The sequence below is a fragment of the Ruegeria haliotis genome, assembly GCF_013377785.1.
GTDB lineage: Bacteria > Pseudomonadota > Alphaproteobacteria > Rhodobacterales > Rhodobacteraceae > Ruegeria > Ruegeria haliotis.
Window position 1 is genome coordinate 566,458 of record NZ_JABXWT010000002.1, and the last position, 55,145, is coordinate 621,602.

The window sequence follows — 55,145 nt, forward strand, 5'->3', positions numbered from 1 at the left end:
TGTCGTTGAACAGCACCGTGTCTTGCGGCACGACACCAATGGCGGCATGCAGGCTGTTCTGGGTTACGTCCCGCACATCCTGCCCGTCGATTTTCAACGCACCGCCGGTAACATCATAGAACCGGAACAATAGTCGCCCAATGGTGGATTTACCGGACCCGGTCGCCCCGACAATGGCCACAGTCTGCCCGGCCGGGACCGACAGCGAAACCCCCTTGAGAATCTCCCGATCCGGATCATAGCCAAAGTGAACATTCTCCAGTGTCACTTCGCCCCCCGTCACCTTCAGATCCTGTGCATCGGGTTTGTCGGTTACTTCCCCCGGTTGCTCAAGCAAGGTGAACATCTGCCCCATATCAACCAGGGACTGCCGGATTTCGCGATAGACCGTACCCAGAAAGTTAAGCGGTACGGTTATCTGGATCATATAGGCATTCACCATCACGAAATCGCCCACCGTCAGCGACCCGTTCTGCACACCAATCGCTGCCAATACCATGACACCAATCAGGCCACAGGTGATCAGGAAGGATTGGCCAAAATTCAGAAACGCCAGCGAATAAGCGGTCTTGAGCGCGGCCTGCGCATACGCCTTCATCGACACATCATACCGCGCAGCTTCGCGGGATTCCGCATTGAAATACTTGACGGTTTCGAAATTCAGCAGGCTGTCGATGGCACGTTGGTTGGCTTCGGTATCCTGATCGTTCATTTCGCGCCGCAGCTTCACGCGCCACTCGGTCACCGCAAAAGTGAACCAGATATAAAGCGCAATCGTGACGGCCACCACGACCAGATACCAAACATCGAACAACCACATCAGGATGATAGCCACCAACAGCAGTTCAAGAATGAGTGGCCCGATTGAAAACAGCAAGAAGCGCAGCAGGAATTCAACGCCTTTGACACCGCGCTCGATGATGCGGCTCAGCCCGCCTGTCCGACGCGTCACGTGGTAACGCATCGATAACTGATGGATGTGTTGAAAGGTCTCCAGCGCCAGCGCTCGCAGGGCGCGCTGACCAACAGGGGCAAAAGCCGCATCTCGCAATTGCTGGAACCCAACCGTCATCATTCGCGCCACGCCATAGGCCACGGTCACCCCGATCGCGCCCAGCGCCAAGGGGGGAACACCCTCGCCTGCCAGACTGTCGACCGCGCCTTTGTACAGGATCGGCGTGTAGACCGCGATCAGCTTGGCCACCACCAGCATACCCATCGCGATCATCACCCGGCGCTTCACCCAGGGTTCATCGTCGGGCCATAGATATGGTGCCACCTTGCGGATCGTCAGCCAGCCGGAACGGCGTTCATCATCATCCGCCATGTCGTCCGAGGTCTTAGGAGTCGTCCGTCTCATCACGTACCTTGTCTGCGGTCAGAGATAGACTCCGGCCCGCGATGGGCCGAAGGTAGTATCTTATTCCGGGATCGTAAAAATCTGACCCGGATAGATCAGATCCGGATCGCGGATCAGTTTGCGGTTGGCATCGAACAGCTTGACGTACAACACTCCGTCGCCAAAGCGGTCACGCGAGATGGCCCACAATGTATCACCCTTTTGCACCGTGACTGAACGGATCGGCGGCGTTTCGTCCGACGCCTGATCCGCTGTCGCGGCTTCGGCGGACTGCAAAATCTCGACCGGCTCACGCTTGAACGGCGTCTCAACACGACTCAGAACGGTCCCGTCTGTATTCACCTCGTCCACACGCAATGTATAGACACCAGGGTCGATCCCTTCGATCTCGCCGCGCCAATTGCCATCATCTGTAGGGGTCAGATCCGTAACCAGACGGTTGTTCAAATACAACCGAACAGCGGACCCTTCGGATACGCGCCCCGTCAGCTGGACATCACCCGCATCAGAATACCCGATCGTGTCCAACTCGATCTGCTCAGGCGCCTCGGATTGCACCGAGGGCGACTGAACCAGCTCGACCCCCTCCTCGCCCGAGCGTAGAACGGCAATCTGACGGTCTTCGTCGGTGTCTTCGGTCGGCGCTTCGGCAACCTGGGACTCTGCTGCCCCCTCGGGTTGCGCGGCGGTCTCGCCCGAGTCTGTGGCCTGTTTCGCGCTGTCTGCCGGTGCCTCAGCACTTTCAGCCGGGACATCCGCGCTGGCGATCTGGTCTTCGGCTGGCTTAGGCAGCGCCGCAATCAGATAGTCGTCCGAACGCGCACTCTGGTCACCATCAGACGTTTCCAGAGCAAGGCCCTGCGCATCGTCACTGAACGGGATCGAGACAAACTCGGCGAACTGACCACTGTCATCCACGGTAAACTCATGCAGTGGCGCACCGTCCAGCAAGACCTGAACCTGGCTTCCGGGCTCCGCATTTCCGGACAGCAACGCATTTCCGTCGGTCTCAACGAAAATCTGGTCCAGCACCGGGGGCGCAACTGATGTTGGTGCAATCTCTGCTGCAGCATCTTCACCGGATGCCGTATCCGTTTCTACGTCCGAGGCTCCTCCGGACTCTGCGACAGGCTGATCTGCAGTCGATTGGCTCGTCGCGCCGTCGGTGGGCTGCTGCACCATGTCCGCATCAGCCACAGCTTGTTCCTGCGGCGGCTGATCGGGGGTCGGGTTGCCGGTGAAAACGCCGGACAGGTACAATCCGCCTGCCCCCAGAATTGCGATGAGACCGGCGATCACCCCCCAGACGAAGTTACCCCCGCTTCCGTTTCCCGATTTGGCGTCCATTATTTCCCTTTCGCTCCGCGGCGCAAATGCTTTGAGTTGAAAGCATTCCGGCGGACAGTTGAGCCAATCTATCAATCCCGCTATCACGGGTCAAAACGTCTGACACAACCCCGGAGCCCCCCTTTGATGTCCCAGAAATCCGTCTGTGTGTATTGCGGGTCACGCAATGGAGCAAATAATGCCTATTCCGACGCTGCCCGGCGGTTTGGCACCCTACTGGCGCAAGAAGGCTGGCGGCTGGTTTACGGAGCCGGTGATGTCGGGTTGATGGGCGAAGTCGCACGCGCAGCACAGTCTGCGGGTGGAGAGACATTCGGCGTCATTCCAGTTCATCTGGTGAAGCGCGAGGTTGGCAAGACCGACCTGACCCATTTCGTGATCACCGAGACGATGCACGAGCGCAAGAAGGTCATGATCATGAACGCAGATGCTGTTGTGGTCCTGCCGGGCGGTCCGGGATCACTGGACGAACTGTTCGAGGCGCTCACTTGGCGGCAATTGGGCCTGCATGACAAACCCATTCTGGTCATGAATGTGGATGGCTATTGGGACGCGCTGCGGTCCCTGCTGGATCAGGTGATCGGACAGGGCTTTGCGGATACATCACTTGCCGATTTCATCACTTGGGTCGACGACGCCGAAACGGCAATAGAAGCCTTGCGCGAGACACTGGCCTGACAAAGCCCGGAAAGTCGGGCGGCCTGGACCGCCCGTCAGAGTGATCAGGCCAAGCGGGCCGCAGGTTTCAGACGCTGTGTCAGGATTTGTTCGACTTTGTGTAGCGGATGGTTTGTCAGGGTCTTATCCACCTCTGCCACGACTTTGGCTAAAACCTCGCTGTGTAGGCGACGGCGTAACAGGCCCAAGACATGTGGGCTGGCCACGAGAACCAGCCGCTTATACGCGCCTTTCAGACCCTTGCGATTCAGCAAGTTAGCAAGGTCCTGCACGAACAGAGACTTGGCATGGTTTTTCCAGGTTACTTCCTCGACCGCCGACTTTTGATTTGGTCCACGATCATATCGACGCCCGGCCCGATCTGACGGTTTGGAAATTGGCAGGTCTTGTTCTTCGACCGATACAACAACCAGATTTGGGTCTTCGGCATCGGTGATGTTCTCCATGAACAACGCCTTTTCTCCGTCGGCTACTATTACCCATGTTCCCTGTGCAAGTGCGACCATTGTGATCTCCTGATACGGTTTTCTGTGGGTATCCCTCACCCGTTGGGCACATCTTTATTGTGGCGCGCCAATGGATTTTCGGCGCGCTGCCCAGTTGTTTTTCAGTTGGTTGGCGGCTCTCTCCTCCCGCCTGAAACAGCTATGCATTGCGGGGCGGCTTACAATGGGGGCAGATATCGAAAGTTGACGTATCGGCAGCTTTCCACCGGTGATGGCCAGTGGGTCCATTTGGACAGTTCGCCATCATGATCTTGGGCGTAACCGCAAACCGAATTGGCAGGGTCCAACACCAAAGATAGCCTGATTGGCAACAAAAAAGCCTGCCAGCGTTTCCGCCAGCAGGCCCTTGATGACCCGCTAAAGGGTCAATGGATCACATCCGCGACGCGACGTTTTCCCAGTTCACCAGATTGTCGAGGAAGTTCGACAGGTAAACCGGACGCTTGTTACGGAAATCGATGTAGTAGGAATGCTCCCACACGTCACAGCCCAACAGCGCGGTCTGGCCAAAGCACAGCGGGTTGACGCCGTTTTCGGTCTTGGTCACAGCCAATGAGCCGTCAGCGTTCTTGACCAGCCATGCCCAGCCCGAGCCGAACTGACCAGCACCAGCAGCGCTGAACTGCGATTTGAATTCGTCAACCGAGCCGAAGCTTTCGGTCAGCGCCTTTTCCAGCTCACCAGGCATGGCGTTGCCGTCAGGGCCCATCATCTCCCAGAACTGGTTGTGGTTCCACAACTGGCTGATGTTGTTGAAGATACCATTTTGCGCGACGGCAGACTTATCGTAGGTGCCAACGATGATCTCTTCCAGCGACTTGCCGTCCCACTCGGTCCCGGCGATCAGCTTGTTGCCGTTATCGACATATGCTTTGTGGTGCAGATCGTGGTGATATTCCAGCGTTTCCGCGGACATACCCTTGGCTGCCAGCGCATCATGTGCATAAGGAAGATCAGGAAGTTCAAAAGCCATCTCGGCCCCCTGTTAAAAATGTAAGTTGCGTTTCCCAAGGGTTAAATGCTTTGGCAAGTGCCGCAGGTCAAGAGCCGAGATCACAAAACCCGGAGGTCCGCGATGCTGACACAGGCGCGCAAGATGTTCTACCGCGCCCGCGGATACTATGCAGGCAACCTGAATGGAGAGCCGTTCCGCCTGGATCCTTATCATTCGAAATTCTGGCGCAAAGCCTCAGCCGGAGCGTGGGAGCCTGAAACCTTCACCATTCTCGACAAGCATCTTTCGCCCGACAGCGACTATCTGGATATCGGTGCCTGGATCGGACCAACCGTCCTTTACGGTGCCCGCAAGGCCCGGCAGGTGTGGTGTTTCGAACCCGACCCTACCGCATTCCGATATCTGGCGTGGAACATTGATCTGAACGACATCCACAACGTTTCAGCCTTTGGTGTAGCGCTGTCGGACAAGTTCGGCGTGGCCCGCATGGCCTCGGTACGCGGAGAACCGGGCGATTCCACCAGTTCCCTGCTGCATGACGGCACACATGGCAGCGATGCCCTGACAATTGCATGGGATCAGTTTGAGGTCGCGAATGACCTTTCCGGCGTATCGCTGGTCAAGATGGATATCGAAGGGGCCGAGTATTTCGTATTGCCCACTCTGATTGCCTGGCTGAAGAAACAGCGCCCCACCCTGCTGTTGTCTTTGCACGCCCCGCTGTTGTCAGCAGAAGATCGGCTGGATCGGACGAAAACCCTGCTGGACCTTTTGGATTTCTATTCCGACATCACCGACGAAAAATCCCAACCGGTCACCGCCGAAGGGTTGCTGAATCCGGACGCTCTTGCCCAATACAAAACACTGCTGTTGCGCAATTGACAAACCTCCTCAGACATTCTGGAAAATTGGCGCGAACCCCTTGTTCATTCTTGGCGTAGCTGAAATTTCCCGTACTTGGCTACAAAGAAATAGGAACAAAATGAAGTACCTCAGCACTATTGCTTTGGCGGCATTCTTTGCAAACGGCGCCATTGCAGAAACAGTCACTTACAATTGCAAAATGACAAAACAGGACAGCCACGGTTGGATCGCCAAGGAATATGCGTTTCAGGTTGATGCGGACACAGGCAAGGCCAAAGCCACAAGCAGCTTTCAGGACTGGACCGATGGAAAGCTCAAGAACCGCGGCGCGAAAGGCTACCGCATCATCTGGAGCCGGACTGAAAGAATGTCGGCTGGCGGTGATGCCCGTGTGCGATATCAAGCCAACCTGAACCCAGACAAAAACACCGTTGCGGTTCGTATGGCTTTTGTCCACGGCAGTTTCACAAACAAACCCAGCGGCGTTGGGATGTGTCACGCCGCAAAGTAAGGAAAGCCCCGGAAAATCCGGGGCCTATCAAATTTTGAGCAAGCGAGAACGCTGAACCTACCGAACTCAGGAAGCGTAAAGCGACTCGGTAGCGTTCACTGAGCAACCCCCATAGCCACTTGGCCGGTTACTCACGTTGTCCTGAGGGAACCTTGCCACCATGTCCAGGCGCTGTTTTTCCGGGTTCAGCGTGGCCGTATAACTTACATAGGTCAATCCACCATTGCTGGCAGGAATTTTCATCTTCCACATCAGCCTGTATTCGCCCTTGCGTGTTTTCTTGAACCTTACATCCTTGGGCTTCTGGTCACTATAGTGATGAATGTAGGCATCATAAACGCGCGCACGCTTATTTTCCGCATCAACGCTCAGGACCACCCGCTCGGATATCCATCCTTGCTCCATCCGGTGCAGGGTGCAGTCATAGGTGAGGACTTCTGCTTTTGCTGTGGTCGCGGCCAAAGTCAATGCCAGGGCGGCTATCGCTTTCTTCATCTTCTTACACTTTCAAGTTTTACCAATAACACTAATGTTTGCGGTCTTATTTCACTAAAAGATCAATACAATCCTAAGGAGAGACCGCCAATGCGGCCTCCGCATAAATGACCATTGAATAGCTGTGCAAGATCAAATTGATAGCGGCCGCCCTTTTGGAAAAGACAGCCGCCGTTTGTGACTTTTCTGCGGGTATGGTGGGATCAGTAAAACCCAACCTCACTACCCGGTTGCGCCGCAACCTTGAGTAGATTGAAGACATAATCCGCAGTAGACCGAAAGCAGACAACCCGGAACGTCTCGGTATCGTCCATCCAAAACGCCCCAGCCACCTGCGCCAGGCGCGAGCGGCGGATTTGGCCCGGCTGGAAAGCTTCCTTAGACAGATCAACCGGGGCCAACTTACCCAAAACCTCACGCGCGCTTGCGCCCGAGACGCGGAACACTGCACGGGCGTCCGAGACATTCACCGCCAGCGCGTGGATACCGCTGAGTGCGTTGTTCATCGTGGCCAGCTTGGCCTCGACCTCGGCATAAGGCACCAGCACCAGCAATTCGTCGGTGGACATCCAGCAGACACCGGTGTCGCCGTCGATGAATGCCTCACGCTGGCCGGGCACTTTCTGCCCGGTTGCATCCTTGACGGCCTTGGCCAGAACCTTGTCGGACAGATCACCGCGCAAGGTGATCATGCCCTGCAGGCCGCACTCCTCAACTTTTGCGATGCCATCGTAGCTTGCGTGGTTCAGTGCGCTGATGGGTTCAGACATTCTGCTTCTCCCCGTCCTTGTCGAAGAAGATCGGGTCTACGATCTTGGCTTTGTAGATTTTGCCGTCCGTTCCCGGGAACTCGACAATCTCACCCATGCGATCGGGACCGTGTTTGATCAGGCCCATGGCGATGCCCTTGCCCAGATTGGCCGAGTGATAGGTCGAGGTCACACGTCCAATCGTATTGCGCTGACCGTTGGCATTTACGCCCTCGCCCACCGCATAGGCACCGTCAGGAATGACAGAACCATCCACAGTCTCCAATCCGACCAGTTTCCAGCGCTCGGGATCGGCCATATGGCTGCGCGAATGGGCGCGTTTGCCAAGGTAGTCCTCTTTCTTTTTCGACAGCGCCCAGTGCAGCCCCAGATCCTGCGGGATCACGGTGCCGTCGGTCTCGTCCCCGATCATGATAAAGCCCTTCTCAGCCCGCAGAATGTGCAGACATTCGGTACCGTAAGGCATCACGCCGAATTCTTTGCCCGCGTCCACCAGAGCGTCCCAGAAGGCTTGCCCTTGCGATGCCGGTACCGCGATCTCATAAGACAGCTCACCCGAGAATGAGATGCGATAGGCGCGGCAGTCGAACTCTCCGATCTTGCCATCGCGCCACTCCATGAATGGCAGTGCTTCTTTGCTGACATCCATGCCGCCCAGCTTTTCCAGCACCTTGCGGGCGTTGGGGCCAACCACGGCGACCTGCGCATATTGCTCGGTCACGTTGGCGACATAGACTTTCCAGTCCCACCATTCGGTCTGCAGCCATTCTTCCATGTGGCCATGGATACGCTCGGCACCGCCGGTGGTGGTGTGGCACAGCCATGTATCTTCGTCGATGCGGGCGACAACGCCGTCGTCGATCAGGAAGCCGTTCTCTGAACACATCAGGCCATAACGACATTTACCAACCTTCAGCGTGGACATCATGTTGGTGTACATCATGTCCAGGAACTTGCCCGCGTCAGGGCCCTTGACGATCAGTTTGCCCAACGTTGACGCATCCAGCATGCCGAGGTTTTCGCGCGTGTTCTTCACCTCGCGGTTCACGGCATCATGCACGGATTCACCGGGACGGACATAGGCATAGGTTCGACGCCAGTGACCCACCGGCTCCCAATCGGCGCCGTTCTTGTCGTGCCAGTTATGCATCGGAGTTTGACGGATCGGTTGGAACACCTCACCGCGTGCTTCGCCGCCAATCGCCCCCATCGAAATGGGCGTATAAGGCGGACGGAACGTGGTGGTACCGACCTTCGGAATTTCCGATTCCAGTGCATCAGCAAGGATTGCCAGTCCATTGATATTACTCAGCTTACCCTGATCGGTGGCCATACCCAACGTGGTGTAACGCTTGGTATGCTCAACGCTTTCATAACCCTCACGCGCGGCCAGTTGAACGTCAGATACTTTGACGTCGTTCTGGAAGTCGAGCCAGGATTTCATCCGTAGCTGCACTTCGGCATTTGCAGGCATCAGCCAGACCGGTTCTATCGGCGCTTCATCGGTAGTTTCACCCACAGGTGTCTTGGTGTTCTTTGGTTTGAAACCTGCAGCCTTGGCCGCAGCCTTGCCCACTGCATGTGCATCAGACAGAACCTCACCTAGCGACAGCGGCCCGTTCGAGGCACCGGCGGCCAGAACGAACCCTTCACCATTCGCGCCCAGAGGTGGCCGTGACGGATCGGGGCGGAAATGCGCGTTGGCGTCATCCCAGATCAGCTTGCCGCCGCAGTGCGACCACATGTGAACAACCGGAGACCAACCACCCGACATGGCGACCGCATCCGCTTCGACCTCTTCACGTGCTCCTCCGACGCCTTCCTGATTGCAGATGGCAACTTTCTTGACACGTTTGCCGCCTTTGACTTTGGCGATGGCTTTGCCCGGATCAACACGAATGCCAAGCTGACGCGCCTCCTCGGCCAGTGGCCCGGCAGTGGCACGCGCGTCGACAACACACAGGACGTCGACGCCAGCCTGTTTCAGAATAATGGCAGTGCGATAGGCATCGTCATTGTTGGTGGCGATGATGACGCGCTCACCCGGGGTCACGCCCCAGTTCACGACGTAGTCGCGCATGGCCGAGGCCAGCATCACACCCGGCACGTCGTTGCCTGCGAAAGACAGCGGACGTTCAATGGCGCCAGTTGCAGTCACGACCTGCTTGGCCCGGATACGCCACAGGCGATGACGGGGGCCTTGTGTGCCCGGTTTGTGGTCCGTCAGACGCTCATAACCCAGCACGTAGCCGTGGTCATAGACACCCGCGCCCATGCAGCGCAATCGCATGGTGACGTTGTCCATTGTTTCGAGTTCGGAAACCAATTGCTCCACGAACTTATCCACAGGTTCGTCATTGATGGTGCCCCCATCAACCGGAGCGCGACCGCCCCAATGCGCGGTCTGCTCGATCAGCATGACTTTGGCACCGGATTGCGCCGCCGCTTTGGCTGTCTGCAGACCCGCAACACCACCGCCGATCACCAGAATATCGGTGAAGGCATAGAAGTGTTCATACGTGTCGGCGTCTTTGGTTTCCTTGTCCGGAGCTTTACCCAGACCGGCCGATTGGCGGATGATCGGCTCGTAGACATGTTTCCAAAACGGTTTGGGATGGATGAATGTCTTGTAGTAAAATCCAGCGGGCAAGAACCGGGCAAAGGCAGTGTTTATTGCGCCGATGTCAAAGTCCAGATTCGGCCAGTGGTTCTGCGACACAGAGGTCAGACCATTGAACAGCTCGGTCGTGGTGGCGCGCTGGTTCGGCTCGAACCGGGCGCCCTGCCCCAAACCGACCAGAGCGTTCGGTTCTTCGGCGCCGCTGGCTACAACGCCGCGCGGACGGTGGTATTTGAACGACCGGCCCATCATCATCTGATCATTGGCCAGCAGGGCTGAGGCAAGCGTATCGCCCTCGTAGCCCTGCATCGAGGTGCCGTTGAAGGTAAAGGTGACCTTTTTTGACCGGTCAATCAGCCGGCCTTGTTTTGCGAGACGGGTGCTCATTTTGCGAACCTTTCGCGGGTGGAGGTGTTGGAGCCTCCGACGGGAGTATTTTTAAAAAGATGAAGCATCAGGAGAAGTCTCTCCAGGTCCAACCGGGCCGCTTGGCCGTGATGGCATCCTTGATCTTTTTCGGGGGCTCAAAAACCTGCGCGGAATATGTGCCGAAGACTTCGAGGGTTTGCGTGCAGCGGGCCGCGTGAAACCACTTGCCACAGCCATTTGCATGGCGCCAGCGTTCGAGGTGAACACCCTTGGGGTTTTCGCGCATGAACAGGTAGTCATGGAAGTCTTCATCCGACGAGCCCGGGCCGAAACGCTTCAGATGCGCCTCGCCTCCGGCGGCCAGTTCAGATTCCTCGGCGTCCACGCCGCAATAGGGGCAGTTCAGGATCAGCATATGTTCATCCTTTCGGCGGTAGGTTGATGCTTGGACCAACCTGAATTCATGTTTCCGGCACCCATTGGTCCGGATTGATCAACGCTTAGTGCGCCACCCCGGCGGCGACGCTTTCATCGATGAACCGGCCTTCTTTGAAGCGATCCAGCGAGAAGGCCTCGGTCAGCGGTGAGTGGCCGGTGGCCATCAGCTGCGCCATGCCCCAGCCCGATCCCGGGATGGTTTTGAAGCCACCAGTGCCCCAACCACAGTTGATGAAGCAGCCGCCCAGAGGCGTTTTCGACAAGATTGGCGAACGGTCGCCTGTCATATCAACGATCCCGCCCCATTGGCGCAGCATCTTCAGGCGCGAAATCATCGGGAAGGTTTCGACCAGCGCGCGGACGGTTTCCTCAATGTGATGGAAGCTGCCGCGCTGAGTGTAGTTGTTGAACGCGTCCGTGCCACCGCCGATGACCATCTCGCCCTTGTCGGATTGCGACATGTAGCCGTGTACGGTGTTGGCCATCACGACCACATCCATGCACGGTTTGATTGGCTCGGACACCAGAGCTTGCAGTGCAACGGCTTCCAAAGGCAGACGGAACCCAGCCATCTCGGCCAACTGACCGGAATGGCCTGCAACGATCATACCCAGCTTGTCACAGTCGATAGCACCCTTGGTGGTATCGACGCCGACAACGCGCCCGTCTTCCGACCGCACACCAGTGACTTCGCATTGCTGGATGATGTCCATACCCATCGCCGAACAGGCACGGGCATAGCCCCAGGCCACGGCATCGTGACGGGCTGTCCCGCCGCGTTCCTGCCACAGCGCGCCCAGAACCGGATAACGCGGGCCGTCGATATTGATGATCGGCACAAGCTCTTTGACCCGCTCGGGCGTGATCCACTCGGTCTTGACGCCTTGCAGCACATTGGCATGCGCCGTGCGCTGGTAGCCGCGGATTTCGTGCTGGGTCTGGGCCAACATCATCACGCCACGGGGGCTGAACATGACGTTGTAGTTCAGGTCCTGGCTGAGATCCTCGTACAGACTGCGCGCTTTTTCGAACAGCGCGGCCGACGGGTCCTGCAGATAGTTCGAGCGGATGATGGTGGTATTCCGACCGGTGTTGCCACCGCCCAGCCAGCCCTTTTCGATGACCGCGACATTCTGGATGCCGTAGTTTTTGCCAAGGTAATACGCAGTCGCAAGACCATGTCCACCGGCACCAACGATGATGACGTCGTACCGTTTCTTTGGCTCGGGGGAACGCCACGCGCGTTCCCACCCGGTGTGATAGCGCAGGGCTTCCCGCGCCACAGCAAAGGCTGAGTAATGTTTCATAAGCGAATCCATCCGGTTCGGTGATTGGGCGCAGATATGCCGTGTGACGACAGTTTACCCCTGCCGCACAACGTCGCAATATCGCACTATTGCGACATGTACACCATTCGCGGCTATTTGTCCCTTTTGTCCGGCGCTCAGCAGGTCTAAGTCAAGGCAGCCACTTCGGAGGGACCATGACATTCTGGGTTCTGATTTTTCTTGTCGCGCTGCTGATTGCGGCATTCCTAAGCTACACAATGCTACGAGGTCGCCGGGGCGATGAACCCGCGGCCGCCTATGATCTGCGTGTCTACCGCGAACAACTGACCAGTGTGGACCGCGACCTGTCCCGTGGCGTGATCGGTGAGGCTGATGCAGAGCGGGTACGCACCGAAATCTCTCGGCGTATTCTGGCAGCAGACGCGCAGATGAAAGGGACCAGATCAGGATCGGGCCCGTCGCGAACGGTATCCGCGATCGCGATTGCTGTCCTCACGCTGGGTTTGATTGGCGGCGCCTTGGCGATGTATCACCGTTTAGGGGCCGTCGGCTTGCCGGACATGCCCTTGAAAGCCCGGATGGAAATGGCGGAAGAGATTCGCGTGAACCGACCGGCGCAGTCCGTTGCCGAGGAACTTGCCACCCCGCCGCAGCCGCAGCAGTTGGATGAAAGTTATTCGTCCCTTCTCAAGCAGTTACGCGATACCGTTGCTGAGCGACCAGACGATGTGCAGGGCCAGACGCTATTGGCGCAACACGAGACAAACGCAGGTAATTTTGTCGCTGGGTATACTGCTCAACAGCGGGTCATCGAATTGTCTGGAACGTCAGCGACCGCTGATGCTTATGCCGATCTGGCCGAGATGATGATCCTTGCAGCGGGCGGCTATGTCTCGCCCGAGGCTGAGCAAATGTTGACCGAGGCATTGGACCGCGATCCCCGGCATGGTCCGGCCCGGTACTATTGGGGGCAGATGTTGGCACAGGTCGGGCGACCTGATGTGGCCTATCGCATTTGGGTCGAGACCCTGCGCGATGCGCCTGCCGGGGCACCTTGGGCTGATGCCATTCGCGCGCAGATCGACCAACTGGCCTTTCGGGCCGGCGTCTTCAACGCACCTGATATGAGCGTCGCACCGGATCAGCCTGGCCCCAGCCAAGGCGATATGGCTGCCGCAGCCGATCTGAGCCCTGAAGAACGGCAAGAGATGATCAAAGGCATGGTGAACCAATTGTCAGACCGCCTGGCCACCGAAGGTGGATCCCCTGAAGAATGGGGACGGTTGATCGCGGCGCTTGGCGTGTTGGGTGAAACAGAGCGTGCCACGGGTATCCGGGATGAAGCGTTGAACGTCTTTGCCGGGAACGAGGCCGCGCTGGACATGATCGATGCCGCAGCGCGACAAGCCGGGTTGCCCGAATGATCCACGATGTGTTCGAAGAGTTCGCCGTGACATTACCCCCCATGTCGGCACTGATTGGGTTGGATTTGGGTGAAAAGACCATCGGCGTGGCCGTCTCGGACCGGATGCGCGGCGTCGCCAGCCCCCTTGAGACGGTTCGACGCAAGAAGTTCACTTTGGATTCCGCGCGCTTGTTGGAAATTGTGAAAGATCGTGAGATCGGGGGAATCCTGCTGGGCCTGCCAAAAAACATGGATGGTTCCGAGGGGCCCAGGTGTCAATCCACACGCGCCTTTGCCCGAAACCTGTCCCGTTTGACCGAGCTGCCCATCGGGTTCTGGGACGAGCGACTCAGCACGGTTGCGGCGGAAAAGGCCCTGCTTGAGGCGGATACGACCCGAAAACGTCGCGGACAGGTTATCGATCACGTTGCGGCAGGCTATATCCTGCAAGGGGCGCTGGACAGGCTGCGCTTTCTTTAACGGGTCGGAGACCGCTGATGACGAACATGGTTTGGAAACGGAACGAGGTCGAAAGCCCGTGCATCCAGATCTGTGTCGTCCACCCGACCGAACGGATCTGCACCGGCTGTTATCGAACCATTGACGAGATCTCCAGATGGTCGAAAATGGACAGCACCGAACGGGCAGATGTCATGGAAGATTTACCGTCTCGCAAACCGCGACTGGCCAAACGGCGCGGTGGTCGGGCCGCACGACTAAACAAGTCGTAACATCCAAGGTTACTATTTCTGTCTACCGGCTGGGCTCGGCGGCTGAATCGCTTGCCATGATTTCGCTCGGGCAGTGGCCGCGCAACTCATCGTGGAAGAGATCGGCAATCTCAGATTGGCTGGTTTTCGGATGAAGATGTCCCTTGGCTGTGGTGCCGATAGGCAGATCGCCAGCCGCGGGTAAATTCGAACTTCTTCGCCCAAAAATACTGCAAAAAACTGTCTTGAGCGTCATTGCCCGTATCCTGATATCATAAAATTTTGATCGCTGCGGGTCACGTCCGAGCCACGAGGGGATAAGCTCTGGAACGTTGATTTGAGTGAGTGGCGACCCGCAGCGATGGGGTGTGGTTCCAAAAATTATCCGTTGAAATTACGGGGAAAACACGCAAATTTTGATCTATTTTGACCAATCAATCAAGAAAAACACACAACAACAAACAAGTTCCCTTACGTCACCTCACACTCCAGCGCGTCGAGACCGCAGAATCCCAACCTAGGATCTTTCAAAATTGCCTGTCTCATTGGTTGGCGATGGCAGAGCGGGACTCCACCCTCGGAAGGTCTTCAGACGCTTTCAGAAAACCTCTAGCACATCCGAACACACCCGACACGGGACAGCACCGCCACGCGTCAGCCCGCCGCAAGCCAGGATTTGGCATTGTCTATTTCTTCTGACGGGAAAAACTGTGTTCGTGTTCCCAAAACATGGCTGGCCACCCGTTGCGCCATACGCTGCCAGGATTTATCCCCGACAATTGCAGCGCGATCCAGCATTCCGATATGGCGGCTGGCCAACCGGAAATGAGCCGTCAGCGCGGACAGCCCCTGCCAGCCATCGAATTCCCGCAGATCGATCACCAGACGAAACCCTTTCCGATCCTGTAACACGGCATTCAGATCACTCTCGGCCTGTTTGTATTCCTCAGGGTCCAGCTTGCCCAACAGACTGATCTGTACACATGGACCACCCAGATTGGTGACGTGAATGGACCCCAACGACTCGCGCATCCAGCGGCGGGCGGCTTCCAATTCAGCCATCTCGAAGACCTGAACCGGACAGGGAAGGATCGGCGCCGCCAACCTGATACTGGTTTGCACCCAACCCTGATCTGCCACGACGGCAATCCGGTCAAATCCGCGCCAATGACTCAGGCCCAGCTTGGTATCAGACCATGCCGCGCCCAGATCGTAGCCTTTGAATTCGGGCTGAACGATCGCCAACAGGCGCACTGAATCATGTTCAGCGAGCGCAGCCTCGATCGCAGGGACCAGAGTGTTTGCGTAATCAGCGCTGGTAACCTGGCCAGACAATTCGACCTCAATCAGCGCGCCATCGGAATTTGTGTGGACCGTAATCATGGATCAAAACCTCCAAAGTCAAAGAATGACAGGAGGTTATGGGGATTCGATCCATTCGGCTACTCCCCCTGCGCATTCCGGACGGAAATAGGCGATCATTCGTCCATCTGACCCCGCAATGGCGTCCGCACCCCAGGGTGCGACCCCGTGCAGGCAGTGGCGGTGCAACAGATACGCCTCGCCCGGTTTTGCAGGCAGCTCGACCCGCGGGCAGGTTTCGAACACTTCCCGACGGGCTGACTGATAGATATCCGTTATGTCGACTTCGTGCAGGGTTTCACGCGGATGGTTGGCCAGCGCGCGCTCGAACGCAGTGCGGAGGAGGATGTGGCTCCCCTCCCAAACCACCATCGGCGCGGCGTCCTCGCTGGTGTCGGTCAGGGGAATGCCCAAAACCCAGGCATGTGGTTCATCAACCCGACGACGCCGATCCGGCCCCAGCGGTCGCAACCCATCAACATGGGCGGCATCGCGGTTGCGGCGATAGCGCGCGGCGGCTTCGTTTTCGCCCCGACGCGGACGTGGGTAACCGGGGTAGATGACCGAGACTTGTCCTTTGTGCAGGGGCAATTCACCACAGTGCTCTGCAATAAAGCCCATGGCCAAACCGGTCAAAGGCCCTGACTGCCCCACCCTGCCCTGCGCGTCATTAGACAATGCGTCCACCCCGATGAACCAGGTGTCTTCGCAATCCATCCATTCGACATGGGCGGGATCAGTTATCGACGCTTGAGCGGCGGGAAAAGCATGGCTGACCCATTCCGCCAATACAGGATCATGAGGGAATTTAACCCACCCTCGGGTCCAGAAGTCGCTCATAGCCCCACCGCCTTGCGCAGCATGTTTAAGGCCACCAGTGTCAGGAACAGCGCAAAGACCCGTTTCAACGGTTTTGGGTCCATGGCATGGGCCAATTTCACACCCCAGGGCGCGGTGATCATCGTCATCGCCACAACGACCCCGAAGGCGACAAAGTTGACTGCCCCGATGGTCAATGGCGGTCGATGTTCTGGCGCGATGTCCAGAAACAGAAAGCCCAGAACAGATGGAACCGCGATGATCACTCCAAACCCGGCGGCTGTTGCCACCGCACGGTGAATAGGCGTGTTGTAGAGGCTCATCAAAGGGACGCCAAAGCTGCCGCCGCCTATCCCCATCAAAACCGAGAGGAATCCGACCGAAGGCGACAGAACGGCGCGTTTGACGCCTTTGGGCATCGCATCACCCAACCGCCACTCTGAGCGGCCGAATCCCAGATAGGCACCGATCACCATCCCCAAAATACCGAACAAAGCTTGCAACGCTTCGGTCCGCATGGCGGATGCAGCCAGAACGCCGATGATCGCACCGACAACGATACCCGGCCCCCAGCCACGCAGAATATCCCAATCCACGGCGCCCTTCTTGTTATGGGCCAGAACGGATCGCATCGACGTGACGATAATCGTGGCCAACGATGTGGCCAGACACAATTGCATCAACTGCGGGCCACCATATCCAAGGGTCTGAAACGCACAGAAAAAGGCTGGCACCAGAACAATGCCACCGCCAACCCCCAACAGACCTGCCAGCACACCGGCCAGCGCACCGATCACAAGCAAAAGGCCCAGCATCTGGGCCAGCAACATCGTCTCGGGCATCGTTCCCCCAAACCGGATCAGAGCCGGTGTTTCACAAACTCAAACCTCTGCCAAAGGCGCCACGTGATCCAGCGCCCGAAGCATCACCTCTGCCCCGGCCCCTTCGTGCACCGCGCCCTCAGACAACGCGCGCCGCCAAGCGCGTGCTCCGGGACGCCCCGCAAAAAGGCCCAGCATGTGGCGAGTGATCTGGTGCAATCGGCCGCCATTGGCAAGATGCCGGTCAACATAGGGCACCATTTGTTGAACGATGGCAATCGGATCTCTGGCCGTTCCACTTTGGTAGATCTGCATATCGGCTTCGGCAAGAATATCAGTCGGTTGATGATACGCCGCGCGCCCGATCATGACCCCATCCAGCCCGGCATCCAAATGCACTTGTGCATCATCGAGTGATGCGATGCCTCCGTTGAGTGACACGTGGAGGTCGGAAAAATCAGCCTTCATCCGATGTACGAGGTCGTAGTCCAAAGGCGGAATATCACGGTTTTCTTTGGGGCTGAGACCCTGCAGCCATGCCTTGCGCGCATGGATCGTGACGCGTTGGCACCCGGCTGCGCGGATTTGATCGAGGAACGCAGGCAAAACGTCCCGAGGTTCCTGATCGTCCACACCGATGCGACACTTGACAGTGACGTCGACATCCACCGCTTCACGCATGGCCATTACACAATCCGCAACACGCTTTGGATCTTTCATCAATACGGCACCAAACGTGCCGGACTGCACGCGGTCCGAGGGACATCCGCAATTCAAGTTGATCTCGTCATACCCGGCTTCTGCCCCGATCCGCGCCGCCTTCTCCAACTCTTGTGGGTCCGAACCACCCAGTTGCAGTGCCACTGGGTGCTCTTCCGGATTGTAGTCCAACAGGTGAAGCGCACCGCCCCTGACAAGCGCAGGGGCGGTCACCATTTCGGTGTACAGCAAGGTCTCCGCGCTCAGCAGGCGATGCAGATAGCGGCAATGGCGGTCGGTCCAGTCCATCATAGGTGCTACACTCAAACGCGCGGCTTTGTTTGCCTTGCCAATCACAGCAACGCCTCCGTTTCATAAAGATGTGTGGTTTTCAGGTGCATCACGAGGTGGCGGTCATCCGAATCGAACTGGGGACGTCTTACACATTCTCAGGCCTTCTTCCCACACACGGCGTGACGACCTCAATCCGGCGATTGCGCAGCGTCGCGACCATATCGGCTGATCATCATCTCAACACTGCTTTCTATGGTCTCGGCCATTTCAGGTGGGCTAAGCACCGCGCCCGTGAACAACATAGGCCAGAACGCACGGGCTTTGATCAGGCCTATGAACTCTCGCCCAGCTTGCTCTGGATCATTGATCTGCAACTGACCGTCTTCTGCCGCGTCTCGCAGCATGGCTATGAAAGTCGCGGTCTTGTCCAGTTTGCCCTGCGCCTCGGCCGCAAGGGTCGGATTGCGCAATGTTTCGCTTATCACCATCCGGGACATCGCGATGACATCGGGCAGCATCAGGATACGCCCCTCGGCCCAGGCCAACTCGGTCAATTGCTCGCGAATGCCACGGCCTTTTTCGTATCGAATTTCCAACACTTCGGCAAAGCGGCTAGACAATTCAATCACGATTGAACGAAACAGATTTTCCTTACTTTCAAAATACTTGTACAACGTGCGCTTGGACACCTCGGCCCGGGTCGAGATGCGATCCATACTGGCCGCAGCAAATCCCTTTTCCTGGAACTCGGCCACGGCAGCTTCGATGATCTGTGCGTGCTTGGCCGCATTCGGTGCGCTGCATTCGTTCATGGCAGAGCTATAGACCCATTGACCGGGGCTGGTCAAATTCTAAGTAAACTTGGGAGTTTACACGGCCAAAACAATATGCAAAATGTAAACCCGCCAGTTTACCGATTCAGGAAACCAGCGCGAACAGGAGAGTCCCTCTATGGCTTTGACTTTGAAACTGAATGGCGAAACCCACACGGTTGACGCCGAACCCGGCACGCCCCTGCTGTGGGTGATCCGGGATGAACTTAAGCTGACCGGAACCAAATTCGGCTGTGGCGTTGCCTCGTGCGGCGCCTGCACCGTGCATGTGAATGGTGAGCCCACGCGCTCGTGCCAAACCTATGTCGAAGACGTTGAAGACGCCGAAATCACCACGATCGAAGCCATCGGCGATGACACGATTGGCGCAGCAGTGCAGCAGGCCTGGGTCGAGCTGGATGTGGTTCAGTGCGGCTATTGCCAATCGGGTCAGGTGATGTCGGCCGTTGGGTTGCTGTCAGAGAACCCAAAACCATCCGCCGAAGAAATCGACGCGTACATGCACGGCAACGCCTGCCGTTGTGCCACCTATCAACGCATCCGCGCCGGTGTTCAGCGCGCATCTGACATTCTGGAGGCCTGATCCATGACCATCAACACTTCTCGCCGTGGATTTCTGAAAGGCGCCGCTGCTGCCGGTGCCGTCTTGCTTGTCGGTGTACGCACCGATGGCGCTCTGGCTGCAACCACAGCAGAAACTGCGCAGTTCAATCCATTTGTGAAAATCGACGCGGATGGAACGGTCACTGCCATCGTCAAGCATTTTGAAAAGGGCCAGGGTCCTGCAACCGGCCTGCCAACGTTGATCGCCGAAGAAATCGGTCTGCGCATGGATCAGATCGAATACGAATTCGCACCGTCCGACCCGCAGGTCTACAACAACCTGCTGTTCGGTCCGTTCCAGGGTACGGGCGGTTCGACCGCGATGGCCAACTCGTGGTTGCAATATCGTCAGGCCGGTGCCGCCGCACGTGAGATGCTGATTGCTGCAGCCGCCCAAGGCTGGGATGTAGACACGTCCGATGTCACGATCGAAGAAGGCATCATCAAAGCTGGCGACAACTCAGCCCCGATCAGAGAGTTTGTTGCAGCTGCTTCTCAATTGGAAGCACCAGCTGAACCGCGCCTCAAGGAGCTTTCGGAGTTCCGCCTGATCGGCAACGACGCCGTACGCCGCAAAGACTCGGCGATCAAGGGCAATGGACAAGCGATGTACGCCATGGACATCCATCTGCCGAACCAGATGATTGCAATGATCAAGCGTCCAGAATCTCGTGGCGGGCTTGCCATCAGCTTTGACGACAGCGTGTCCAAAGAGGTCAAGGGCTACATCAACGCGGCCGTCCTTCCCAACCAGGCGGGCGTTGCGGTCTATGCCGAGAACACCTGGGCCGCCATTCAGGCACGCGACGCGCTTGAGGTCGAATGGGACATGGCTGAAGCCGAGACGCGTCACTCGGATCAGATCAAGGCCGAAATCTTGGCCGCGCTGGATGCCGCGCCCACATACAACGTAAACAAGGCAGATGTGGCTGCTGTATCCGCGGCGATAGATAAGGCGGACAAGGTCATCGAAAAGACCTTCTACTTTCCCCTGTTGGCTCATGCGCCAATGGAGCCGCTGAATTGCACCATCGAGCAAACCGCCGACGGCAATATCGTTCTGCATGATGGCAGCCAGATGCCGACGGGCCCGCATATGGCCTATCAGCAGATCTTTGGCCTTCCAGCCGAAAAGATCCAGATCAACACAATGCTTGCCGGCGGCTCTTTCGGACGCCGCGCGACACCTGATGCGGATTATCAGGTCGAGGCTGGTTTAACCTTTGTGGTCACCGACCGGTCGCGTCCGGTCAAGTTGGTCTGGACCCGCGAAGATGATATGCGCAGCGGCTATTATCGCCCCGCCTTCGGTCACAAGGTCCGCGTCGGGCTGGATTCGGATGGCAACATCGTTGGATGGCAGCATCAGGTGGCAGGGCAGTCGATCATGAAGGGGACGGCGTTCGAATCCTTTGCGGTGCACGATGGCGTCGACCACAGCTCGATCGAGGGCATTGCGGACAGTCCATACAAGATCCCCGGCATGGCCTTGGGTCTGACAGATACGCCCAAAGCTACATCTGTTTTGTGGTGGCGCTCTGTCGGACATACCCACACCGCCTACACAATGGAAACGATGATGGATCTGGCGGCAAAAGCTGCAGGGCGCGATCCCGTTGAGTTTCGATTGGCCCATCTGGCGGATGACAGTGATTCTGACCAGAGACGCAAAGCTGCAGTACTGAAACTCGCTGTTGAAAAGGCGGGATGGGGCAATGCTCCGGCTGGTCGGGCACAGGGTATCGCGGTTCACAAGTCCTTTGGCTCTTACGCTGCTCAGGTCGTCGAAGTGTCCGGTGATCCCGAGACCGGCATTCGCATCGAAAAGGTCACCTGTGCTGTAGACTGCGGTATCGCCGTAAACCCGGATGTCGTGCGCGCCCAGATGGAAGGTGGCATTGGCTATGGCATCGGTCACGTCATGCGTGATCAGATCACCCTGACCAATGGCGCCGTGGATCAGTTCAACTTCCCGGACTACGAGCCACTTCGGATCGGTGATATCGCCGCAATCGATGTGCATATCGTGCCATCGGCCGAAGCGCCAACTGGCGTGGGCGAACCCGGCACCCCACCGTCGGCCCCTGCCCTCGCAAACGCGATCAATGCCCTGTCCGGCGTTCACGTAGCAGAGCTGCCGATGGCAGAGAACGGGGTCAACTTCGTCTGACCCGCTTATCCCCGCGCCACCCCCTAAAGAATTGGCGCGGGGACCCCATATGACCCAGTACGACAAAATTTGATCAAATTTAGTGACAAGCCGGAACGACTCCAGTACATCTCGGACAACGAGAGGAATGGAGGCCCCATGAACCTGAGCGCCCTGCACAGTTTTCGCGTCGCTGCCTGTGACCTGAATGGTCAGATGCGGGGTAAGCGTGTGCCACCTGCCTATGCCGAAAAACTGGGCAAAGGCGCCGTGCGTATGCCGTATTCGGCGCTGACAGTCGATCTGTGGGGGGCCGATATCTATGGTAGCCCGCTGGTGTTTGAAACCGGTGATGCAGACGGAGTTCTGCTGCCGACGGAGCGTGGACCTGTCCCCGTACCCTGGCTCGATACGGACACGGCGCTGGTTCCCATGAGCCTCTATGATGACCACGGAACCCCTTTTGCTGGCGACCCTCGGCACGCCCTTGCCTCCACCTTGTCACGCTATGCGCAGCGCGGTTGGTCCGTCATCGCCGCAACCGAACTTGAATTCACGCTGGTCGACGCGTCCGGCCCGCAGCCGCAACCGCCGATCAACCCGGTCACCGGACGCCGCCTGTCGGACGAGGCCGTATTATCCGTTGCAGAAATGGACGCGTTTGAGGCGTTTTTCACCGATCTGTACGACGGCTGCGCTGCCATGGGTATACCCGCCCAGACCGCAATTTCGGAAGGCGGCGTGGGCCAGTTCGAGATCAACCTGAACCATCAAGACGCGATGCGCTGCGCCGATGACACATGGCTTTTCAAGGCCTTGGCGCGCGGTCTGGCGCGCAAACACGGGTTCTCAGCGACCTTCATGTCCAAGCCCTATGCCGATGACGCCGGAAACGGGCTGCATGTTCATTTCTCGGTCGTTGACCAACAAGGGCGCAATGTCTTCGATGACGGAGGTTCCGACGGGACAGATCTTTTGCGTTCGGCCGTTGCGGGATGCCTGACGGCCATGCCTGGAAGTACGTTGATCTTTGCGCCACATGGCAACTCGTACACGCGTCTCGTACCCGGCGCGCACGCCCCCACCGGTGCAAGCTGGGCCTATGAAAACAGAACTGCGGCCATTCGCGTCCCGGGCGGCGCCCCAGCGGCGCGCAGGATCGAACACAGGGTGGCAGGCGGAGACATCAATCCGTACCTAATGCTTACCGCCATTTTGGGCGCGGCCTTCGTTGGGATCGAAGATGGCTTGCAGCCGCCCGCCCCGATCACCGGAAATGCGTATGACATCGACGACCTCCCTCAACTGGCCGGGGACTGGGCATCGGCGGTTGACGCGTTCGAATCCGATCCAACAGTCGCACGCCTGTTTCCGGCTGACCTGATCCGCTATATGATCATGACCAAGCGGCAGGAAATCACACGCTTTGCGGACCGCCCTGAGGACCAGCACTGGCTGAGCTATCTCGAGGCGGTTTGACCCCTCTTGCCCGGCCTTCCGGAGTCGGGTAGTCTAAATTTGATCAAATTTGGTGACACATGAAAATCGGCATCCTACAGACCGGCCACTCTCCCGATATGTTAAAAGGCGAATTCGGGGACTACGACACGTTGTTTCCCGCCCTTCTGGACGGAAACGGGTTTGATTTCGAAACCTTTGCGGTGGTGGACGGGATTTTCCCCAGCGGCGCAGAGGACGCGGATGGCTGGTTGATAACAGGTTCGCGCCACGGCGCTTATGAAGGGCTGCCCTGGATTCCACAGCTGGAGGATTTGATCCGCGCCATTCGCGACAGCGGCAGACCGATGGTTGGCATATGTTTTGGTCACCAGATCATTGCGCAAGCTCTTGGGGGCAAGGTCGAGAAGTTCTCGGGCGGATGGGCTGTAGGGCGGACGGAATATGACTATGACGGCAAAAAGGTCTGGTTGAATGCCTGGCATCAGGATCAAGTAACCGAACTGCCCGAAAAGGCTCGGGTCATGGGACAAAACGATTTTTGCCATAACGCAATGCTGGCGTACGACGACACGATCTGGACAGTCCAGGCGCATCCCGAGTTTTCCAACGATTTCGTCGCGGGCCTCATGCGAACACGTGGCAAAGGGGTTGTTCCTGACACCCTGTTGCAGGACGCGGCAAACCGGCAGACCGCACCGGATGACAATGCAGAAATCGCTCGTATCATGGCGGATTTCTTTAAGAAAGCGAGGGCCTGATGGCCGACCGGACAGACGAACTGCCCCAGGCAGCGCAAAACTACCTTGAAGGCAAGCGACTGGACGAAGTTGAGTGCATCATTTCAGACTTGCCCGGCATCGCACGCGGCAAGGCGGTACCCGCATCCAAATTCGCGCGGCAATCCTATTTCCACCTGCCCGATAGTATCTTTTACCAGACGATTACCGGCGGATGGGGCGAGGCTGCGGGGGATGACGGGTTCATCGAGCGGGACATGATCCTGAAGCCGGATTTCTCAACCGCGTCTGCCGCGCCGTGGACCGGTGACTGGACGTTACAGGTGATCCATGACGCCTATGACAGAGACGACGTGCCGATTCCGTTCAGCCCACGCAACGTGCTGAAGCGCGTTGTGCAGCTCTATCACGACAAGGGGTGGAACCCGATCGTCGCACCAGAGATGGAGTTTTTTCTGGTCGCCCCCAATGTGGACCCGGCGCAGGGGATCAAGCCGATGATGGGCCGTTCAGGCCGCCCGGCTGCGGCCCGCCAAGCCTATTCAATGACGGCGGTGGACGAATTCGGCCCGGTGATCGACGATATCTATGATTTCGCCGAGCATCAGGGTTTTGAGATTGACGGCATCACCCAAGAGGGCGGAGCTGGTCAGTTGGAAATCAACCTGCGCCACGGTGACCCGGTCAAGCTGGCCGATGAGGTGTTCTACTTCAAACGCCTCATCCGCGAGGCCGCCTTGCGTCACAATTGTTTCGCCACCTTCATGGCCAAACCGATCGAGGATGAGCCGGGATCGGCCATGCATATCCATCACTCAATCACGGATATCGAGACGGGGCAGAACATCTTTTCCGGTCCGCAAGGCGGTGAGACTGACGCGTTCTATCAGTTCATTGCAGGGTTGCAGATGCATCTGCCCGCCGGTCTGGCAGTGATGGCGCCTTATGTGAATTCCTATCGCCGCTATGTCAAAGAACAGGCTGCACCAATTAATCTGGAATGGGCACGCGACAATCGGACCACCGGCATCCGGGTTCCCCTGTCCAGTCCCGAAGCACGGCGGGTGGAAAACCGTATCGCCGGGATGGATTGCAACCCGTATCTGGGTATCGCCCTGTCGCTGGCCTGCGGCTACCTCGGTTTGACAAACCAGGAACGCCCCCGCCGTCAATTCTATGGTGACGCCTACGAAGGCGAAGGCGATATTCCGCAGGTGATGGGCAACGCGCTGGATCTGTTTGACGACGCCACCGCCCTGCACGAGGTTCTTGGCCCCGAATTCGCCCGAGTCTATGGCATCGTGAAGCGGGCGGAATACGAGGAGTTCCTGCAGGTGATCTCTCCGTGGGAGCGTGAGCATCTTTTGATGAACGTCTGAGGCTGGGCTGCCATGAACCTGCTCTATTCCAATGACCGCAAGGCGGAATACCCGCTTAGCTGGTATGCGGCGACAGCCCATCCGTCGGACCGGTTTCCAGCGTTAACGGGTGATGCGACGGCGGATGTCTGTATTGTCGGCGGCGGGTACACGGGTCTTTCAGCCGCGCTGCATCTGGCGGAAGCGGGACTTGACGTTGTTCTGCTTGAGGCCCATCGCGTGGGTTTCGGTGCCTCTGGTCGAAATGGCGGTCAGTTGGGCAGCGCGCAAAGGATGGCTCAGGAAGATCTGGAGCGTCTGGTCGGCGAGGCCGACGCCGTCAAGCTTTGGAAGCTGGCCGAGGATGCCAAGGATCTGGTCAAATCCCTGATCTCCAGACATCAGATTGACTGCGACCTGAAACCGGGTGTGGCTGAAATGGCCCTCAGCGATGCCGAGCGCGGTGAATTGCACGACCACGCAGCGCACCTGTCCGGCAAATACGGCTATGACCAGATCGAAGTTCTGGATGCAGAGGCCGGCCATGCTCTGTGCCCCTCGCCCGCCTACAAGGGGGGATTGTTGGATATGGGGGCGGCTCATCTGCACCCGCTAAATTACGCCCTCGGACTGGCGCGTGCAGCCTCAACGGCAGGCGCACGCATTCATGAAGGCACCGAAGTTCTAAGCATCGAACAAGGTTCGCGTGTTTCGGTTCGAACTGCGCACGGGCAGGTTACGGCAAATCACGTCATTTTGGCATGCAACGGGTACTTGGGTGATTTGAACCGGCAGGTGGCCGCACGCGTCATGCCGATCAATAACTTCATCGCCGCGACCGAACCGCTTGGCGAGGACGCAGTTCGGGTTTTGACCCGGGATGTGGCCGTTGCGGATACCAAGTTCGTCGTGAACTATTTCCGTCTCAGCGCAGACGGCCGCCTGTTGTTTGGCGGCGGCGAAAGCTATGGCTATCGCTTTCCGACGGATATTACAGCGACGGTTCGCAAACCGATGACCCAGATATTTCCTCACCTAAAAGACGTAAAAATTGATTACGCTTGGGGTGGAACATTAGCCATCACCATGCGGCGGATGCCCTATCTGACGCGGGTTGCCCCCAACATCCTGTCTGCATCGGGTTATTCCGGTCATGGCGTTGGCACGGCTACCCATGCCGGTCAATTGATGGCTTTGGCTATTCAGGGTCAGGCCGAAGGATTTGACACGATGTCCCGTGTACCCGCCCTGCCCTTTCCCGGCGGTGCGGCGCTGCGTAGCCCGCTCTTGGCGTTGGCGATGACGTGGTACACGCTGCGGGATCGTCTGGGGATCTGAACCGCCTTCCAGTGCAACAGTTTGGTGAAATTTCGCCGAAGCGGCGAAAGGGGTCTTGGCACGGCCCAGTCATTTAATTTAAATAAACGAAAGTTAGAATTCGGGAAATCCAAATATGACGCTGCCACCCAACGTCCATGACGCCGAACCCATCCCCGCAGCCGCACGCGACGCCATTGACGCGTTGATGCAATCGGGGGACCTGTTCCGATACACCGCGCCGCAAGACGCCCCTGTTGCTTTGCTCGAGGCTGAGTTCGCCGAATTGCTGGGTACGAAATTTGCGCTGGCGGTTTCCTCATGCTCGGCCGCGCTCTTCCTGTCGCTGAAAGCACTGAGACTGCCACGGGACGCACGGGTGCTGATCCCCGGCTTCACGTTCGCCGCGGTCCCCTCATCCATCATACATGCTGACTGCGTCCCGGTTCTGTGCGAGGTCGGCGAGAATTACCGCATCGATATGGCGGACTTTGCCGCCAAGCTGGACACGGTTCAGGCTGTCATTATCAGCCATATGCGTGGTCATACCTCGGACATGGACGCGATCATGGACTTGTGCGACGCGCGCGACATCCCGGTGATCGAAGACGCCGCACATTCGCTGGGAACCACCTGGCATGGGCGCAATATCGGCACCATCGGAAAAATGGGCTGTTTCTCGTTCCAATCCTATAAGATGATCAATGCGGGCGAAGGTGGCATCCTGATCACCGACGACGCCGATCTGGTTGCGCGTGCCGTGATCATGTCGGGCGCTTATGAACACAACTGGCAGAAACACAAAGGCCCCCATGGCGATAATTCGCCCGAGCTGGAACAGGCCTTTGCGCGCTGGCAGAACAAGTTGCCGCTGTATAACCTGCGCATGAGCAACCTCAGCGCCGCTGTGATCCGTCCGCAAATCCCCGAACTTGCACGGCGTGTGCGCGACGGTCTGAAGAACTATGATTACATGGCAGACCGTCTGAACATCTCGCCCTATGTCGACGTCCCTGCCCCATTGGCACCCGAATGTCGCGCGCCGGACTCGATCCAGTTCAATCTTGTCGGAATGAACGAGTCAGAGATCCGCGCCTTCGCAGCTGCGTCCGAATCCCGTGGCATCAAGGTTCAGGTCTTTGGCCTGAGCGAAGACAACGCCCGCGCCTTCTGGAATTGGCAGTTCCTTCCTGAGACATTCGAACTGCCCCAAACCCGTGCCATGCTGATGAAAGCATGCGATGTGCGCCTGCCCGTACGCTTGACGCGCGAAGAACTGGACGTGATCGCCGATATTCTGCTGGCATCAGTGGGTGAGGTCACCGGACCCGTGCCCGTTTACGGCACCTAAAAAAAACGGCCCGCACAATGCGGGCCTTTTCTTGTTCATTGACGGCGGATCAATTCAGCTTGGACAGCTTCTTTTGCAGCTCGGCCAATTGTTGCTTGATGTCGTCCAGATCCTCTTTGGATTCCGGCTTTCCTTCTTCCTTGTCCGGCCCGGACCATCCGCCTGACAGGCCACCGGTCATTGCCTTTAGAAAAGCCTGTTGCTGCGCCTGCATCGCATCAAAGCCCGGCATCTGCGACATGGGATTCATGGCGCTCATGTTTTCCACCATCTTGCTTTGGCTTTCGCGCAGCATATCGAACGAGCTTTGCAGGAACTGCGGCATCATCCCTCCGCCGGGAACCATGTAGCTGCGGACAAGATCGTTCAGCACGTTTACCGGCAGGACATTTTCACCGCGGCTTTCATGTTCGGCAATAATTTGAAGCAGGTACTGGCGTGTAAGATCATCGCCGCTTTTCAGATCAATGATCTGTACTTCGCGCCCACCACGGATGAACCCCGCAATATCTTCAAGCGTGACGTAATCACTGGTCTCGGTGTTATACAGCCGACGGCTGGCATAGCGCTTGATCAACAGCGGTTTTTCTTGATCCGACACCGGTTATCCTCCCCAAGGATGATGCGTTGCAGCAGAGGTTATGCGACTGCAGCACAAAAAGAAAGGGCAGGTCAATCGACCTGCCCAACGCGAGTGCACCAAATGGGAGGAATGGGCGCGTCTCGCGGATGTTTCTTACTTGGTGGTTGCGGCTTTCTTGGCAGCAGCAGTCACGTCGTTGGTCGCTTTTTTGACAGCAGCAGTTGCGTCTTCCGCAACATCTTTGCCAGCAGCCATCAGCAGTTCGACGGTCTCGGTCTGAACTTTCTTGGCGATCTCAGCGAAAGCAGCCATGTTTTCCGCTGCAACTTCAGCAGAAGCGCTTGCGAAATCGGTTGCCGCCTTGGCGTAGTCAGCAGGGTCTGCCTTTGCCTTCGACATTTCGTTCAGTTTGGCCAAGGTTTCCTTGGTCCATTTGTTCGAGATCTCTGCCGATTTCTCAGCTGCGTCCAGAGCGACCGTCGACAGCTTTTCGTTCAGAGCCGCGGTCGATTTGAAGGCACCTTCCATTGCGGAAGTGTCTACCGGAAATGCGCCCATCATGTCTTTCATGATCGCGGAAAAGTCTTGAGTCTTTGCCATTGTCCTAATCCTTTTGCCGAACCGAGCCCACCCCGGTTTTCATCAGCTTGAGGGCAATATGATTGCTGCGCCGCAGCATTTCAAGTTTTTTCTTGCTGCGCCGCAGCAAAATTCCAGTTTCAAAGTAAAATCAACCATTTGGCCTTGCAACAACATAGGTTCCAGGCGCTGGGACCAGGCGTGGATGATCCGAATCGCCCGTATCGCGGGCTGGTATCTGCTTGCCGGACCGCTTCTTCAACCAAGCTTCCCACATGGGCCACCAGGACCCTTTGTGAAAGTCGGCCTCTTTCAGCCAAGTATCCGCGTCAAGCTTCATGTCTGGATTGGTGTAGTGGCCGTATTTCTTCTTGCTGGGTGGGTTCACGATCCCGGCGATATGGCCGGATTCCGACACCACAAAGGTTTTGGATCGCGAGCCCATCTTCTGCACCCCACGATAGCAATCCTTCCACGCAGCGATATGGTCGGTTTCACAGGTGATCGCCATCAATGGCACATCCACGTCACTGACATGCAGCTTGTGCCCCATCAGCTCGATACCGTCTGTGGCAAACTCGTTGCGCTGGCACAGACCTCGCAGATAATCGACCGCCATTTTCGCCGGAAGGTTCGCCCCATCACCGTTCCAATACAGCAGATCAAACGCGGGCGGCATTTCCCCCATCATATAACTGCGAATGGCCGGTCCATAGATCAGATCGCGCGAGCGCAGAAATGACATGGTGCGCGCCATGATCCAGGATCGTAATACGCCTTCTTTGTTCACCTCTTCCTCGATTCCATCAATGAAATCGTTTTGCAGAAACGGCGTAAACTCTCCCTGATCCGAAAAGTCGGTCAGTGCGGTAAAGAAGGTCGCGGACTTGATCGATTTGTCGCCGCGCTGTTTCAGCAACGACAATGTCAGGCTGAGCGTTGTACCCGCGATGCAATATCCCACCGCATTGACCTGTTTGACCTTGCAGATTTTCTTGACCTCATCAATCGCGGTCAAAAAGCCGTCCTGAATGTAGTCTTCCATTCCGGTTTCGGCATAGCTTTCATCCGGGTTGACCCAACTGACGACAAACAGGGTGTATCCCTGCTCGGTCACCCATTTGATCAGGCTATTCTGCGCCTTCATGTCCAGAACATAGAATTTGTTTATCCAGGGCGGAAATAGAACGATGGGCGTTTCGCAAACCGTATCAGTCACGGGTTTATATTGGATCAGCTCCATCATCCGATTACGATAAACCACATCGCCCGGCGTGGTTGCCAGATTGCCTCCGACCTGAAAGGCATTCTCGTCCGCTAACCTGACGACCAGTTCGCCATCGTTGGCTTCAAGGTCTGCAACCAGGTTTTCAAGCCCCTTGATCAGCGATTGCCCTTCCGTCTCGACCGCCTTTTGCAGCGCATCCGGGTTCGTCGCCAGAAAGTTTGTCGGCGCCATCATATCGGTGATCTGCCGCGAGAAATACTGCAAACGCCGTCTGTCATTTGCATCCAGATCGTCGACTGAAGCGACGGCTTGGGCGATGACCTCGGCGTTGGTCTGATATTGTTGGCGGATAAGCCGGAAATAGGGGTTGGTCTCCCACATGGGATTGGAAAACCGTTTGTCACCGGGCTGCGGCGCCTCATCCTCAATCTCGCCTGTCGTAAGCGCTTGCTGCGCCTCAGCATAATTGAGAACCGATTTCCCCCAGTATTCTATCTGTTGTTCCAACAACTTGGCGGGATTTTGCCAAGCCTCTGCCCAATAGGCTGTTGCTGCTCGTGCAAAAAGCTCTTGATTCGGACCGTCCAGCGCGGGGGTGTGCGGCTTCTTAACCGCCATAATTTCGATCAGACGTTTAGAGAGCTGTTCGACCTTTTCCATATTTTCCTTAAGGCGTTCAATATGTTCGTCGGTCACATCGGGCATTTGGTCTTCACTTGTTGTCATTTTAACAATTCCCCCCTAACCTCGCTGCCATGCAGAATAACGTCGTGGGTGTCGGGGGGCAAAGCGACGAATGGTCCGAACTCTCAGGCACACACTCAGGAGACCCCTTCGATGCGCTACATGATGACCTACGACTTGATGGAATCCATGCGCAATACCAACCAATGGCTGGGTGCGACGGCAAGCTCGATGGCGTCCTATCCATTGTTTTCGATGGTTCCAAACCCCGCCTTCAGCTGGATGGCGGCATGGGGGGAAGTGACGGAACGCACGTTCCAACGCATGGTCGTGAAACCCGACTGGGGCATTCGCACATTCACGTGCGAAGACGGCAAAGACCATCTGGTCGAAGTGACCACGGTTCTGGAGCGCCCGTTTGGAGATCTGATCCATTTCAAGGTAAACGGACGCGAAGAGCAGCCGCGCAAAGTGCTTTTGGTTGCGCCAATGTCCGGACACTATGCGACCCTTCTGCGCTCGACGGTTAAAAGCCTTCTGGTTAACTGTGAAGTCTATATTACCGATTGGCATAACGCACGCGATATTCCTGTGTCTGCGGGCAAGTTCGATGTCGAAGATTATACCCTCTACCTTGTCGATTTTATGAAAGAGCTTGGGCCGGACACACATGTCGTCGCTGTCTGCCAGCCCGTACCTCTGACTCTGGCCGCCACGGCTTATCTGGCCGAGGTCGAGCCCAAGGCCCAGCCCAGCACCCTGACCCTGATCGGTGGCCCGGTCGATCCGGACGCCACGCCGACAGACGTGACCGACTTTGGCCGTCGCGTCACCATGGGACAGCTGGAAGAGACCATGATTCAGCGCGTCGGCTACAAGTATAAGGGCGTTGGGCGCATGGTCTATCCCGGCTTGCTGCAACTTGCCTCGTTCATGTCGATGAACGCCGATCGCCACTCCAAGGCATTCACGGATCAAATCCAGCGCGTCAGCCGCGATGAGGCATCCGATCAGGACGCCCACAACCGGTTTTATGACGAATACCTGGCCGTGATGGACATGACCGCCGAGTTCTATCTGTCCACGGTCGAGCGCGTTTTCAAAAACCGCGAAATTGCGCGCAACGAATTCGTGGTTGCCGGTCACAAAGTGGATATGAGCAAGATCACCAACGTTGCCGTCAAAACGGTCGAAGGCGCGAATGACGATATCTCTGCTCCCGGCCAATGTATTGCTGCACTGGATCTTTGCACCAGCTTGCCAGACAGCAAAAAGGCCAGCCACGTCGAACCCGGCGCAGGCCATTACGGCATCTTCGCAGGCCGCAGTTGGCGCGACAACATCCGCCCGCTGGTTATTGATTTCATGAACGAGAACAGCCGCAAACCTCGCCGTCGCGCCGCAAACCGGAACAAAGTGGCCTGAAGGCTATGGGCGAGAACGCACCATCCGATCTCGCCTTTTCCTGCACGTGTGGGTCATTGAAGGGCCGCATCACGGCAAAGGGGGCCAAGTCCGGCACCCATGTCGCGTGCTTTTGCCAGGACTGCCGGGCTGCCCAACTGTATTTCGGACAACCCGATCCGGCACCGGGCCCGGTGGAAATTTTACAAATCACGCCGGAAGAGATCGAAATCGAGACCGGCTTAGAGCATCTGGCCGTGATGAGGCTCAGCCCCAGGGGCATGCTGCGCTGGTATGCCAACTGCTGCAATGCGCCGCTGGCCACGACCTCGAGAACACCGAAATTTCCATTTGCCGGATTTATCTTACAACGGATTACCAACCCTCAAGGCCTGGGTCCAATAACAACGCGCGGATTTGTGCCCCAGCCGAATGGCAAACAAAAACATGAAAGGCTCGGGCACGCTATCTTCGGCATGTTAAACCGCGTCGCCAGATCGCGGCTGTCTGGAAGTTGGAAGAATACCCCGTTCTTCAATCACAAAACCAGTGAGCCGGTAGTAACCCCGACGGTCATCAGCAAAAGCGAACGCGCAGCGCTCTATCATTAGTCCAGCCGGTGCCGGGCCTCCAACCAGTTTTGCATAGCGTCGATGACGATCTTCGGCGTCTCAAGCGTTGGTAAATGTCCGGCGCTGTCAATGACTTGCAGATCCGCTCCGGGGATCAGATCCGCCATGAAAGCGTGTTTACGAACCGGCGTCAGCCTGTCGTGCGCCCCGCACAGGATCAATGTCGGCACTTTGATCCGACGCAAGGCCCCCTGTTGATCCGGGCGCCGCTGCAAGGCACGCATCTGGCGCACAAACAAATCCGGCCCAAGATCAAGCGCCATGGCCAGCAAGCCGTTCAGAATGGGAATCCGTTGCGGCCCCGGCGCCAACGTGTCCGAGCCCACAACCTTGCGCATCACCTCTTCCAGCCGTCCGGCTTGCGCACCAATTATCAGATCTTCGCGCCCGGCAGCGATCTGCGGCGTATCAGCCTGCGCATCAGTCGCCATAAGACACAGGCGCGATACCCGTTCAGGCGCGCGTCGGATCAACTCCAACGCCACCACACCGCCCATGCTTAACCCAGCGAGGGCAAATCGGTGCGGCAGTTGATCCAACAGGCCCGAGGCAATTTCTTCAATGCGCTCACCCATAGAAACAGGCGCGACGGTCACGGCCCGGGAACGCGACAATACATCGATCTGAGGGTGAAACAGTCGAGCGTCACACATTAAACCAGGTAACAATACCAGCGGCTCGATCACGCAGGTCCTCCATCTGCTCGGTTTTCCGAGTCCTTCCGAATGCTCTCAGGATGAAAGTTTTGCGGCACCCGGGCAAGGAAAACTTCACGGATAAGCGATGGCGCGAAACGCTGGAAAGTCGGTATAGCGGGATTGTCGGGCGGACCTGCTCTCTTCCGGCTCGGCCCCTGGTCGCAACAGGCATCCGCGCGGCGCAATGTAGCTGTCGATCCGACGATGTGGCTCTGGCCGCCAAACCAGATTGAACGCGCAGAGTTTTGGAAAGAACCAGATCTCGGAATAATCCAGATGGTCATGCATCCACCACGCCAGATCTCGCCAATCGCGTCCATGCGCGTATTGGTCCGCGAACCACGGTATCACAATTGAAGCCCCCGCAATCCGCGCGTCCCCATTACCCCAATCCCAGATATGGCATTCCAGCGGATTATCATTGCGGGCACAGTTCAGCCTGTTCTCGTTCCCGAACTGGTTCAGTGAACGTGAACGATACCCCGAGCGCACCGCGACCCGGCCAAAGGTTTCCTCGAGCGGGTCGAGCAGTGTTTCGCAAAAGGCACGACCCGTCTCGATGGCCAGATCCGGGTTATCGGGGATGTTCTGTTTCTGGTGAAAATTGCCAATCTCGGAATAGAGAAATTCCCGCATGAAGAAGTGCCGGGACAAGCGTACGCGGCCAAGGGTCTCAAGGCTCCACATGCTGCCCGGCTTTCGCATCCTCAGTACCCATTCCAGCGGAATGCACCATCCGATCCGAGGGCCGAGAATGGGTTGAAGGCAATTTCCCAGATCGTGCCTTCCGGTGCGCGGAAATAGCCATGATGCCCACCCCAGAAAACGTCAGAAGCAGATTTTAGAATGTCTGCCCCAGCGCCTTCTGCACGTCCCAAAAGCGCGGCGACCTCTTCTTTTGCCCGGCAATTGTGACTGAGGGTCAATGCCCCGCGCCCCAAAGTATCAGCTTCGACTCCGATCTCTTCCGCCAAGGCCGAAATGGGGTACAGCCCCAGCGTTTGACCGATCAAATCAAACGCGATGACCCCATCCGGGCTTTCGACCCGTTTCCACCCCAATGCCTCATAGAAACGGGCGGCGACCTCGGGGTCATCGACTCCGACCGTGATCAGGCTGACGCGTTGTTCCATTATTCGACCCCCAATCCCTTAAGCCATTCCAGTATCCCCATGACCGCAGCATCGGTCTGCCCGGGGGACATCAACTGTCCTGTAATCACGTGCGATCCCGGATCATCTTCCGGACCCACTGTAACCAACTCTACCGTTGTTGGCGCGCCCCAGCTGGCAGCAACTTTATGGGTCCGGTCTGGACGTACAACCTGATCATCATCCGAGAACCAGAACAGCGCCGGAACCGTCGTGCCTGAGAAATCAAGAGCATAGACCGTCTCGACCAATACGGACATCGGGACAACGGCCTCCCACGGATATTTGGTGGTCCAGTATTTGTTCTTCTCGGGGTCAGGCCCTGAAACGTCACGCTCTGACCCCATCAACACCGGCAACCAGTGCCGGGCCCAAGGCAGGGTTGGGATCCATGCCGCTATCGTGTTCACTCCAAAGTTCGGCGACACAAAGACCATCGCAACGACATTTTCGTTCAGATCCGAATCCAGAGCAGCGGCGGCGGTCAAGGTTCCCCCGGTCGAGGTCGAGATCACGATGACCTTTTCGCCCACGGCCCGTGCGGCCGCCAATCCTTCGGCGATGTCCTGCATCCAGCCCGAGGCCGTGCCTTCGGCCATGGCATCGCTATCCCGCCCGTGACCTTGCAGACGCGTGTAGACCAGATTTGCGCCAAGTGCATCGGCAACCCTGTCCGGCACGGGTCGGATTTCCTCGGAACTGGCGGAAAATCCGTGAACGTACAGTACGGAATAGGGCGTGCGTTGTTCCTTGAACCCTTCTTGCCAGATCACCCGCTTCTCGACACCCGGCACGATGTCATCAAAGGCGGATTCGGTGCTTTCGAAATAGACCTGAACGCCTTCCCCAAATTTTCGGGGATCAAATGTTGGGCGCAAATTCACCTCTTCGCGTGGCCCGAACCAATAGATCAGACCGCCAACCACGACCAATACAAGAAGAATGCGCCCAAGAAGCCAGCCAAAACGTTGCATCAGCCTTCCCCCATCACGTCAAGTACTGCGTTTTCAATCAGGTCAAGACACGGGCCGTCCGAGAACCGGTGATCCGCATCCTTGACCAGCAGCAACCTCATGTCTGGCCCAACGGCATGATTCAGCAGCCGGACTGCCGTTTCAGTTGAAACCGCCGTGTCCGCTGTGCCCTGCAGGAAACGAACAGGAAACGGCAGGTCAAGCGTATTGCGCAGAACCAGATGCTGCCGCCCGTCTTCGATCATCCGTTTGGTAATGACGTAAGGCTCCATGTAATCCGAGGGCAATTCGACGTGGCCAACGGTGTCCAGCGCGGCTTTCTGATCGTCGCTGAACGAGGCCCAGTAGCCATCTTCGGTGAAATCAGGTGCCGCAGCGATGGTCACCATCCCGGCAATTCGCTCGGGCATTGCCCTTGCCAGCAACAGCGCCTGCCAACCGCCCATCGAAGATCCTACGACGACCAGCGGCCCTGAAGTCAACGCCGTCACGGCTGCAATGGTGTCCTGATGCCAATCCCCAATGCACCCATCGGTAAATGCACCGGAGCTTTCACCGTGCCCCGAATAGTCGAACCGCAGAAACCCCTGCCCGCGCGCTTGTGCCCAAGCCTCAAGGTAAACTGCCTTGGTGCCTTCCATATCTGATTTGAGGCCACCCAGAAAAACAACGGTCGGACCCGCACCCTCGCTTTTGTGATACGCCAATCGTCGCCCTTGCGCCGTTTCCAGAAAATCCGTCGCTGCCATAAAACCCTCTTTCCGTTTTGGGAACATCATGCACGGCAGCCAGCAGGTCGCAATTCCGGAATTCCGCACGATCGCTACGTCAGGCCCGCGCGCCTTCGACACTTGACAGGTTTTGCTGCACCTGCCACATGAGCCAGACACACATAACCCGCAACCGGGCGTTCAGTGGGCGCCAAACCGACGAGGAGAGCCGATATGGCCTTAGACTCACAGTCAGTCTCCCTTACTTTTCCCGATGGCAATGCACGATCCTTTGACGCAGGCGTCACGCCCGCGCAGGTCGCGGCCGACATTTCGACCTCGCTGGCAAAAAAGGCCATCTCGGCCACTGTGGACGGACAGCATTGGGACCTTCAATGGCCCATCAATGCAGACGCGCAGATCGCCATCCACACCATGAAGGACGAGGTTCAGGCCAATGAGCTGATCCGCCACGATCTAGCCCATATCATGGCACGCGCAGTACAAGAAATCTGGCCCGACACCAAGGTCACTATCGGCCCGGTGATCGAAAACGGCTGGTACTATGACTTTGACCGCGCCGAGCCATTCACGCCCGAAGATCTGGGCCTGATCGAAAAAAAGATGAAAGAAATCATCAACAAGCGCGACGCCGTGACCACCGAGGTCTGGGACCGTCAGCGCGCGATTGATTTCTACACCGCCAATGACGAGCCCTATAAGGTCGAACTAATCGACGCCATTCCCGGCGACGAACCGCTGCGCATGTATTGGCACGGCGACTGGCAAGACCTGTGTCGCGGCCCGCACCTACAGCACACCGGTCAGGTTCCCGGTGATGCGTTCAAACTGATGTCTATCGCGGGCGCATATTGGCGCGGCGACAGCTCGCGCCAGATGCTGCAACGCATCTACGGCGTGGCCTTTACCGGCAAGGAAAAGCTGAAAGCGCACCTGCACATGCTGGAAGAGGCGGCCAAACGCGACCACCGCAAGCTGGGCCGCGAGATGAACCTCTTCCACATGCAGGAAGAGGCACCCGGTCAGGTGTTCTGGCACCCCAATGGCTGGACCGTCTACACCGAGTTGCAGGACTACATGCGCCGCAAGCAGCGGGCCGCCGGTTACAAAGAGGTCAACACCCCGCAGGTCGTGGACCGCAAGCTGTGGGAAGCCTCGGGCCACTGGGACAAGTATCAAGAGCATATGTTCATCGTTGAAGTGGACGAGGAACATGCGCGCGAGAAATCGATCAACGCGCTCAAGCCGATGAACTGTCCCTGCCATGTTCAGGTGTTCAATCAGGGCCTCAAAAGCTATCGCGAACTGCCGCTGCGGATGGCCGAGTTCGGATCGTGCTCGCGGTACGAACCCTCGGGCGCGCTGCACGGGATCATGCGGGTGCGCGGGTTCACGCAGGATGACGGTCATATCTTCTGCACCGAAGATCAGATCGAGGCGGAATGCGCAGCGTTTCTGGATTACCTCTCATCGGTCTACAAGGATCTCGGGTTCGAGAAGTTCGAGATCATGTTCGCCACCCGCCCGGAAAAGAGGGTCGGGTCCGAGGAAAGCTGGGATCACGTCGAAAGTGCGCTGGAGAAGGCGATCAAGGCGACCGGGCATTCCTATACGCTCGATCCCGGCGAAGGCGCGTTCTATGGCCCGAAGCTGGACTTCAAGCTAACCGATGCCATCGGTCGTGAATGGCAGTGCGGTACTTTCCAGGTGGACCCGAACCTGCCAGAACGTCTGGGCGCGACCTATATCGGCGAGGATGGGGCCAAACACCGCCCCTACATGTTGCACCGCGCCTGCCTGGGCTCGTTCGAGCGGTTCATTGGCATCCTGATCGAGAATCATGCAGGCAAGCTGCCGTTCTGGCTGGCGCCGCGTCAGGTTGTTGTCGCCTCGATCACCTCTGATGCAGATGACTACGTCAACGAAGTGGTCGAGACGCTCAAGGCCGCCGGTGTGCGGGCCGAAGCGGACATTCGAAACGAGAAAATCAACTACAAGGTCCGCGAGCATTCGGTCGGCAAAGTCCCCGTGATTCTGGCCGTCGGTCACCGCGAAGTCGAAGAGCGCACCGTCACCGTCCGTCGCTTGGGTGAAAAACAGACGCAGGTTCAATCGCTTGAGGCTGTAACAAATGAGCTGTCACAAGCCGCGACTCCTCCGGATCTGCTGTAACATTTGGCAGCAAATTGCCACAAATCCGGCCCTTGTTTTTGGGCCGGATTGAAACATTTACCCATTTTCGCACCAAAAACAGTGTATTAACCTGCAACGGGGCATAAAGTTCCCTGACGCGCTTGTGAGACACGGGCTCGTGAATTTAACTGTGGCCAACAAGCCATTACCTTTGTCATTGTCACAAGCAGACATACCCTGTCATCAAGAGGATTTCCGAGATGTCGAACACAGCAAAAACCCTAGTTATCGCAAGCGCAGTTGCAGCCGCCGTATCGGGCGCGGCCACGACCGCAACCGCACAGGCCAAAGAAAAGTGCTATGGCGTATCGCTGGCCGGTCAGAACGACTGCGCAGCGGGCCCCGGCACCACCTGCGCGGGCACTTCGACCGTTGACTATCAGGGCAACGCATGGACGCTGGTCGATGCCGGCACCTGCGCGGATATCGAGCTGCCCAAGGAAGCAAACGGTACTGCACGCAAAGGATCGCTGGAAGCACTGGACCGCGACCTGCCGGCATAAGATCTGCCGAACGAGCTTGAGGGGTGGGCCAGATCGCCCGCCCCTTTCTTCGTGATCAAGGAGCTGGCAAATGTTGGATGATGCACTCAGGTCAAATCGCCTGCCCGCCGCGCCGGGCGTTGGGTATAAACCGCAGCATTTCGCACAGATTCTTGAACAGGCTCAGCCTGTCGCGTGGCTGGAAATCCACGCGGAAAACTACATGGGTGATGGCGGGCGGCCTTTGGCACAGCTGCGTCACCTTTCTGAAGATTTCCCGATTTCGGTCCATGGCGTTGGCCTGTCCATCGGCGGCGAAGGCCCCCTGGACCCTGATCATCTTACGCGCCTGAAGCATCTGATCAGTTGGCTAAAACCAGCCAGTTTCTCAGAGCATCTGGCCTGGTCGACCCACGACACCCATTTCTTCAACGACCTGCTGCCGCTGCCCTATACCGACGCGACTCTGGCCCGTGTGTGTGCACATATTGATCAGGTGCAGGACACTGTCGGGCGTCAAATGCTGCTCGAAAACCCCTCGAGCTATCTGGCATTTGAGGAAAGTACCTGGTCCGAGCCCGATTTCCTGAGAGAGATTTCGCAACGCACCGGATGCGGTCTGTTGCTGGATGTAAACAACGTTTTTGTCTCGGCAACCAATCTTGATTTCTCGCCACAGGGCTATATCGATGCCTACCCGCTTGAGAAGGTGGGTGAAATTCATCTTGGCGGGCATGACGAAGATGAAGATGACCACGGACATCCCCTGCTGATTGACAGCCATGGGCGCGAGGTGGTCGACCCGGTCTGGACGCTGTTGGATTACGTTCTGGACCGTTCTGGTCCCAAACCGGTGCTCGTCGAATGGGACACAGACGTGCCCGATTGGCCCGTTCTGCGAGCCGAAGCCGAACGTGCGCAAGTCGCATTGGACCGGGTTCCAGCATGAGCGTGTCTCAGACGACATTTCAAGCGGCCCTGTTGGATGCAAAAGCGCTCGTGCCGGATGGCCTGACAGATGCCGAGGCGCAGCCTGCCGGACGCCGCTTTAGTGTGTATCGCAACAACGTAGCGGTATCGCTGACCGAAGCGATGCATCAAGCTTTTCCGGTCATTACCAAATTGCTTGGTACCCAGAACATGGACGGCCTGGCAGGTATCTTCCTGCGGCAGCATCCTCCGTCCTCCCCCCTTATGATGTTTTACGGCGAGGCCTTTCCCGACTTTCTGGCAAACATGCCGCAGTTGTCCCATCTGGGATACCTGCCGGACATCGCGCGGTTGGAACTGGCGCTGAGACAGTCCTATCATGCCGCCGACAGCCAGGCCGCCCCAGCGGATGCGTTGGCCGTTTCGCCAGAAGATGTCTTGAAGGCCCGGCTGAGCTTCGCACCATCGATGCAGGTCATCCGCTCGGACTGGCCCATTCACGCGATCTGGCGATTCAACACCGAAGCGGACGCCCCAACACCAGAGGCTCACGCCCAGGATGTTCTGATCACACGACCCGAATACGATCCGATTCCACAACCCTTACCATCAGGCGGTGCGGCGTGGATTGCGCATCTACAAACAGGTGACACCATCGGAGATGCGTTCGAAAAGACCGCTGCCGAGACACCAGATTTTGACCTTGGAACCACTCTGGCACTGCTTTTGCAGGGCGGTGCAATAACTTCTGTGACTATCGAAAGGCTGGAGACATGACTGCCCTGATCTCACTTCACAATAACGTTCTGGGAAAGGTGGACCACGCGTCCAACTGGCTGACCCCCACGCTGGCACGGCTGGTGTTTATCGCGGTCCTGCTGGTCTATTACTGGAATTCGGCCATGCTAAAGATTGATGGCTCGATCTTTTCACCCTCTGCAGGTGCATTTGGTCAGATCTTTCCGAAAGCTGCCGAAGCGGTGCTGTACGACGTCTCACAGATGACCTTTTTCCAGCGCATCGTGATCTTCTTTGGCACGGTGGCAGAATTCGTCTTGCCCGCTTTGCTGTTGGTGGGTTTGTTCACCCGGCTGGCCGCTTTGGCCATGATCGGCTTTGTCTGGGTGCAAACCCTAGTCGACGTGACTGGCCACGGCGTGAAACTGGGCAGCCTGTTTGACGCCGCCCCCTCGATTATGGATCAGCGCACGTTGTGGACCTTCCTATTCCTGGTGATCGTCATCAATGGCGCAGGCCCGCTGTCTTTGGATCGGATCCTGCGCCTAAAGTGATTTAGAAATGTGCCTTGGGCTGGTCCGGCTTCCCCGCAGCCAGCCCAAGGAAACCAGCCACACCGGCAAACGCGATGGGGAACATGGTAAAGACGCCAAATCCAAACGCGTAGTACATTCCTGCTGCCGAAATCAGCAGCAACACCCCCGCGACCAGAGCACGGGCATGGGCCATCGCCCCACCAGCAATCGCCAAAAGTGGCGCAATGATAGAAATGCTCTGGATCAAGCCAGGGTTATCGACCTGCTCGGCCACGCCTTCGATGTCACCGAAATGCTTGATCGCCTCAACATACCCATACCCAAAAAAGCCGACGATCATCCCGATCAATCCGGCGACGACACCCAAAATCATAGCGGCATTACGCATTTATTTTCCTCGCAGTTGCGTCTGAGCAGATAAGCATCCAGTTACGCAACGCCAAGCTTTGAACGTGTTTCGGGCGTCCAGCCGAGTAGAAATGTCCCTTCTTTGTCGATCAACGGGCGTTTCATCAGGGTTGGGTGTTCCTTCAGCAATTCCAAAGGCGGGCAAGCACGCTCTTTTTCATGCAGCCCACGCCATGTCGTGGATCGGGTATTGAGCAAAGCCTCGCCGAACTGGGCAAAAGCCTGCGACAGGACAGGTTCAGGAACGCCGTCATTGCGGACATCCACAAACTGAGCATCCGGCAATGATTTTAACGCCTTACGGCAAGTGTCACACGTCTTCAGACCATAAAGGCGCATTTTCGTATTGCTCCTGCAATTGTTTCTATTTTAGGCAAACTTACCTGTTTTTACGGTAATTCTTGATTTTTTACTTCACCGTGCAATGTTGAAAAAGGCGAAACACGCAATTCTGACTGTATCGCACACACGAAACAGTCAGGTGTTGCTGCTGCGCCAACCACCGCCCCCACCAATTTGTGGGACATTGCGTAAGTAGAAGGAGACACGGGAGATGCCAACTGGCACCGTGAAATGGTTCAATACCACGAAAGGCTATGGGTTCATTGCCCCCGATGAAGGGGGCAAAGATGTGTTTGTACATATCTCGGCCGTAGAACGGTCCGGTCTGACCGGACTCGCAGACAATCAAAAAGTCGCATACGAGTTGGAAGACGGACGTGACGGCCGCCAGATGGCTGCTGAATTAAAGCCGTTGTAGCGACGCCTCTCCCGCGCGCGGGGAGTATCAACAAAGGTTGACGGCCAATTTCAGGCCGTTAACCGCACCCAATCGGCAATTGCCTTTTCCCCGTGCTGACCTCTTTTTAGCATGCGTTAGCTGGCTTTGCCCCATGGCAACGATGCAGCACGTGACTGTGGCGTATGTTACAATCACGATCAGAAATTTTGCCTGCGCGGGCACTTCCAGTCCAAGGGCATGGTACGAAACCGGAATTGACCGCGCACTAGTCATGAAACCAAATAGGCGGTTTCATGACTTCGCCTATAGCCAAACGATTTGCGCCCCAGTCAGCCCTCGCGAATGATGGCCTCGAACTCGCGCCACTCCCGGGCCGTCATACCAGAATTGTCCTGAGTGACTGTTTCACCTGCAACCATCCTGCGCAAGCTATCCACCATCTGCGCAGACAGATTGACCGCCCCAAGGCGATAGTCTTCGAAAGCCTTGTAAGCAAAAGGCACCCATTCCGCCACGATCTTGCACATCATGTCCGCGTACACCCGGATCTCGTACTGCGCATGGGGATCGGCGCGCAGACGCAGGAAGTGGAACAGGTTGTGCAGATCAACCTTCCAGTACCACTGCGTATAAATATTGGCTGGCAAGTTCATCCGCGCCAATTCCCGCGCCAGACCCTGTTGTCCATCCTGATTGATCATGGCTTCGTAATTGTCATAGCACCGGGCGCTGTCGGCCTTGAGCAGGTCCAACACACGCGCCGCTTCTTCACCTTCCAAGGCAGCACCGCGACCCTGATTGTTGACCTCGGATTGTGCGGCCACGTGTTCGGGCGCGGGGATGTAAAACTCACGGTCCAGAATCGAGTACCGGGCCGAGTACTCGTTCACATTGGCCGTGCGGTGCCGAATCCATTGACGCGCCACAAACACCGGCAGTTTGACGTGCAATTTGACTTCGCACATTTCAAACGGGGTCGAATGCCAGTGACGCATCAGATACCGGATCAGCCCTTCGTCATTTTGCACCGATTTGGTGCCCTTTCCGTAGGACACGCGCGCAGCCTGACAGATCGCGGCATCGTCCCCCATATAGTCGATCACGCGAACAAATCCGTGGTCCAGAACCTGATGGGCGGTATACAGATGGTCTTCCATACCCGCTGCAACGACGCGGCGTGTTTGATGCGACTGCGCGCGTTGCGCTTCGATCTCGGCCTGTTGGTCGGTGGACAGCGGCATGAAATCTTCCTTTCCAATCATGAGTCGCCTTCTACTATATCTCGTCAATCCCGCCACCGAAACCGCGAGATGTGCCGCATGATGCGCATTTTTCGAAATGTGTTCTCCAGCCCCCTCGACACGCCCCGGCAGCGCGCTAAGCTGAGCCCAAACTCAATCAAAAAAAGGAAAGCCGTAATGGGGCTGACATATCTTCACACCATGATCCGCGTAAAGGATCTGGGGAAAGCCATGGCGTTTTTTGAGTTGCTGGGCCTGAAGGAGACGCGACGCTATGACAGCGAAGCCGGGCGTTTCTCGCTGATTTTCCTGGCCCCTCCAGGGCAAGAGGATGCGCCGATCGAACTGACCTATAACTGGGATGGTGACGATGAACTGCCAAGCGACAGCCGCCACTTTGGCCATCTCGCCTATGGAGTCGACAATATCTATGAAGTTTGTCAGCGCCTGCAGGACAGTGGCGTTGTGATCAACCGCCCCCCGCGCGATGGACACATGGCGTTTGTGCGCTCTCCCGACAATATCTCAGTCGAGTTGCTGCAAAATGGCGAATCCCTTGCCCCGGCTGAGCCCTGGAGCAGCATGGAAAACACTGGCCACTGGTGATCCGCCAATTGATATCATTGGGATTGGCCGCGTTGGCCAGCCCCGTTCAGGCAGAGCCCTGTCGCCTGGCGCTGGCCCTTGCCTTGGATATCTCGGTCTCGGTCGACGAAACGGAAGATACCTTGCAACGTCAGGGTCTTGCCGCAGCTCTGATCGCGCCCGAAGTTCAGGATGCGTTTTTCGCCTCACCTATGCCGGTGGCGCTGGCCGTCTATGAATGGAGCGGGCAGTCGACACAGCACGTCATTCTGAACTGGCAGTTGATTGAGAATGTAGCCGATTTGCTGTCTGCCTCTGCGCAGATTAGCCGGTCTGCCCGGTCCGATATGGGGTCTGCAACAGCCATGGGCTATGCGCTGGCGTTTGGCGCAAGCTTGATGCAACAAGCCCCCAGATGCCTGTTTCAAACCATCGATCTGTCCGGCGACGGATCGAACAACGATGGCTACGGTCCGCAAATCGCCTATAGGCACTTTCCCTTCGAGAACACGGTGGTCAACGGGTTGGTGATCAATGCTGCGGATTTCGAAGGTGAGCTGTTTCTGATCCCGTTCTTTGAAAACAATGTCCTGCACGGCCCCGGCGCTTTTCTTGAGGTTGCCCAAGGTTTCGAGGATTTCGAACGCGCCATGCGCCGGAAACTGGAACGGGAGTTAAGCGGGCTGCAGATCGGGGCATTGCAGGATGCAAATCCGTAATGGCGCGTATTCTGGTCTTTCTGCTCTGCTTGCTGGCTGGTCCTAGTTTTGCCCAGTGCCGTCACGCGCTGGCTTTGGGACTGGACGTGTCTGGATCAGTTGACAGCAGGGAGTACAGGTTGCAACTCGGTGGTTTGGCAGCAGCTCTGCACCGCCCTGAAATCAGTCAGTTGATCTTGTCCAACACCGCCGCGTCAGTGCGCCTTGCAATCTTTGAGTGGAGCGAGCCCGGGCATCAAAGGATGCTGTTGAGTTGGACAGAAGTTCGCTCAACCGCTGATCTGGATCGGATCGGAACGCAGCTTGATCAAGTTGAGCGCAGCGCTGCACCACAAGGCACTGCCGTTGGATCAGCAATGGTGTTCGGGGCCGACCTTCTGGCGCAGCAGCAAGACTGCTGGAAACGCACACTGGATTTGTCGGGGGATGGAAAACACAATCTCGGGCCGCACCCTCGTGACGTAAAAACCGCCCTTCAGAGTTCGGGGATCACCATCAACGGGCTGGTCATTGGTGCGGATGACCCCAGCGACGGCGACAAGCGGTACGTTCAGGTTGGTGAACTTTCGGCCTACTACAATACATGGGTCATTCTTGGCCCAAATGCCTTTGTCGAGGTCGCATTGGGTTTTGAGTCTTACGAGGAAGCCATGACGCGCAAGCTGATCCGAGAGCTGAAAAGTCTGGTTTTGTCAGATGCGCGCCCGTAATCAATAAATATAGCGAATCTGGTCCGTCCAGTACCGCTCGACCCGACGCAGGGAACCAGTGATATCTTCGATGCCATCGAGACCCAGCACACCCCTGCCCTGCAACCCTTCGGCATGACGGGCGAACAGGTCCGAAACAACACCCCGGATTTCCCGCCCTTGCGGTGTCAGCCGAACACGCACGGAGCGTCGGTCAATCTCGCATCTTTGATGGTGCATGTACCCCATCTCGACCAGTTTCTTCAGGTTATAGCTGACATTGCTGCCCTGATAGTACCCGCGGCTTTTCAGTTCGCCTGCCGTGACCTCGTGATCGCCGATGTTGAACAACAACAAGGCCTGAACCGCGTTAATCTCAAGCACGCCGACCCTTTCAAATTCGTCCTTGATGACATCCAACAACAGCCGGTGCAGCCGTTCCACAAGGGCCAATGCCTCGAGGTAACTGGTCATGAACCCCTTGGCTCCAGGCGCTGAGACCTGCGATTCCATACTCATCCGACCCTCCGATTCAGTCGTGCGGTTTCCGCTACGATGAACCGAAATCCCGAAAAATCAGTTAAGCTGGGTTTTTCATTATTTTTGAAAGGTCTGGGCGATATTCGCGATCAGGTCCGTAAATGCCGCTGGCGGCTGGACTTGCCCAGTGACCCATTGATACAAATCCTGATCATTTTCTTGCAGCAAAGCGTCATAGTTATCCAGACCGGCTGTATTCATCCCGGCCAGATTGCGGTCCGCATAGGCCGACAGGATCAGATCCATCTCTTTGATACCCCGTCGCATCGAGCGCATTTTCATGCGCTTGATCCTGATATCGCGTGGTTCGGTCACTGAGCCTGCCCCAGCATCAGCCGCAGCTTTTTCTCAAGACGCGCCGCACGTTCGGCGCTGGCGCGCATCTCCCCGCGAATAGAACGCAGTTCGGCCACCGCACCTGCGAGATCCAGATTGGATTCTTCGGCGTCAAGCGGGGCATCCATCCCTTCACCCTCGCCGGTCAACAACCATACGATGGATACGTTGATCATGCCCGCCATCATCGACAACCGGTTCGCACGCGGCTCGGACAGGTCGTTCTCCCATGCGACAATCGTTGCCTTCTTGACACCGAGGCGCCGCGCCATCTGAGATTGCGTCATCCCAGCCGCCTCGCGTGCGCCGGCCAGCCGGTCCCCGAATGTTGCCGCGTCCGGTCCAAACCAGTCGTTTTCGTCACTCATCGGGGGCTCCAATTCTATTTTTCATATCGCTTGATCGTCATTCAGGCGCACCCTATGACAGACAAGCTGAACATACAAACCGAGGCCTTCCATGAGTTTCCTGTCTGCGACACTGTCACGCGTAAAACCATCGCCAACAATTGCGATGACCGCAAAAGCGGCCGAATTGAAAGCTGCCGGTCGCGATGTCATCGGCCTGAGCGCGGGCGAGCCGGATTTCGACACGCCACAGAACATCAAGGACGCTGCCGTAGCGGCCATCGCCGCAGGTAAAACCAAATACACCGCCCCCGATGGTATTCCCGAACTGAAACAAGCGGCCTGCGCCAAGATGAAGCGCGATCACGGGCTGGATTACACGCCCGCCCAGATCTCGGTCGGCACAGGCGGTAAACAGACGCTGTACAACGCGTTGATGGCGACACTGAATCCGGGCGATGAGGTTATCATCCCCGCGCCCTACTGGGTCAGCTACCCAGACATGGTTCTGCTGGCTGGTGGCACACCTGTCGTAGTGGAAACCACTTTGCAGAACAGCTTCAAGCTGACGGCAGAACAACTGGAGTCGGCAATCACTCCCAAGACCAAGTGGTTCATCTTCAACTCACCCTCGAACCCGACCGGCGCCGGATATAGCCGGGCAGAGCTGAAGGCACTGACGGATGTCCTGATGCGTCACCCCCACGTCTGGATCATGTCCGACGATATGTATGAACATCTTGCCTATGACGGGTTCGAGTTCTGCACGCCTGCCGAGGTTGAACCCCGGCTCTATGATCGCACCCTCACTTGCAATGGTGTCTCCAAGGCTTATGCGATGACCGGCTGGCGTATCGGGTATGCCGCTGGGTCGACCGAAATTATCGCCGCAATGCGCAAGATTCAGTCGCAATCCACCTCGAACCCCTGCTCGATCAGTCAGTGGGCAGCGGTTGAGGCGTTGAACGGGACGCAGGCGTTTCTTGCCCCCAACAATGAGACGTTCAAGCGTCGGCGCAATATGGTGGTCGAGATGCTGAATGCCATCGACGGCATGACCTGCCCCACCCCCGAGGGTGCGTTCTATGTCTATCCATCAATCGCTGGCATGATCGGTAAAACTACGCCCAAAGGGACTGTTATCGATAATGACGAAGCCTTCGCCACCGCCTTGCTGGAAGAAGCAGACGTGGCCGTTGTATTTGGCGCGGCCTTTGGCCTGTCGCCGAACTTCCGGGTCAGCTATGCGACCTCGGATGACGCGCTGAAAGAGGCCTGCACCCGCATCCAACGTTTCTGCGCCGCATTGACCTGACCGGAGCCCCCCCCCATGACCGCTGACTTGCCCGAGTACTATTTCCGTGTCCGCGAGAACGGGGCGGTCGTGTTCAAGATCGATACGGAAAACCGGCAGCGCCGGATCGAGATGGATCAGATCGCGGTCATCAATATTCGAAACGGCGAGGTCAAACCTCACGGACAACGAACACTAACCGACACTGACAAGGTCGAGATCGCACGCTGGATGGAGGAACGCAAAGCCCTGCTAGCACAGCGGGATATAGATGACATTCACCGTGCGGTCGATTATCTGAACGTGACCACCCAATGGGCGCAATCCAAAGCTTCGGACGAACAATTGGAGGACGTGACAGACCGCCTGCTGATGGCGATGCACGACCTGCGTTCGGTTCTGGTCCGCAAAAAGTCAGACCGGCTGAACAAGGGTTGAACCCTATTCAGCCGGTACACCGATTTCACGCACAGACCGCAGCCAGAACCGGGCCATCAGCAGAACCGCAGCGCAAGCCAGCCCAATAACAAGGCCCAGCCAGATGCCGATACCTTCCATCCCTCGGGTGAAGCCGAAGTAGTACGATGCCGGTATGCCCACAACCCAATAGCTGAGCGCCGCCATGACCATCGGAATTTTAGCATCCTGAAGACCACGCAAAAGCCCCAGCGCGATCACCTGAGCTCCGTCGACCAATTGGAAAAGTGCTGCCATCGCCAGCAATCCGGTGCCAATGGCCAAGATTTGCGGACGGCGCGGTTCATCCGCTTCCATGAACAGCGAAATCAGCGGCTCGGCACAGGTCAGGAACAAGACGATTGTCAAAACAGACACAACCAACGACATCCCGGTCACTGCAATTGCACCCTTTTCAAGATGCGCTCTGTCACGCCGTCCAAGCGCATTGCCCGCCCGGATCGTGGCGACGTTTGAAAGCCCCAAATGCACCATGAACGTGGCCGAAGCCAGATTCAACGCGATCCCGTGCGCAGCCAGCGGCACCTGTCCCAGCCAACCCATCATGATTGCCGACGTGGCAAACAGTGTGACTTCGGCCAGCAAGGTCAACCCAATCGGAACGCCCAGTTTCAAAACGCTAGAAAACATCTCCCAATCCGGTCGCCAGAAACGCTGGAACATGCTGTGTTCCGGCAAGGCGCGCACGGCGTAAATCACGACACAGATCAATGACACGATCTGGGTCACCACCGAGGCAATAGCAGCCCCCATCACGCCCAGTTCCGGTGCGCCCCAGTTGCCAAAAATCAGCGCGTAGTTTGTGATGCCATTCACGAACGCTGCAGCAACCGTGATCCAAAGAACGATCTGCGTCCGCTCCAATGCGGCAAGATAGGATTTCAGAACCATCACCAATAACGCCGGAATCAGGCCCCATCCTGCCACACGCAAGTATTGCGAGGCGGTTTCAGCCACCTGCGGTTCTTGCTTCAGCAAAATAAATATCGGGTAGGACCACCAGAGAAATGGAATCGTCAGGGCCGCATATATCAGAGATAGCCACAACCCCATGCGGGTTGACCGACGAATGCTGGTCTCATTTTCTTCGGCGGCTGCAGTCGCCACCATTGGCATGACTGCCAACCCGAATCCGGCCCCAAACAGAAACAACACAAAGAAATAGCTACTGGCCAACGTCACAGCGGCCAACGCCTCGACCCCGTACCAGCCCAGCATGACGGTATCGGTCAGGCCGATAGCAAATTGTGCCAGATGCCCACCAATCAACGGTAGACCCAACACGGCGATGGCGCGAAAATGGCCGGGATATGTCATCACTTTAATCATCGCTCCAGCCTTATGCGCGGCCTGAACGCGCGGCAAGAGTGGATCGATAAAATTTCAAAATGAGACGAGCTGCGTTCGCACGGTCTTGCTGCCACGCCAAGACAACTCGGCGTGGTGCAGATATTCGGGTCAATCAGCGCGCATCGGGATGCAAAGCTGTCCCAAGGATGTGTTCCGATTGATGGATCACATGATGCGCCTGCCCGACGATCAGCGGATCGGGTTGTCCGACAATTTCATCGTCCTTGCCTGGATAGTCCAATGTCGACAGGAAATGACGCATGCAATTGAGGCGCGCGCGTTTCTTGTCATTCGACTTGACGATGGTCCAGGGCGCGTCGGCCGTGTCCGTATAAAAGAACATCGCCTCTTTCGCCTCGGTATAGTCGTCCCACTTGTTCAGGCTGGCCTTGTCGATGGGCGACAGCTTCCACTGTTTTAAGGGGTCAGTTTCCCGGCTCTTGAACCGGCGCTGCTGCTCGGACTGAGTCACCGAGAACCAATATTTGTAAAGCTGGATACCAGATCGCGCCAACATCTGTTCAAGCTCGGGCGTCTGCCGCATGAACTCCAGATATTCATTGGGCGTGCAAAAGCCCATCACCCGCTCGACCCCTGCCCGGTTATACCAAGAGCGATCATAGAACACCATTTCACCCACGGTCGGCAGCTCTTGAATGTATCGTTGATAATACCACTGCCCTTTTTCTTCCCATGTGGGTTTGTTCAGCGCCACTACACGGGCCTGCCGCGGGTTCAGGTGCTCCATGAAACGCTTGATGGTTCCGCCTTTGCCGGCAGCATCCCGCCCCTCGAACAGCAGCACAAACCGCTGACCCGTCTCTTGCGCCCAAAGCTGCACCTTTAGCAATTCCGCCTGCAACTGGGCTTTTTGCGCCTCATACGCAGGGCGCGCCATCTTCCGGCCATAGGGGTATTCGCCGCTTTCAAATGCCTGTCGGATCTTTTCCGGGCTGGGCGAAGTATGCTCTGGCTTGGTGTTGGGTACGACTTTTATTTGGGCTGCTTTTTGCTTGTTGTGCGCCACTGCATCCATGCATTTGTTCCTTTTTTCACTGTCCAGAATGATGGCTAGCAGATCAGGTGAATATGCGCTTTGATTGGTGTCAAATTGATGCCTCAAAAACCCATGAAATACCGATCTCAGGAGGAGGGCACCATGGATGGCAGCTTTATCGAACTGAACGGCCAACCCTTCTATGTCAGGACATGGGGCAATGCGGGCAATCCCCCGCTGTTAATGCTGCACGGATTTCCGGAATTTGGCGACGCCTGGCGCGATCTCGCCCCTTACCTCGCAGACCACTTCCATTGCATCGCGCCAGATCAACGCGGTTATGGCCAAAGCTGGGCACCGGAGGGCGCGCAAAACTATACGCTGTCCAAACTTGTTTCCGACATGGCGGCATTGATCGAACACACCCATGCACCTTGTACGGTCTTGGGTCACGATTGGGGCGCTTCTGTTGCTTACGGTTTGGCGATGTTCCGGCCTGATCTGATTGACCGTCTTATCATTGCCAACGGGGTCCATCCTGCACCGTTTCAACGCGCAATGGCATCGGGAGGTGCGCAATCAAAAGCCTCGCAATACATCAACCAACTGCGCGCACCGGACGCCGCCCAACATCTATCCGCCAACAATTTCGCCAAGCTCGAGCAGTTCTTTCGCCATGGCATGGGGGTTGATTGGTTGTCAGATGCCGCGATGGAGGATTATCGCACCGAATGGGCCCGCCCCAGGCGACTGAACGCCATGCTGAACTGGTATCGCGCATCCCCTCTGGTCGTCGCGGACCCCGGCACTCCGCGTAACGACCTGCCGGAGCTTTCCCCAGATCGTCTGCGAGTCAACTGCCCCCATCTGTTGCTGTGGGGTCCCAATGACATGGCACTGCTACCGGAATCCACCGCAGGGCTGGAAGATTTTGCACCGAACCTGACGCGCATAACTATCCCTGATACTGACCATTGGCTGCATCATCAAAACCCTCATGCGATCGCGCGGGCCATTCTGGACTGGACGCAGCAAAACCCCACCTGAACATGACTACCCCGAGGTTGAATCCCGCACCCTTACCGATGGCCCCAATCGTCTGGATTGTCGGAATTGTTCGGTGACAGGCCCAATACGTCGCCTTCTGTGGAGCAGCCCAACCCCAGAACCGTGCGGTTGGCATACGAGAAATAGGCGCAGACCTGATTGATCTCGAGGATTTCTCCGTCGTCCCATCCAGCATCCCGCAATGCCACCACGTCTCTTTCAACCAAATCGGCCGGTGCCTCGGTCAGCTTGCGCGCGTAGGTCATCGCCGCAATCTGAGCCTGATCCAAGGGCGCATCCTCGGGCCTGCGCGCCTCGATCGCAGCACGAATGGCATCCCCTCGTGCGGCGTCGCCCAACAATCGCTGTAACCCACCAAAATGATGTTCGACACAATAACCACAGCGGTTCAGCGAACTGACCCAGACGCCCAGCACCTCAAGAAACCACTTCGGAATCGTGTTGGCCGAGTGATGCAGTACGTTTTTGTACATCACCATGTGGCCTTCCATCGAATGTGGCCGCAGGCTGTGCGCCATCATGATGTTGTCTACATTGTTGTCGGGGCCCGTGACCCGCTCGTAGAGTTTTCTCAGTTTGCCTGTTGCTTCCTCGAACGGCACGGTCTTGATCCAGCTCATCTGCGCTCCTCTCCCTACTCCGATAGATTTCGGATGCAGATTAAAAGCGATCTGCGCCGGTTACGAGGCGATTTTATTTTCTCTTCAACCAATCAAAGGGATGCATATGTATGAGTGGACGGTGACCGCTAACGCCGCTCGCGATTGGTCAAGATGTCTCAGTTACACAAGGTCAGGTTACGATCCCTTCGCAGCCTTGGTGCTGGTGATCAAAACGACCAGACACGAGACCTTGTCAACCTACCTGGTCCTCAGCTCGGATTTTACCCGAACACCTTCTTCACAAATTGGGATTTCAGGCCAATTGGACCTACCCCTGGCACCTTGCAATCGATGTCGTGGTCACCGTCGACCAACCGAATCCCACGGACCTTGGTTCCGACTTTGATGACCGAAGACGTTCCCTTGAGCTTCAGGTCTTTGACAACCGTCACGGTATCTCCGTCACTTAGCACGTTGCCCACACTGTCATGCACCTCCGCAGCCTGATCGGATGGCGACCCCGCGACCCATTCATGTGCACACTCTGGGCAGATAAGCAGCGCATCCATCTGGTAGGTAAAGGCAGAAGAACATTCGGGGCACGGAGGCAGAGTATCAGTCATACCACAGCCAATAGCCTGTGTGCCGAATGGAAGCCAGAAAGAGATAGCCTTTCCATCTTGCGTCAGCGGCAAATAACAGCTCTGTGGCCAATGGGCACTCTCCTTCGTCTAAACCGCAAACCCTCCACAACACTTCGCGTCCCTCTTCCCCCGGACTACATCACCTGCCATAATGGGGGAAACTCAAAAACAAGAGCAGCACCTATGCCCGACGATCTGTTGACGCCCAGCGCAACCGCCACCTATGACGCCTCCTCGATTGAGGTGCTTGAAGGGCTGGAACCGGTGCGCAAACGCCCCGGCATGTATATCGGCGGCACGGATGAACGCGCACTGCACCATATGGTGGCAGAAATCCTCGACAACTCGATGGATGAGGCCGTCGCGGGCCACGCCAACCGGATCGAGGTCGAGCTGCACGAAGACTACGCCCTGACCGTGCGCGACAACGGGCGTGGTATCCCGGTCGATCCGCACCCCAAATTCCCCGACAAATCCGCGCTTGAGGTGATCTTGTGTACTCTGCACGCGGGTGGTAAATTCTCGGGCAAGGCCTATCAGACCTCGGGCGGTCTGCACGGCGTGGGGGCCTCGGTGGTCAACGCCCTGTCCGATTCCATGGTTGTTCAGGTGGCAAGGGACAAACAACTTTATGAACAACGCTTCTCGCGTGGTGTTCCGCAGGGTCCGGTCGAAAAAGTGGGCGCAGCGCCGAACCGGCGTGGCACTACCGTCACCTTCCACGCCGACCCTGACATCTTTGGCCATCACAAGTTCAAACCCGCGCGCCTGTTCAAATCCATCCGGTCAAAGGCCTACCTGTTCTCGGGTGTGGAAATCCGCTGGAAATCCCATATCGACGACGGCGAAACCCCGACCGAGGCAACGTTTCATTTCCCCGGCGGCCTGTCCGATTACCTCAAGGAGACGATGAACGGATCGTCCACCTATGCCGATCAGCCCTTTGCCGGCACCGTGGATTTTCAAGAAAAATTCAACACCCCCGGCAAGGTCGAATGGGCGATCAACTGGACACCGTCGCGCGACGGGTTCATCCAGTCCTACTGTAACACCGTCCCCACGCCCGAGGGCGGCACCCATGTGGCGGGCTTCTGGGCGGCGATCCTCAAGGGCATCAAAGCCTATGGCGAGTTGATCAACAACAAGAAGGCCACCCAGATCAACCGTGACGACCTGATCACAGGCGGTTGCGCCCTTGTGTCGTGCTTTATCAGCGAGCCGGAATTCGTGGGCCAGACCAAAGACCGTCTGGCCACGGTCGATGCGCAGCGACTGGTGGAAAATGCGGTCCGCGACCACTTTGACAACTGGCTAGCCGCGGACACGAAATCCGCCGGCGCTATCTTGGACTTCCTGATCCTGAGATCAGAGGAACGTCTGCGCCGACGGGCCGAGAAAGAAACACAACGCAAATCCGCCACTAAAAAACTTCGTCTTCCCGG

The 55,145-nt window shown here is 57.2% G+C and carries 61 protein-coding genes (2 of these 61 only partly in view); 28 read left to right on the top strand and 33 right to left on the bottom strand.

The features are described from left to right. Both HW561_RS07830 and HW561_RS07835 read right to left on the bottom strand, forming a co-directional pair. Positions 1-1,360, bottom strand: partial view of an ABCB family ABC transporter ATP-binding protein/permease gene (locus HW561_RS07830; RefSeq protein WP_176863361.1) — the 5' portion only. The gene continues 464 nt to the left of window position 1, outside the view; 1,360 of the gene's 1,824 nt are visible here — the first part of the coding sequence; the start codon lies at positions 1,358-1,360; its stop codon lies off the left edge, out of view. Positions 1,361-1,420: 60 nt separating this feature from the next. Further along, positions 1,421-2,707, bottom strand: coding sequence for a LysM peptidoglycan-binding domain-containing protein (locus tag HW561_RS07835; RefSeq protein ID WP_176863363.1), 1,287 nt, complete (start codon positions 2,705-2,707; stop codon positions 1,421-1,423). A gap of 126 nt (positions 2,708-2,833) precedes the next feature. Here HW561_RS07835 and HW561_RS07840 point away from each other — a divergent pair, with 126 nt between their 5' ends. After that, positions 2,834-3,385 carry an LOG family protein gene (locus tag HW561_RS07840; RefSeq protein ID WP_176863365.1) on the top strand — a complete coding sequence of 184 codons (552 nt, stop codon included), beginning with the start codon at positions 2,834-2,836 and terminating at the stop codon, positions 3,383-3,385. Between the two features lie 44 nt (positions 3,386-3,429). Here HW561_RS07840 and HW561_RS07845 read toward each other — a convergent pair whose 3' ends face one another. Both HW561_RS07845 and HW561_RS07850 read right to left on the bottom strand, forming a co-directional pair. Continuing rightward, complete coding sequence (locus HW561_RS07845; RefSeq protein WP_176863367.1) at positions 3,430-3,891, bottom strand: host attachment family protein; 462 nt, start codon at positions 3,889-3,891, stop codon at positions 3,430-3,432. Positions 3,892-4,264: 373 nt separating this feature from the next. Continuing rightward, positions 4,265-4,864, bottom strand: coding sequence for a superoxide dismutase (locus HW561_RS07850; RefSeq protein WP_176863369.1), 600 nt, complete (start codon positions 4,862-4,864; stop codon positions 4,265-4,267). A 102-nt stretch (positions 4,865-4,966) separates the two neighbouring features. Between HW561_RS07850 and HW561_RS07855 the strand changes: the two genes are divergently transcribed. Both HW561_RS07855 and HW561_RS07860 read left to right on the top strand, forming a co-directional pair. Further along, on the top strand, positions 4,967-5,728 hold the full coding sequence (locus HW561_RS07855) for an FkbM family methyltransferase (RefSeq protein ID WP_176863371.1): 762 nt from the start codon (positions 4,967-4,969) through the stop codon (positions 5,726-5,728). A gap of 100 nt (positions 5,729-5,828) precedes the next feature. Next, entirely contained in the window at positions 5,829-6,221 is a 393-nt protein-coding gene (locus HW561_RS07860; protein WP_176863373.1) for a hypothetical protein, read from the top strand. A gap of 66 nt (positions 6,222-6,287) precedes the next feature. On the opposite strand, the gene HW561_RS07865 is transcribed toward HW561_RS07860, so the two are convergent. The 5 genes from HW561_RS07865 to HW561_RS07885 form a co-directional block, all read right to left on the bottom strand. After that, entirely contained in the window at positions 6,288-6,716 is a 429-nt protein-coding gene (locus HW561_RS07865; RefSeq protein WP_176863375.1) for a hypothetical protein, read from the bottom strand. A gap of 203 nt (positions 6,717-6,919) precedes the next feature. After that, positions 6,920-7,486 (bottom strand): sarcosine oxidase subunit gamma, encoded by a 567-nt coding sequence (locus tag HW561_RS07870; protein ID WP_176863377.1) that lies wholly within the window; start codon positions 7,484-7,486, stop codon positions 6,920-6,922. Next, on the bottom strand, positions 7,479-10,493 hold the full coding sequence (locus tag HW561_RS07875; RefSeq protein ID WP_176863378.1) for a sarcosine oxidase subunit alpha family protein: 3,015 nt from the start codon (positions 10,491-10,493) through the stop codon (positions 7,479-7,481). Before HW561_RS07875 ends, HW561_RS07870 begins: the two co-directional genes overlap by 8 nt. Positions 10,494-10,560: 67 nt before the next feature. Then, positions 10,561-10,890 carry a sarcosine oxidase subunit delta gene (locus HW561_RS07880; protein WP_176863380.1) on the bottom strand — a complete coding sequence of 110 codons (330 nt, stop codon included), beginning with the start codon at positions 10,888-10,890 and terminating at the stop codon, positions 10,561-10,563. Between the two features lie 85 nt (positions 10,891-10,975). Beyond that, entirely contained in the window at positions 10,976-12,220 is a 1,245-nt protein-coding gene (locus HW561_RS07885) for a sarcosine oxidase subunit beta family protein (protein WP_176863382.1), read from the bottom strand. Between the two features lie 176 nt (positions 12,221-12,396). On the opposite strand from HW561_RS07885, the gene ccmI reads away from it, so the two are divergent. From ccmI to HW561_RS07900, 3 genes are read left to right on the top strand one after another with little or no spacing between them, the layout of a single operon-like run. Continuing rightward, positions 12,397-13,626: a c-type cytochrome biogenesis protein CcmI gene (gene ccmI, locus HW561_RS07890; RefSeq protein ID WP_176863384.1), complete on the top strand. Its 1,230-nt coding sequence runs from the start codon at positions 12,397-12,399 to the stop codon at positions 13,624-13,626. Next, positions 13,623-14,087: a Holliday junction resolvase RuvX gene (gene ruvX, locus HW561_RS07895; RefSeq protein WP_176863386.1), complete on the top strand. Its 465-nt coding sequence runs from the start codon at positions 13,623-13,625 to the stop codon at positions 14,085-14,087. Before ccmI ends, ruvX begins: the two co-directional genes overlap by 4 nt. Before the next feature lie 17 nt (positions 14,088-14,104). Further along, positions 14,105-14,338 carry a DUF1289 domain-containing protein gene (locus tag HW561_RS07900; RefSeq protein WP_176863388.1) on the top strand — a complete coding sequence of 78 codons (234 nt, stop codon included), beginning with the start codon at positions 14,105-14,107 and terminating at the stop codon, positions 14,336-14,338. A gap of 22 nt (positions 14,339-14,360) precedes the next feature. Here HW561_RS07900 and HW561_RS07905 read toward each other — a convergent pair whose 3' ends face one another. From HW561_RS07905 to HW561_RS07930, 6 genes are all read right to left on the bottom strand, one after another. After that, positions 14,361-14,573 carry a hypothetical protein gene (locus tag HW561_RS07905; RefSeq protein ID WP_176863390.1) on the bottom strand — a complete coding sequence of 71 codons (213 nt, stop codon included), beginning with the start codon at positions 14,571-14,573 and terminating at the stop codon, positions 14,361-14,363. Between the two features lie 398 nt (positions 14,574-14,971). Beyond that, on the bottom strand, positions 14,972-15,700 hold the full coding sequence (locus HW561_RS07910; RefSeq protein ID WP_176863393.1) for a SpoIIAA family protein: 729 nt from the start codon (positions 15,698-15,700) through the stop codon (positions 14,972-14,974). A 36-nt stretch (positions 15,701-15,736) separates the two neighbouring features. Next, the gene (locus HW561_RS07915) at positions 15,737-16,519 is read right to left on the bottom strand and encodes a phytanoyl-CoA dioxygenase family protein (RefSeq protein WP_176863395.1); all 783 of its coding nucleotides are present in this window, start codon (positions 16,517-16,519) and stop codon (positions 15,737-15,739) included. Beyond that, a complete protein-coding gene (locus tag HW561_RS07920; protein WP_176863397.1) occupies positions 16,516-17,340 on the bottom strand; it encodes a sulfite exporter TauE/SafE family protein in 825 nt (274 codons plus the stop codon). Before HW561_RS07920 ends, HW561_RS07915 begins: the two co-directional genes overlap by 4 nt. Before the next feature lie 39 nt (positions 17,341-17,379). Next, positions 17,380-18,375, bottom strand: a complete 996-nt coding sequence (gene dusA / locus HW561_RS07925) for a tRNA dihydrouridine(20/20a) synthase DusA (RefSeq protein ID WP_328803264.1) — start codon at positions 18,373-18,375, stop codon at positions 17,380-17,382. Positions 18,376-18,500: 125 nt separating this feature from the next. Further along, positions 18,501-19,124, bottom strand: a complete 624-nt coding sequence (locus HW561_RS07930) for a TetR/AcrR family transcriptional regulator (protein WP_176863399.1) — start codon at positions 19,122-19,124, stop codon at positions 18,501-18,503. A gap of 139 nt (positions 19,125-19,263) precedes the next feature. Between HW561_RS07930 and HW561_RS07935 the strand changes: the two genes are divergently transcribed. The 7 genes from HW561_RS07935 (at position 19,264) to HW561_RS07965 (ending at position 28,121) form a co-directional block, all read left to right on the top strand. Continuing rightward, positions 19,264-19,728 (top strand): (2Fe-2S)-binding protein, encoded by a 465-nt coding sequence (locus tag HW561_RS07935; RefSeq protein WP_176863401.1) that lies wholly within the window; start codon positions 19,264-19,266, stop codon positions 19,726-19,728. Positions 19,729-19,731: 3 nt separating this feature from the next. After that, positions 19,732-21,918 (top strand): xanthine dehydrogenase family protein molybdopterin-binding subunit, encoded by a 2,187-nt coding sequence (locus HW561_RS07940; protein WP_176863403.1) that lies wholly within the window; start codon positions 19,732-19,734, stop codon positions 21,916-21,918. A 138-nt stretch (positions 21,919-22,056) separates the two neighbouring features. After that, positions 22,057-23,376 (top strand): glutamine synthetase family protein, encoded by a 1,320-nt coding sequence (locus HW561_RS07945; protein ID WP_176863405.1) that lies wholly within the window; start codon positions 22,057-22,059, stop codon positions 23,374-23,376. 59 nt (positions 23,377-23,435) lie between these two features. Next, positions 23,436-24,116 carry a type 1 glutamine amidotransferase gene (locus HW561_RS07950; protein ID WP_176863407.1) on the top strand — a complete coding sequence of 227 codons (681 nt, stop codon included), beginning with the start codon at positions 23,436-23,438 and terminating at the stop codon, positions 24,114-24,116. Continuing rightward, positions 24,116-25,474 (top strand): glutamine synthetase family protein, encoded by a 1,359-nt coding sequence (locus HW561_RS07955; protein WP_176863410.1) that lies wholly within the window; start codon positions 24,116-24,118, stop codon positions 25,472-25,474. The genes HW561_RS07950 and HW561_RS07955 overlap by 1 nt, the downstream gene beginning before the upstream one ends. 12 nt (positions 25,475-25,486) lie before the next feature. Beyond that, on the top strand, positions 25,487-26,791 hold the full coding sequence (locus HW561_RS07960; protein ID WP_176863412.1) for an NAD(P)/FAD-dependent oxidoreductase: 1,305 nt from the start codon (positions 25,487-25,489) through the stop codon (positions 26,789-26,791). Between the two features lie 115 nt (positions 26,792-26,906). Then, a complete protein-coding gene (locus HW561_RS07965; protein ID WP_176863414.1) occupies positions 26,907-28,121 on the top strand; it encodes a DegT/DnrJ/EryC1/StrS family aminotransferase in 1,215 nt (404 codons plus the stop codon). Between the two features lie 49 nt (positions 28,122-28,170). On the opposite strand, the gene phaR is transcribed toward HW561_RS07965, so the two are convergent. The 3 genes from phaR to phaC all read right to left on the bottom strand — a co-directional run bounded on the left by phaR (position 28,171) and on the right by phaC (position 31,237). Beyond that, a complete protein-coding gene (gene phaR / locus HW561_RS07970; protein ID WP_176863416.1) occupies positions 28,171-28,722 on the bottom strand; it encodes a polyhydroxyalkanoate synthesis repressor PhaR in 552 nt (183 codons plus the stop codon). 135 nt (positions 28,723-28,857) lie between these two features. Beyond that, on the bottom strand, positions 28,858-29,304 hold the full coding sequence (locus HW561_RS07975) for a phasin family protein (RefSeq protein ID WP_176863418.1): 447 nt from the start codon (positions 29,302-29,304) through the stop codon (positions 28,858-28,860). A 130-nt stretch (positions 29,305-29,434) separates the two neighbouring features. Further along, complete coding sequence (gene phaC, locus HW561_RS07980; protein WP_176863420.1) at positions 29,435-31,237, bottom strand: class I poly(R)-hydroxyalkanoic acid synthase; 1,803 nt, start codon at positions 31,235-31,237, stop codon at positions 29,435-29,437. 111 nt (positions 31,238-31,348) lie between these two features. On the opposite strand from phaC, the gene phaZ reads away from it, so the two are divergent. Both phaZ and HW561_RS07990 read left to right on the top strand, forming a co-directional pair. Continuing rightward, entirely contained in the window at positions 31,349-32,620 is a 1,272-nt protein-coding gene (phaZ, locus tag HW561_RS07985; RefSeq protein ID WP_176863421.1) for a polyhydroxyalkanoate depolymerase, read from the top strand. A 5-nt stretch (positions 32,621-32,625) separates the two neighbouring features. Next, entirely contained in the window at positions 32,626-33,210 is a 585-nt protein-coding gene (locus HW561_RS07990) for a DUF6151 family protein (protein ID WP_176863423.1), read from the top strand. Here the strand turns inward: HW561_RS07990 and HW561_RS07995 are convergent. The 5 genes from HW561_RS07995 to HW561_RS08015 form a co-directional block, all read right to left on the bottom strand. Further along, entirely contained in the window at positions 33,207-33,917 is a 711-nt protein-coding gene (locus HW561_RS07995; RefSeq protein ID WP_176863425.1) for an alpha/beta fold hydrolase, read from the bottom strand. The two genes, HW561_RS07990 and HW561_RS07995, sit on opposite strands and share 4 nt — an antisense overlap. Positions 33,918-34,001: 84 nt before the next feature. Further along, positions 34,002-34,616, bottom strand: coding sequence for a hypothetical protein (locus HW561_RS08000; protein ID WP_176863689.1), 615 nt, complete (start codon positions 34,614-34,616; stop codon positions 34,002-34,004). Between the two features lie 20 nt (positions 34,617-34,636). Continuing rightward, complete coding sequence (locus HW561_RS08005; protein ID WP_176863427.1) at positions 34,637-35,062, bottom strand: VOC family protein; 426 nt, start codon at positions 35,060-35,062, stop codon at positions 34,637-34,639. After that, on the bottom strand, positions 35,062-36,054 hold the full coding sequence (locus HW561_RS08010; RefSeq protein ID WP_176863429.1) for an alpha/beta hydrolase: 993 nt from the start codon (positions 36,052-36,054) through the stop codon (positions 35,062-35,064). The genes HW561_RS08005 and HW561_RS08010 overlap by 1 nt, the downstream gene beginning before the upstream one ends. Then, entirely contained in the window at positions 36,054-36,803 is a 750-nt protein-coding gene (locus HW561_RS08015) for an alpha/beta fold hydrolase (RefSeq protein WP_176863432.1), read from the bottom strand. Before HW561_RS08015 ends, HW561_RS08010 begins: the two co-directional genes overlap by 1 nt. A gap of 195 nt (positions 36,804-36,998) precedes the next feature. Between HW561_RS08015 and thrS the strand changes: the two genes are divergently transcribed. From thrS to HW561_RS08040, 5 genes are all read left to right on the top strand, one after another. Next, positions 36,999-38,957: a threonine--tRNA ligase gene (gene thrS / locus HW561_RS08020; protein WP_176863433.1), complete on the top strand. Its 1,959-nt coding sequence runs from the start codon at positions 36,999-37,001 to the stop codon at positions 38,955-38,957. 221 nt (positions 38,958-39,178) lie between these two features. Next, positions 39,179-39,481, top strand: a complete 303-nt coding sequence (locus HW561_RS08025; protein WP_176863435.1) for a BufA1 family periplasmic bufferin-type metallophore — start codon at positions 39,179-39,181, stop codon at positions 39,479-39,481. A 70-nt stretch (positions 39,482-39,551) separates the two neighbouring features. Then, entirely contained in the window at positions 39,552-40,409 is an 858-nt protein-coding gene (bufB, locus tag HW561_RS08030) for an MNIO family bufferin maturase (protein ID WP_176863438.1), read from the top strand. Then, positions 40,406-41,167, top strand: a complete 762-nt coding sequence (locus HW561_RS08035) for an HvfC/BufC N-terminal domain-containing protein (RefSeq protein WP_176863440.1) — start codon at positions 40,406-40,408, stop codon at positions 41,165-41,167. Before bufB ends, HW561_RS08035 begins: the two co-directional genes overlap by 4 nt. Then, entirely contained in the window at positions 41,164-41,682 is a 519-nt protein-coding gene (locus tag HW561_RS08040) for a DoxX family protein (protein ID WP_176863442.1), read from the top strand. Before HW561_RS08035 ends, HW561_RS08040 begins: the two co-directional genes overlap by 4 nt. A 1-nt stretch (position 41,683) precedes the next feature. Here the strand turns inward: HW561_RS08040 and HW561_RS08045 are convergent, their stop codons facing one another. Then, positions 41,684-42,052 carry a hypothetical protein gene (locus tag HW561_RS08045; RefSeq protein ID WP_176863444.1) on the bottom strand — a complete coding sequence of 123 codons (369 nt, stop codon included), beginning with the start codon at positions 42,050-42,052 and terminating at the stop codon, positions 41,684-41,686. A 41-nt stretch (positions 42,053-42,093) separates the two neighbouring features. After that, positions 42,094-42,411, bottom strand: coding sequence for an ArsC/Spx/MgsR family protein (locus tag HW561_RS08050; RefSeq protein WP_176863446.1), 318 nt, complete (start codon positions 42,409-42,411; stop codon positions 42,094-42,096). A gap of 214 nt (positions 42,412-42,625) precedes the next feature. Here HW561_RS08050 and HW561_RS08055 point away from each other — a divergent pair, with 214 nt between their 5' ends. Beyond that, complete coding sequence (locus HW561_RS08055; RefSeq protein WP_176863447.1) at positions 42,626-42,832, top strand: cold-shock protein; 207 nt, start codon at positions 42,626-42,628, stop codon at positions 42,830-42,832. A 311-nt stretch (positions 42,833-43,143) separates the two neighbouring features. Here the strand turns inward: HW561_RS08055 and thyX are convergent, their stop codons facing one another. Next, entirely contained in the window at positions 43,144-44,055 is a 912-nt protein-coding gene (gene thyX / locus HW561_RS08060) for an FAD-dependent thymidylate synthase (RefSeq protein ID WP_176863692.1), read from the bottom strand. A gap of 177 nt (positions 44,056-44,232) precedes the next feature. On the opposite strand from thyX, the gene HW561_RS08065 reads away from it, so the two are divergent. From HW561_RS08065 to HW561_RS08075, 3 genes are read left to right on the top strand one after another with little or no spacing between them, the layout of a single operon-like run. Further along, positions 44,233-44,661 (top strand): VOC family protein, encoded by a 429-nt coding sequence (locus HW561_RS08065; protein ID WP_176863449.1) that lies wholly within the window; start codon positions 44,233-44,235, stop codon positions 44,659-44,661. Continuing rightward, positions 44,658-45,359, top strand: a complete 702-nt coding sequence (locus HW561_RS08070; protein ID WP_176863451.1) for a DUF1194 domain-containing protein — start codon at positions 44,658-44,660, stop codon at positions 45,357-45,359. Before HW561_RS08065 ends, HW561_RS08070 begins: the two co-directional genes overlap by 4 nt. Further along, positions 45,359-46,069, top strand: a complete 711-nt coding sequence (locus HW561_RS08075) for a DUF1194 domain-containing protein (RefSeq protein WP_176863453.1) — start codon at positions 45,359-45,361, stop codon at positions 46,067-46,069. The genes HW561_RS08070 and HW561_RS08075 overlap by 1 nt, the downstream gene beginning before the upstream one ends. Here the strand turns inward: HW561_RS08075 and HW561_RS08080 are convergent, their stop codons facing one another. The 3 genes from HW561_RS08080 to HW561_RS08090 all read right to left on the bottom strand — a co-directional run bounded on the left by HW561_RS08080 (position 46,070) and on the right by HW561_RS08090 (position 47,292). Further along, the gene (locus HW561_RS08080) at positions 46,070-46,567 is read right to left on the bottom strand and encodes a MarR family winged helix-turn-helix transcriptional regulator (RefSeq protein ID WP_408015365.1); all 498 of its coding nucleotides are present in this window, start codon (positions 46,565-46,567) and stop codon (positions 46,070-46,072) included. Positions 46,568-46,645: 78 nt separating this feature from the next. Beyond that, positions 46,646-46,870 carry a succinate dehydrogenase assembly factor 2 gene (locus tag HW561_RS08085; protein ID WP_176863455.1) on the bottom strand — a complete coding sequence of 75 codons (225 nt, stop codon included), beginning with the start codon at positions 46,868-46,870 and terminating at the stop codon, positions 46,646-46,648. Between the two features lie 29 nt (positions 46,871-46,899). Further along, positions 46,900-47,292, bottom strand: coding sequence for a helix-turn-helix domain-containing protein (locus tag HW561_RS08090; RefSeq protein ID WP_176863457.1), 393 nt, complete (start codon positions 47,290-47,292; stop codon positions 46,900-46,902). 91 nt (positions 47,293-47,383) lie between these two features. On the opposite strand from HW561_RS08090, the gene HW561_RS08095 reads away from it, so the two are divergent. Together HW561_RS08095 and HW561_RS08100 are read left to right on the top strand one after the other, a co-directional pair. After that, on the top strand, positions 47,384-48,586 hold the full coding sequence (locus tag HW561_RS08095; RefSeq protein WP_176863459.1) for a pyridoxal phosphate-dependent aminotransferase: 1,203 nt from the start codon (positions 47,384-47,386) through the stop codon (positions 48,584-48,586). Positions 48,587-48,601: 15 nt separating this feature from the next. Beyond that, positions 48,602-49,003 carry a hypothetical protein gene (locus tag HW561_RS08100; protein ID WP_176863461.1) on the top strand — a complete coding sequence of 134 codons (402 nt, stop codon included), beginning with the start codon at positions 48,602-48,604 and terminating at the stop codon, positions 49,001-49,003. A gap of 3 nt (positions 49,004-49,006) precedes the next feature. Here the strand turns inward: HW561_RS08100 and HW561_RS08105 are convergent, their stop codons facing one another. Both HW561_RS08105 and ppk2 read right to left on the bottom strand, forming a co-directional pair. Then, positions 49,007-50,359 carry an MATE family efflux transporter gene (locus HW561_RS08105; protein WP_235962833.1) on the bottom strand — a complete coding sequence of 451 codons (1,353 nt, stop codon included), beginning with the start codon at positions 50,357-50,359 and terminating at the stop codon, positions 49,007-49,009. A gap of 145 nt (positions 50,360-50,504) precedes the next feature. Next, positions 50,505-51,428 (bottom strand): polyphosphate kinase 2, encoded by a 924-nt coding sequence (gene ppk2 / locus HW561_RS08110; RefSeq protein WP_176863465.1) that lies wholly within the window; start codon positions 51,426-51,428, stop codon positions 50,505-50,507. 123 nt (positions 51,429-51,551) lie between these two features. Here ppk2 and HW561_RS08115 point away from each other — a divergent pair, with 123 nt between their 5' ends. Then, the gene (locus HW561_RS08115; RefSeq protein WP_176863467.1) at positions 51,552-52,436 is read left to right on the top strand and encodes an alpha/beta fold hydrolase; all 885 of its coding nucleotides are present in this window, start codon (positions 51,552-51,554) and stop codon (positions 52,434-52,436) included. Between the two features lie 32 nt (positions 52,437-52,468). On the opposite strand, the gene HW561_RS08120 is transcribed toward HW561_RS08115, so the two are convergent. Together HW561_RS08120 and HW561_RS08125 are read right to left on the bottom strand one after the other, a co-directional pair. Then, the gene (locus HW561_RS08120; protein WP_176863469.1) at positions 52,469-53,077 is read right to left on the bottom strand and encodes a carboxymuconolactone decarboxylase family protein; all 609 of its coding nucleotides are present in this window, start codon (positions 53,075-53,077) and stop codon (positions 52,469-52,471) included. 263 nt (positions 53,078-53,340) lie between these two features. Further along, complete coding sequence (locus HW561_RS08125) at positions 53,341-53,682, bottom strand: zinc ribbon domain-containing protein YjdM (RefSeq protein ID WP_176863471.1); 342 nt, start codon at positions 53,680-53,682, stop codon at positions 53,341-53,343. Between the two features lie 204 nt (positions 53,683-53,886). Here HW561_RS08125 and parE point away from each other — a divergent pair, with 204 nt between their 5' ends. Beyond that, positions 53,887-55,145, top strand: the 5' portion of a protein-coding gene (parE, locus tag HW561_RS08130) for a DNA topoisomerase IV subunit B (RefSeq protein WP_176863473.1). 700 nt of this gene lie beyond the right edge of the window; 1,259 of the gene's 1,959 nt are visible here — the first part of the coding sequence; its start codon is at positions 53,887-53,889; its stop codon lies off the right edge, out of view.

Coding starts and splice junctions, on each gene's coding strand:
- HW561_RS08080 (WP_408015365.1), bottom strand. CDS start 46,567: ATGAGTATGGAATCGCAGGTCTCAGCGCCTGGAGCCAAGGGGTTCATG.
- HW561_RS07920 (WP_176863397.1), bottom strand. CDS start 17,340: ATGCCCGAGACGATGTTGCTGGCCCAGATGCTGGGCCTTTTGCTTGTG.
- ruvX (WP_176863386.1), top strand. CDS start 13,623: ATGATCCACGATGTGTTCGAAGAGTTCGCCGTGACATTACCCCCCATG.
- HW561_RS07835 (WP_176863363.1), bottom strand. CDS start 2,707: ATGGACGCCAAATCGGGAAACGGAAGCGGGGGTAACTTCGTCTGGGGG.
- HW561_RS07930 (WP_176863399.1), bottom strand. CDS start 19,124: ATGAACGAATGCAGCGCACCGAATGCGGCCAAGCACGCACAGATCATC.
- HW561_RS08015 (WP_176863432.1), bottom strand. CDS start 36,803: ATGGCAGCGACGGATTTTCTGGAAACGGCGCAAGGGCGACGATTGGCG.
- HW561_RS07990 (WP_176863423.1), top strand. CDS start 32,626: ATGGGCGAGAACGCACCATCCGATCTCGCCTTTTCCTGCACGTGTGGG.
- HW561_RS08005 (WP_176863427.1), bottom strand. CDS start 35,062: ATGGAACAACGCGTCAGCCTGATCACGGTCGGAGTCGATGACCCCGAG.
- phaZ (WP_176863421.1), top strand. CDS start 31,349: ATGCGCTACATGATGACCTACGACTTGATGGAATCCATGCGCAATACC.
- HW561_RS08120 (WP_176863469.1), bottom strand. CDS start 53,077: ATGAGCTGGATCAAGACCGTGCCGTTCGAGGAAGCAACAGGCAAACTG.
- HW561_RS07840 (WP_176863365.1), top strand. CDS start 2,834: ATGTCCCAGAAATCCGTCTGTGTGTATTGCGGGTCACGCAATGGAGCA.
- HW561_RS08065 (WP_176863449.1), top strand. CDS start 44,233: ATGGGGCTGACATATCTTCACACCATGATCCGCGTAAAGGATCTGGGG.
- HW561_RS07865 (WP_176863375.1), bottom strand. CDS start 6,716: ATGAAGAAAGCGATAGCCGCCCTGGCATTGACTTTGGCCGCGACCACA.
- HW561_RS07860 (WP_176863373.1), top strand. CDS start 5,829: ATGAAGTACCTCAGCACTATTGCTTTGGCGGCATTCTTTGCAAACGGC.
- ppk2 (WP_176863465.1), bottom strand. CDS start 51,428: ATGGATGCAGTGGCGCACAACAAGCAAAAAGCAGCCCAAATAAAAGTC.
- HW561_RS07900 (WP_176863388.1), top strand. CDS start 14,105: ATGACGAACATGGTTTGGAAACGGAACGAGGTCGAAAGCCCGTGCATC.
- HW561_RS07875 (WP_176863378.1), bottom strand. CDS start 10,493: ATGAGCACCCGTCTCGCAAAACAAGGCCGGCTGATTGACCGGTCAAAA.
- HW561_RS08085 (WP_176863455.1), bottom strand. CDS start 46,870: ATGAAAATGCGCTCGATGCGACGGGGTATCAAAGAGATGGATCTGATC.
- HW561_RS07905 (WP_176863390.1), bottom strand. CDS start 14,573: ATGACGCTCAAGACAGTTTTTTGCAGTATTTTTGGGCGAAGAAGTTCG.
- HW561_RS08055 (WP_176863447.1), top strand. CDS start 42,626: ATGCCAACTGGCACCGTGAAATGGTTCAATACCACGAAAGGCTATGGG.
- HW561_RS07975 (WP_176863418.1), bottom strand. CDS start 29,304: ATGGCAAAGACTCAAGACTTTTCCGCGATCATGAAAGACATGATGGGC.
- thyX (WP_176863692.1), bottom strand. CDS start 44,055: ATGCCGCTGTCCACCGACCAACAGGCCGAGATCGAAGCGCAACGCGCG.
- HW561_RS08125 (WP_176863471.1), bottom strand. CDS start 53,682: ATGACTGATACTCTGCCTCCGTGCCCCGAATGTTCTTCTGCCTTTACC.
- HW561_RS07850 (WP_176863369.1), bottom strand. CDS start 4,864: ATGGCTTTTGAACTTCCTGATCTTCCTTATGCACATGATGCGCTGGCA.
- HW561_RS08045 (WP_176863444.1), bottom strand. CDS start 42,052: ATGCGTAATGCCGCTATGATTTTGGGTGTCGTCGCCGGATTGATCGGG.
- HW561_RS07945 (WP_176863405.1), top strand. CDS start 22,057: ATGAACCTGAGCGCCCTGCACAGTTTTCGCGTCGCTGCCTGTGACCTG.
- ccmI (WP_176863384.1), top strand. CDS start 12,397: ATGACATTCTGGGTTCTGATTTTTCTTGTCGCGCTGCTGATTGCGGCA.
- HW561_RS08010 (WP_176863429.1), bottom strand. CDS start 36,054: ATGCAACGTTTTGGCTGGCTTCTTGGGCGCATTCTTCTTGTATTGGTC.
- HW561_RS07870 (WP_176863377.1), bottom strand. CDS start 7,486: ATGTCTGAACCCATCAGCGCACTGAACCACGCAAGCTACGATGGCATC.
- HW561_RS07935 (WP_176863401.1), top strand. CDS start 19,264: ATGGCTTTGACTTTGAAACTGAATGGCGAAACCCACACGGTTGACGCC.
- HW561_RS08040 (WP_176863442.1), top strand. CDS start 41,164: ATGACTGCCCTGATCTCACTTCACAATAACGTTCTGGGAAAGGTGGAC.
- HW561_RS08090 (WP_176863457.1), bottom strand. CDS start 47,292: ATGAGTGACGAAAACGACTGGTTTGGACCGGACGCGGCAACATTCGGG.
- HW561_RS07845 (WP_176863367.1), bottom strand. CDS start 3,891: ATGGTCGCACTTGCACAGGGAACATGGGTAATAGTAGCCGACGGAGAA.
- bufB (WP_176863438.1), top strand. CDS start 39,552: ATGTTGGATGATGCACTCAGGTCAAATCGCCTGCCCGCCGCGCCGGGC.
- HW561_RS07965 (WP_176863414.1), top strand. CDS start 26,907: ATGACGCTGCCACCCAACGTCCATGACGCCGAACCCATCCCCGCAGCC.
- HW561_RS08115 (WP_176863467.1), top strand. CDS start 51,552: ATGGATGGCAGCTTTATCGAACTGAACGGCCAACCCTTCTATGTCAGG.
- HW561_RS08100 (WP_176863461.1), top strand. CDS start 48,602: ATGACCGCTGACTTGCCCGAGTACTATTTCCGTGTCCGCGAGAACGGG.
- HW561_RS08075 (WP_176863453.1), top strand. CDS start 45,359: ATGGCGCGTATTCTGGTCTTTCTGCTCTGCTTGCTGGCTGGTCCTAGT.
- phaC (WP_176863420.1), bottom strand. CDS start 31,237: ATGACAACAAGTGAAGACCAAATGCCCGATGTGACCGACGAACATATT.
- HW561_RS07880 (WP_176863380.1), bottom strand. CDS start 10,890: ATGCTGATCCTGAACTGCCCCTATTGCGGCGTGGACGCCGAGGAATCT.
- HW561_RS07885 (WP_176863382.1), bottom strand. CDS start 12,220: ATGAAACATTACTCAGCCTTTGCTGTGGCGCGGGAAGCCCTGCGCTAT.
- HW561_RS07910 (WP_176863393.1), bottom strand. CDS start 15,700: ATGATTACGGTCCACACAAATTCCGATGGCGCGCTGATTGAGGTCGAA.
- HW561_RS07955 (WP_176863410.1), top strand. CDS start 24,116: ATGGCCGACCGGACAGACGAACTGCCCCAGGCAGCGCAAAACTACCTT.
- HW561_RS08105 (WP_235962833.1), bottom strand. CDS start 50,359: ATGACATATCCCGGCCATTTTCGCGCCATCGCCGTGTTGGGTCTACCG.
- HW561_RS07940 (WP_176863403.1), top strand. CDS start 19,732: ATGACCATCAACACTTCTCGCCGTGGATTTCTGAAAGGCGCCGCTGCT.
- HW561_RS07960 (WP_176863412.1), top strand. CDS start 25,487: ATGAACCTGCTCTATTCCAATGACCGCAAGGCGGAATACCCGCTTAGC.
- HW561_RS08000 (WP_176863689.1), bottom strand. CDS start 34,616: ATGTGGAGCCTTGAGACCCTTGGCCGCGTACGCTTGTCCCGGCACTTC.
- HW561_RS07855 (WP_176863371.1), top strand. CDS start 4,967: ATGCTGACACAGGCGCGCAAGATGTTCTACCGCGCCCGCGGATACTAT.
- HW561_RS08050 (WP_176863446.1), bottom strand. CDS start 42,411: ATGCGCCTTTATGGTCTGAAGACGTGTGACACTTGCCGTAAGGCGTTA.
- HW561_RS08095 (WP_176863459.1), top strand. CDS start 47,384: ATGAGTTTCCTGTCTGCGACACTGTCACGCGTAAAACCATCGCCAACA.
- thrS (WP_176863433.1), top strand. CDS start 36,999: ATGGCCTTAGACTCACAGTCAGTCTCCCTTACTTTTCCCGATGGCAAT.
- HW561_RS08025 (WP_176863435.1), top strand. CDS start 39,179: ATGTCGAACACAGCAAAAACCCTAGTTATCGCAAGCGCAGTTGCAGCC.
- HW561_RS08035 (WP_176863440.1), top strand. CDS start 40,406: ATGAGCGTGTCTCAGACGACATTTCAAGCGGCCCTGTTGGATGCAAAA.
- HW561_RS07915 (WP_176863395.1), bottom strand. CDS start 16,519: ATGAGCGACTTCTGGACCCGAGGGTGGGTTAAATTCCCTCATGATCCT.
- HW561_RS07950 (WP_176863407.1), top strand. CDS start 23,436: ATGAAAATCGGCATCCTACAGACCGGCCACTCTCCCGATATGTTAAAA.